General features: G+C 63.4%; 44 protein-coding genes. 17 read left to right on the top strand and 27 right to left on the bottom strand.

The window, feature by feature from the left end:
- The 13 genes from ACR65J_RS20385 to pdhA all read right to left on the bottom strand — a co-directional run.
- Positions 1-397, bottom strand: a 397-nt coding sequence (locus ACR65J_RS20385; RefSeq protein ID WP_440172530.1) for a YveK family protein, incomplete at its 3' end; no start/stop codon positions are given.
- Positions 398-764: 367 nt separating this feature from the next.
- Positions 765-2,237: a glycosyl hydrolase family 28-related protein gene (locus ACR65J_RS20380; RefSeq protein ID WP_440172528.1), complete on the bottom strand. Its 1,473-nt coding sequence runs from the start codon at positions 2,235-2,237 to the stop codon at positions 765-767.
- Between the two features lie 348 nt (positions 2,238-2,585).
- Positions 2,586-2,729: a hypothetical protein gene (locus tag ACR65J_RS20375; RefSeq protein WP_440172534.1), complete on the bottom strand. Its 144-nt coding sequence runs from the start codon at positions 2,727-2,729 to the stop codon at positions 2,586-2,588.
- A gap of 1,224 nt (positions 2,730-3,953) precedes the next feature.
- Positions 3,954-5,006 (bottom strand): glycosyltransferase, encoded by a 1,053-nt coding sequence (locus ACR65J_RS20370; RefSeq protein WP_440172526.1) that lies wholly within the window; start codon positions 5,004-5,006, stop codon positions 3,954-3,956.
- Positions 5,007-5,535: 529 nt separating this feature from the next.
- The gene (locus tag ACR65J_RS20365; RefSeq protein ID WP_440172524.1) at positions 5,536-6,804 is read right to left on the bottom strand and encodes a nucleotide sugar dehydrogenase; all 1,269 of its coding nucleotides are present in this window, start codon (positions 6,802-6,804) and stop codon (positions 5,536-5,538) included.
- Positions 6,805-7,102: 298 nt separating this feature from the next.
- Entirely contained in the window at positions 7,103-9,133 is a 2,031-nt protein-coding gene (gene asnB, locus ACR65J_RS20360; RefSeq protein ID WP_440172522.1) for an asparagine synthase (glutamine-hydrolyzing), read from the bottom strand.
- A gap of 377 nt (positions 9,134-9,510) precedes the next feature.
- Positions 9,511-10,728: a glycosyltransferase family 4 protein gene (locus ACR65J_RS20355; RefSeq protein ID WP_440172520.1), complete on the bottom strand. Its 1,218-nt coding sequence runs from the start codon at positions 10,726-10,728 to the stop codon at positions 9,511-9,513.
- On the bottom strand, positions 10,728-11,666 hold the full coding sequence (locus tag ACR65J_RS20350; RefSeq protein WP_440172518.1) for an NAD-dependent epimerase/dehydratase family protein: 939 nt from the start codon (positions 11,664-11,666) through the stop codon (positions 10,728-10,730). Before ACR65J_RS20350 ends, ACR65J_RS20355 begins: the two co-directional genes overlap by 1 nt.
- 341 nt (positions 11,667-12,007) lie before the next feature.
- Positions 12,008-12,598 carry a sugar transferase gene (locus ACR65J_RS20345; RefSeq protein WP_440172516.1) on the bottom strand — a complete coding sequence of 197 codons (591 nt, stop codon included), beginning with the start codon at positions 12,596-12,598 and terminating at the stop codon, positions 12,008-12,010.
- Positions 12,595-13,773 (bottom strand): DegT/DnrJ/EryC1/StrS family aminotransferase, encoded by a 1,179-nt coding sequence (locus tag ACR65J_RS20340; RefSeq protein WP_440172514.1) that lies wholly within the window; start codon positions 13,771-13,773, stop codon positions 12,595-12,597. Before ACR65J_RS20340 ends, ACR65J_RS20345 begins: the two co-directional genes overlap by 4 nt.
- A 555-nt stretch (positions 13,774-14,328) precedes the next feature.
- Positions 14,329-15,858: a dihydrolipoamide acetyltransferase family protein gene (locus ACR65J_RS20335; RefSeq protein WP_440172512.1), complete on the bottom strand. Its 1,530-nt coding sequence runs from the start codon at positions 15,856-15,858 to the stop codon at positions 14,329-14,331.
- Between the two features lie 2 nt (positions 15,859-15,860).
- Positions 15,861-16,973: an alpha-ketoacid dehydrogenase subunit beta gene (locus ACR65J_RS20330; protein WP_440172510.1), complete on the bottom strand. Its 1,113-nt coding sequence runs from the start codon at positions 16,971-16,973 to the stop codon at positions 15,861-15,863.
- Positions 16,970-18,196, bottom strand: a complete 1,227-nt coding sequence (pdhA, locus tag ACR65J_RS20325; protein WP_440172509.1) for a pyruvate dehydrogenase (acetyl-transferring) E1 component subunit alpha — start codon at positions 18,194-18,196, stop codon at positions 16,970-16,972. The genes ACR65J_RS20330 and pdhA overlap by 4 nt, the downstream gene beginning before the upstream one ends.
- A 160-nt stretch (positions 18,197-18,356) precedes the next feature.
- On the opposite strand from pdhA, the gene ACR65J_RS20320 reads away from it, so the two are divergent.
- From ACR65J_RS20320 to ACR65J_RS20300, 5 genes are all read left to right on the top strand, one after another.
- The gene (locus ACR65J_RS20320; protein ID WP_440172532.1) at positions 18,357-18,818 is read left to right on the top strand and encodes an Lrp/AsnC family transcriptional regulator; all 462 of its coding nucleotides are present in this window, start codon (positions 18,357-18,359) and stop codon (positions 18,816-18,818) included.
- A gap of 368 nt (positions 18,819-19,186) precedes the next feature.
- Positions 19,187-19,642 (top strand): hypothetical protein, encoded by a 456-nt coding sequence (locus ACR65J_RS20315; RefSeq protein ID WP_440172507.1) that lies wholly within the window; start codon positions 19,187-19,189, stop codon positions 19,640-19,642.
- 77 nt (positions 19,643-19,719) lie between these two features.
- Positions 19,720-20,856 (top strand): COG1470 family protein, encoded by a 1,137-nt coding sequence (locus ACR65J_RS20310; protein WP_440172505.1) that lies wholly within the window; start codon positions 19,720-19,722, stop codon positions 20,854-20,856.
- Between the two features lies 1 nt (position 20,857).
- Positions 20,858-21,346, top strand: a complete 489-nt coding sequence (locus ACR65J_RS20305; RefSeq protein ID WP_440172503.1) for a hypothetical protein — start codon at positions 20,858-20,860, stop codon at positions 21,344-21,346.
- Positions 21,343-23,472 carry a beta strand repeat-containing protein gene (locus ACR65J_RS20300; RefSeq protein ID WP_440172501.1) on the top strand — a complete coding sequence of 710 codons (2,130 nt, stop codon included), beginning with the start codon at positions 21,343-21,345 and terminating at the stop codon, positions 23,470-23,472. Before ACR65J_RS20305 ends, ACR65J_RS20300 begins: the two co-directional genes overlap by 4 nt.
- 385 nt (positions 23,473-23,857) lie before the next feature.
- Here the strand turns inward: ACR65J_RS20300 and ACR65J_RS20295 are convergent, their stop codons facing one another.
- The gene (locus tag ACR65J_RS20295; RefSeq protein ID WP_440172499.1) at positions 23,858-24,025 is read right to left on the bottom strand and encodes a hypothetical protein; all 168 of its coding nucleotides are present in this window, start codon (positions 24,023-24,025) and stop codon (positions 23,858-23,860) included.
- Between the two features lie 81 nt (positions 24,026-24,106).
- Here ACR65J_RS20295 and ACR65J_RS20290 point away from each other — a divergent pair, with 81 nt between their 5' ends.
- The 4 genes from ACR65J_RS20290 (at position 24,107) to ACR65J_RS20275 (ending at position 27,950) form a co-directional block, all read left to right on the top strand.
- On the top strand, positions 24,107-24,583 hold the full coding sequence (locus tag ACR65J_RS20290; RefSeq protein ID WP_440172497.1) for a MarR family transcriptional regulator: 477 nt from the start codon (positions 24,107-24,109) through the stop codon (positions 24,581-24,583).
- A gap of 44 nt (positions 24,584-24,627) precedes the next feature.
- Positions 24,628-25,971 (top strand): phosphatase PAP2 family protein, encoded by a 1,344-nt coding sequence (locus ACR65J_RS20285; protein ID WP_440172495.1) that lies wholly within the window; start codon positions 24,628-24,630, stop codon positions 25,969-25,971.
- A 330-nt stretch (positions 25,972-26,301) separates the two neighbouring features.
- Positions 26,302-26,754 (top strand): hypothetical protein, encoded by a 453-nt coding sequence (locus ACR65J_RS20280; RefSeq protein WP_440172493.1) that lies wholly within the window; start codon positions 26,302-26,304, stop codon positions 26,752-26,754.
- A gap of 128 nt (positions 26,755-26,882) precedes the next feature.
- Positions 26,883-27,950 (top strand): S1C family serine protease, encoded by a 1,068-nt coding sequence (locus tag ACR65J_RS20275; protein WP_440172491.1) that lies wholly within the window; start codon positions 26,883-26,885, stop codon positions 27,948-27,950.
- Between the two features lie 125 nt (positions 27,951-28,075).
- Here the strand turns inward: ACR65J_RS20275 and ACR65J_RS20270 are convergent, their stop codons facing one another.
- Together ACR65J_RS20270 and ACR65J_RS20265 are read right to left on the bottom strand one after the other, a co-directional pair.
- Positions 28,076-28,378, bottom strand: a complete 303-nt coding sequence (locus tag ACR65J_RS20270; protein WP_307424373.1) for a DUF4193 domain-containing protein — start codon at positions 28,376-28,378, stop codon at positions 28,076-28,078.
- Positions 28,379-28,452: 74 nt separating this feature from the next.
- Positions 28,453-30,564 carry a transglycosylase domain-containing protein gene (locus ACR65J_RS20265; protein ID WP_440172488.1) on the bottom strand — a complete coding sequence of 704 codons (2,112 nt, stop codon included), beginning with the start codon at positions 30,562-30,564 and terminating at the stop codon, positions 28,453-28,455.
- 201 nt (positions 30,565-30,765) lie between these two features.
- Here ACR65J_RS20265 and ACR65J_RS20260 point away from each other — a divergent pair, with 201 nt between their 5' ends.
- Complete coding sequence (locus ACR65J_RS20260; RefSeq protein WP_440172487.1) at positions 30,766-31,938, top strand: FAD-dependent monooxygenase; 1,173 nt, start codon at positions 30,766-30,768, stop codon at positions 31,936-31,938.
- Between the two features lie 17 nt (positions 31,939-31,955).
- On the opposite strand, the gene ACR65J_RS20255 is transcribed toward ACR65J_RS20260, so the two are convergent.
- Both ACR65J_RS20255 and ACR65J_RS20250 read right to left on the bottom strand, forming a co-directional pair.
- The gene (locus ACR65J_RS20255) at positions 31,956-34,433 is read right to left on the bottom strand and encodes a hypothetical protein (protein ID WP_440172485.1); all 2,478 of its coding nucleotides are present in this window, start codon (positions 34,431-34,433) and stop codon (positions 31,956-31,958) included.
- A 6-nt stretch (positions 34,434-34,439) separates the two neighbouring features.
- Entirely contained in the window at positions 34,440-35,099 is a 660-nt protein-coding gene (locus ACR65J_RS20250) for a peptidoglycan-binding protein (protein ID WP_440172483.1), read from the bottom strand.
- A 157-nt stretch (positions 35,100-35,256) separates the two neighbouring features.
- Between ACR65J_RS20250 and ACR65J_RS20245 the strand changes: the two genes are divergently transcribed.
- Positions 35,257-35,937 carry a VTT domain-containing protein gene (locus tag ACR65J_RS20245; RefSeq protein ID WP_440172481.1) on the top strand — a complete coding sequence of 227 codons (681 nt, stop codon included), beginning with the start codon at positions 35,257-35,259 and terminating at the stop codon, positions 35,935-35,937.
- 50 nt (positions 35,938-35,987) lie between these two features.
- Here ACR65J_RS20245 and ACR65J_RS20240 read toward each other — a convergent pair whose 3' ends face one another.
- The 4 genes from ACR65J_RS20240 to ACR65J_RS20225 form a co-directional block, all read right to left on the bottom strand.
- A complete protein-coding gene (locus tag ACR65J_RS20240) occupies positions 35,988-36,806 on the bottom strand; it encodes an alpha/beta fold hydrolase (RefSeq protein ID WP_440172479.1) in 819 nt (272 codons plus the stop codon).
- 38 nt (positions 36,807-36,844) lie between these two features.
- Positions 36,845-37,744: a diacylglycerol/lipid kinase family protein gene (locus tag ACR65J_RS20235; RefSeq protein WP_440172477.1), complete on the bottom strand. Its 900-nt coding sequence runs from the start codon at positions 37,742-37,744 to the stop codon at positions 36,845-36,847.
- A gap of 8 nt (positions 37,745-37,752) precedes the next feature.
- On the bottom strand, positions 37,753-37,902 hold the full coding sequence (locus ACR65J_RS20230; protein ID WP_440172475.1) for a hypothetical protein: 150 nt from the start codon (positions 37,900-37,902) through the stop codon (positions 37,753-37,755).
- Positions 37,903-38,174: 272 nt separating this feature from the next.
- Positions 38,175-38,426 carry a hypothetical protein gene (locus ACR65J_RS20225; protein WP_440172473.1) on the bottom strand — a complete coding sequence of 84 codons (252 nt, stop codon included), beginning with the start codon at positions 38,424-38,426 and terminating at the stop codon, positions 38,175-38,177.
- 406 nt (positions 38,427-38,832) lie between these two features.
- On the opposite strand from ACR65J_RS20225, the gene ACR65J_RS20220 reads away from it, so the two are divergent.
- On the top strand, positions 38,833-39,747 hold the full coding sequence (locus ACR65J_RS20220) for a DMT family transporter (RefSeq protein ID WP_440172471.1): 915 nt from the start codon (positions 38,833-38,835) through the stop codon (positions 39,745-39,747).
- 12 nt (positions 39,748-39,759) lie between these two features.
- Here the strand turns inward: ACR65J_RS20220 and ACR65J_RS20215 are convergent, their stop codons facing one another.
- Positions 39,760-40,272 (bottom strand): hemerythrin domain-containing protein, encoded by a 513-nt coding sequence (locus tag ACR65J_RS20215; RefSeq protein WP_440172469.1) that lies wholly within the window; start codon positions 40,270-40,272, stop codon positions 39,760-39,762.
- Between the two features lie 254 nt (positions 40,273-40,526).
- Between ACR65J_RS20215 and ACR65J_RS20210 the strand changes: the two genes are divergently transcribed.
- Complete coding sequence (locus ACR65J_RS20210; protein ID WP_440172467.1) at positions 40,527-41,258, top strand: hypothetical protein; 732 nt, start codon at positions 40,527-40,529, stop codon at positions 41,256-41,258.
- 417 nt (positions 41,259-41,675) lie between these two features.
- Here the strand turns inward: ACR65J_RS20210 and ACR65J_RS20205 are convergent, their stop codons facing one another.
- The 4 genes from ACR65J_RS20205 to ACR65J_RS20190 all read right to left on the bottom strand — a co-directional run bounded on the left by ACR65J_RS20205 (position 41,676) and on the right by ACR65J_RS20190 (position 43,895).
- Positions 41,676-42,029 carry a hypothetical protein gene (locus tag ACR65J_RS20205; protein ID WP_440172464.1) on the bottom strand — a complete coding sequence of 118 codons (354 nt, stop codon included), beginning with the start codon at positions 42,027-42,029 and terminating at the stop codon, positions 41,676-41,678.
- A gap of 26 nt (positions 42,030-42,055) precedes the next feature.
- Positions 42,056-42,199 carry a hypothetical protein gene (locus ACR65J_RS20200; RefSeq protein WP_440172463.1) on the bottom strand — a complete coding sequence of 48 codons (144 nt, stop codon included), beginning with the start codon at positions 42,197-42,199 and terminating at the stop codon, positions 42,056-42,058.
- A 359-nt stretch (positions 42,200-42,558) separates the two neighbouring features.
- On the bottom strand, positions 42,559-43,056 hold the full coding sequence (locus ACR65J_RS20195) for an Hpt domain-containing protein (protein WP_440172461.1): 498 nt from the start codon (positions 43,054-43,056) through the stop codon (positions 42,559-42,561).
- Between the two features lie 137 nt (positions 43,057-43,193).
- Complete coding sequence (locus tag ACR65J_RS20190; protein WP_440172459.1) at positions 43,194-43,895, bottom strand: GntR family transcriptional regulator; 702 nt, start codon at positions 43,893-43,895, stop codon at positions 43,194-43,196.
- A gap of 218 nt (positions 43,896-44,113) precedes the next feature.
- On the opposite strand from ACR65J_RS20190, the gene ACR65J_RS20185 reads away from it, so the two are divergent.
- Genes ACR65J_RS20185 through ACR65J_RS20170 form a run of 4 tightly spaced genes read left to right on the top strand, consistent with a single transcriptional unit; the run spans position 44,114 to position 47,952 of the window.
- The gene (locus ACR65J_RS20185) at positions 44,114-45,028 is read left to right on the top strand and encodes an ABC transporter substrate-binding protein (protein ID WP_440172457.1); all 915 of its coding nucleotides are present in this window, start codon (positions 44,114-44,116) and stop codon (positions 45,026-45,028) included.
- A 4-nt stretch (positions 45,029-45,032) separates the two neighbouring features.
- On the top strand, positions 45,033-45,992 hold the full coding sequence (locus ACR65J_RS20180; RefSeq protein WP_440172454.1) for an amino acid ABC transporter permease: 960 nt from the start codon (positions 45,033-45,035) through the stop codon (positions 45,990-45,992).
- Positions 45,989-46,753 carry an amino acid ABC transporter ATP-binding protein gene (locus ACR65J_RS20175; protein ID WP_440172452.1) on the top strand — a complete coding sequence of 255 codons (765 nt, stop codon included), beginning with the start codon at positions 45,989-45,991 and terminating at the stop codon, positions 46,751-46,753. The genes ACR65J_RS20180 and ACR65J_RS20175 overlap by 4 nt, the downstream gene beginning before the upstream one ends.
- A gap of 23 nt (positions 46,754-46,776) precedes the next feature.
- Positions 46,777-47,952: an alpha-hydroxy acid oxidase gene (locus tag ACR65J_RS20170; RefSeq protein ID WP_440172450.1), complete on the top strand. Its 1,176-nt coding sequence runs from the start codon at positions 46,777-46,779 to the stop codon at positions 47,950-47,952.
- Positions 47,953-48,243 lie beyond the last annotated feature (291 nt).

Genomic DNA, 48,243 nt, shown 5'->3' with positions numbered 1-48,243 from the left:
ACAAATTTGCAATCTTCGCAGCTTGATTCGGGTCCGGGTCGGTCGCCGTCAGGATAATGATGACAGTCTCCTCAGGCCTGGTGGCCGTGACTTTGCCTACGAGTGCCTGAGCTCCCCCACTCAAATCAAGTTCTTTGGCAACGGCTCCGAGCACCTTAGCGCTCGTTGCCAAGCTAACGTACGACGCAACCCGCTTTTCCGCAAAAGCATTGCTTTCGGACACGTCCGTCGCAGAGGCGGCCCCAATCACCGATAGGAAAAGCTGGGTTTTCGCCTGATATTGAGGGGTCTGCAGAAAAGTGTACCCCGCCGCTAGCGACAGCCCGATGAGGGTGGAGACCAGGATGGCGAGCCACCGCAGTCGAATGACATGTACCCAGTCTTTCAACTCCATCATTTCGCCAGCCTTGTCCGTCGCAAAAGCAACTCCGTTTCAACCGAAAGAAGCTGGACACCATCTCCGAATCGGAGTATGCCACATGGCAAGAATACCTACGACGGCCTCAGACGTCAGCTGTAATAATGCAGGTCGTCGGGACTGGGTACGTCTGGTCGGCGACGTGCGCTCCGCCCCTGGTGCCGTCGATCCCCCGGCTATTGCGCGGCGGGTTTGTTAAGTCTCAAGAAGTATCGGATTTGCTGGCCTCCGTATCTACAGAATGGGCAAGTTTGGTGCCGTCAACCCAGTATGCCGACACTCCTCGAGACTGCGCCGAATACGAACCTGCTGGAAGCTTGATAACTGGAACCGGATCCAAAATCCCCTACGTACCGGCGGGGCTCCGTAGAAGGCTGGCAAAGCCGACGTTTCCGCTTAAACTATTCGTCGAGGTTTTGATCGTGCCAGTCCCAAGCCTTAGGAGTGTGCCCACGTTCTTGCCGACGTTGTTCCGTACATTCAATTCCGAGGTGGCGCCAGTACCCGCAACCAGGATAAATGCGTCCTGTACCGTTCCGTTTTTGACGATACTGTTGTCGTCGACGGTAATTCGGTCGCCCACATTGATGTTGATGACGTAACCGGAGGATGTCCCGCAGTCTGCAAAGTTGTTACCCAAGATACTGACGTCTTTCATCGTGCCGGTATTTTCGTAGCCCAAACGAACAATTTCGCCGGGCCAAGAGCTAAAAGTGTTCCGTTCTATACGGACGCCGAGCAAGCCGTTCAGGATGAATCCGGGCCCGGTATTACCCGCGCCAGGGGCATTGATGATGTTGTCGTGGACGTGAATGTCGATGTAAGGGTCTGTGTCTGCAGCCCGGTGATCGTGCCACTCGAACTTAAAAGCCGCTGCTTTCGATCCGGAGAAGGTATTCCCAGCAACCTCCCAGCGCTTCGACGTGAAGGTGGGCGGCACCAGCGATACGCCGACATCGGCTGCGAAGCCGCCACAGTCCTTGAAGGTGTTGTTGATGATCCGGATGTCGTTGCAGATTGCCGTTGTGTCGAATACGTTCGGTTCCACGTCGATAGCACCAGGCATGGTCGGGGCCGCAAGCCGGGTAAAGGTGTTTCCTTCGATAAGAACGTTCTCACCGGCTATGACAGTTACTCCATTCCGTCCGGCGTAGTTCACGCCGTCAAACAGATTGTTGAAAATGCGCACGTCACGATTACGGACTCCGGTATCCGTTCCTCCGACGCCAGTGCGGGCGATGGTAATAGCATCGCCCTGCATGTTGAGGAACTGGCAATTGCTCACTACAAGTCCATTGACCGCGGACATGTGCAGAAGTGCCTGATTCTGGCTAAGCTTTCCAGCACCCACAAATATGAGGTCAGTGAAAGTAATTCCGCTGTCGTTTTCAGACGGGTTGGCGGTCAGATTCCAGCCGATAATGGGATCTACCTCGCCGGCGCCAGCGCGGTTGTAATGCAAAGTGGAGGCTCCTGGTACGCCTCGGAAGGTGACGTTCGATTTTCCTGTACCCACAACCTTGCGACACAGGTACGTTCCGGCAGGAAAGAAGACGGTAGTGCCAGGACCAGCGGCATTGAGAGCAGCCTGAATAGATGCGCTGTCATCAACCGCGCCGCCGCCCGTAGCGCCGTAGTTCTGGACGTTGAGCACGAGTTCGTCCTTGCCGGTAGGCACGGCATCCTCGTGCAAGGGTTTCCGTAAGGCGGCAACGCTTGCCACGGAGATGCCAGCGAAGGCCGCGGCTCCGGCAAGGATCACGCGGCGGGGGAGCCCTGACGACGGAGCGGTCGCTGAAGTGCGGTCTGGACGGTCCATCCTTCTCTCCTCTGGATTACAACTTCGGGGAACGCGACAGGGGAAGATACTCCTGGTTATGGAATTCGGCTTATCGCCACGTGTGGGGCGTGAGCGGCGGATGTCCGCGTACCAATATCGCTTGCCTTTCATGCTTAATTATCAAGGATGGCCAGTGCTTGGGCACCCCTAACTTGAGGATGTAGGGGACTAGCCCGTACCGCTGGCCTATCGGCGTTGAAGCCCGTACAGCACTAGGAATGCGCGCCGGTGCGTGATCACACGCTTGGTCGGGAGGCGTTTTACCGGAGGTTGCCGTCTTCGAGCGACTCCGTTATCGAGGAGCAACGCACTCAGACCCCCGGATACCTAACGTGGGTAGTAGGCTCTTCGTGGTTCGTGGGGAAATGGATTCCTGGAATGAGCGGCATGCCGCCACCGGACGGCACTTCTCAAGAGAATTAGCGATCTGAAGTTGGCGGCGTTGCGGTACCCGCGGGCGGTTCTCTTGATGTTCTTGATCGCTGTGTTGTTGGCCTCAACTTTTCCGGTCGTAGCCCGGTAATAATCAGCACCTCAATCTCTTTCAACCACCTGCAGACGGCGCGGTAGAGCCTGTTCGCCTCGGTCCGGGCTGCCGCCTTGACGAGCACCTCGAGCTTTGTCTTCGCTGCCGCGGCGTCCTCCAGAGAACCGGCGCGCAGGACCGGAGTAGTTTTTTGACCTTCCAGACCGCCCGAAGGGTGCAGGTCGGATCATCGACGGCGAAGACTTCCTCGAGCCTGGCCGCTGCCCTGCAGCTGAGCGTATCGCGACCAGGCAGCAGCATGGTCGGCCAGGGCGTATCGACGGCCCGACCGCGTCGGCCCTTGACCTGCTGGCAGAGATTCTGCCCGGTCTCCGTCACGGGCTGGTTAACCAGCGAGACCAGGTGGAAGTGATCAACCGCAACAGCAGTGCACGGAAGCCACATCCAGCGACGTTCCTTCCGTGGGGAGGCGTCGATACCGCAGCTCGGGCAGCCCAGTGGCTGGTCGGTTTCAATGACGACTTGCCGGCGGCCGGCGGTAATGCTGGTGGAAATTGACATGAAAGCCGGCAGGTTGAAGACGATAGTCGCAGCGTCGGCTGCAACCCCGGTAGGCTCGTTCAAAGGCTCGGGGTCTTGTTCGAAGTTGAATGCTAGACACACTCATCCCAGCAAGTCCACGCGCCCCATTGTCTTCAACGACACGAACTCATTTCCCCACCAACCACGAAGAGCAGGGCACGACGGCGAGCGCGCCCGTAGTGCTCCTCACGTTCTACGGCAGGATCAAACTGGTCCAACTACCTCGAGGGCGGACAGTCTAAATTCTCCCGGCGGGTTAGCTGAGCCGCGTTATGAAGCTGAGTTCATGCGGGCGTTAGGGAAAAGAAGGAAGAGGGCTTTGTGCCGCTGCCAGGGCCTCGCGGGCGGAACTACGGCAGCAGTCTTGGTAGTCCCTGTGGTCAAGACGACAGGTTGCCGCAGGCTTTCGTGCCAGCACAGGGAACTCCAACCGCGAAGCAGCACTAAGACGCGTCGGGTCCGTGTGCCCCTTCGATCAGGTTGCCATGGGTGGCACAAGCCGCCGGCGCTGCCCAACCCATAAAAGCTAACTCCCGTCCTTGAACTGACGGCAATTAGACTGCGCCGTCACCGATTCGATGTAGAAAGCGCGGAACTTGTCATCAAACGATCAACTTCGACATCGATCAGATCCCCGTCGAGCTCCGCCAGACCCCGGCCCAGTGGTCGAAACTGTACTTCTCGCTAATAACATCCCGCGCGTGTTTTCCTAACGCTGATCGGTCGGCATCCTCGGACGCAATGAGGTCTAGAAGAGCCTGCTCCCAATCCTGTTTTGTAGTGGCGTAGCGTCCGCCCATAGCTTCCAAGACTCCGCGATTCGCTCCCACAGGGCTTCCAACGGTGGGCAATCCTGACGCCCCGTACTGAAGCAGCTTGTAAGCGCACTTACCTCGAGCGTATAAGGAGTCGTCCAACGGCATGATGCCTATATCTGCTTGCGCCAGGACCGACCCGAAGCTCTGTGGTGACCAAGCCACCCGCTCGACAATTTTGTCTAGTTCACCAAGCGACCTACTTCCAGCGCTGACTACGAGCAGTCGTATACTTCTTTCAGAGTGAACCGCCAATAGGGGCTCAGTGATTTGCTGCAAATAGGGCTCAGTTGCAGGTGATCCCATCCAGACTAAGGTCGGCACCTCGGCCAGGGCATAGTCAGATTTCGGAACATAGTCTGGTGGATTCACGCAACTCGGGATAATGACGACGTCCGCGCGAAGCTTCGCCGCATGTTCGGCCAGATATTCGTTGCCGGCGATAACCACGTCGGCTGCTGTTATCGCGGCGGACCACACCTTTGCTTTGTTCCATAATTTTCTGGGTCCACGAGCATGAGTGTCAAAGATGGCGTCGTCGAAGTCGTAAATGCTACGACTAGCGCCCGTTAACAGAGATGATTCCAGTCCTCCATTGCTGAAAGGCGATGCCTCCCTACTCAGGAGAAGAGTCGACGTCTTTACTTCCCTGGCGAGCCTCCTCAAATTTAACTCGGCATGGACCAGTCTTGGAAGCCCTCGGATAATGCTCCGCAACCCGTTTTCGCCGCCACCTAGGTAGTCATGATGGACCGCCTCGATATCTAGGAAATGCAGCCAGTCATGAATTCGCACTCTAGCGCTACCACCGGTAACTCCATACGTGGCTACAGTAACAAGGGGGTTTCCGTCTTTTGTTGCCAACGCACTTTCCTTTCGAATGCAGTGCCTGCCGCTTGTCCCTCGAGCTGCCATGATAAACAATGACACTCGCCCAGGCGCCGGGACCTTATCCACCCGCAAATGTAAAATAAAACCGGCCCACTTACTTGAGAAAGCAATATGGCTACCCTTAGACAGCGATATATGCATACATGAAGAACCACATAGACGCTAAGAAATCCTTTTCTATTAGGCTAAGCCGGGAGGTGTCATTCGCACCGGTTACAGTTGCCCCCCCCCCCCCAATTTCTATGGTCAGCAAATCGACGCCAAAACACCGGGCCTGAAGTCTTTATGCCCCACGCAATAGCAGTCAGGACAACAGTCTCGTTCTGTCGCCTATGCCACTACCTGTTCCGACTGCGCCTGCGTGGCCATCAGAACCGGGGGCGAGAACCCGGCCGAATATGCTTGGGACCAGCTGGAGCCCTGACGCTTACGGTGGCGTCGCTGGTTATGAAGGGTGTCGATGCTTCGGTGGCCCCACCGAATTGTATGAACTGCCCCTTAGTTACAATTTTTCTATGTGGTCAAAACATAACTTGTTCTTGGTGTCGAGTAGGGGAAGATATGAAGAGGCTAACAAGGTCAAGTCGAGATCGTCGTGATCCGTGATGAGAACCGCAATGTCGGCCGCTGAGACTGCAGCCTCATCGAGGGCTACCTTTGTTACTCCTGGGGGCCAGCGGTGCGCCTCAATGTGCTCGTCCACTGCGATGAGTTTTGCCCCTGCGCCAAGAAGTAGTTCAATGAGGCGGAGGGAAGGGGCCTCGCGAATATCCCCGGTATTCTTCTTGTAAGCCAGTCCAATCAGCAGGACAGTAGATCCAGAAATGGAACGCTGATCGCTGTTGAGCATTAGCATCAGTCGCTGGACGACGTAGTCCGGCATATGGTCATTTACGTCGTTCGCAAGTTCGACGAACCGAAAGTTCTGTCCCAACTTGCGGCGGACCTGCCATGACAGATAGCTCGGGTCCACTGGCAGGCAGTGCCCTCCAACGCCGGGCCCAGGGGTAAACTTCATAAATCCGAATGGCTTTGACGACGCCGCTTCAATGGACTCCCAAATGTCCACGCCGAGCTGATGCGCGTAGATTGCCAACTCGTTCACCAAGGCTATGTTTACGTGCCTGAAGGTGTTTTCTAAGAGCTTTGTCAATTCGGCTTCCTTCGGACCGCGGACGGGAACTGTCTGATTGACAAGCCTTCCATAAAAAGCTTGAACTCTTTTTAACGACTGGGCATTAATACCCGAAACGACCTTCGGGGTTTCGACGAACCCCCAGCGTTTATTACCTGGGTCGATCCGCTCCGGGCTGTAGCCTACATAGAAGTCTTTTCCGGCTTCAAGCCCTGAGCCCTCCTCCAGTATCGGGACGAGAAGTTCTTCTGTTGTGCCTGGATACGTCGTGGACTCGAGAACGACAGTCGCGCCGGCCCGCACGAGAACGGCCAATGATCTCGCCGATTCTTCGATGAAAGTCAAGTCTGGAAGGTGCTCACGCAGAGGTGTGGGAACTGTGATCACGGCGATGTCGAAGCCAGCAGCCTCCCGATAGTCAGTAGTGGCTAAATAACGTCCGGATGCGAGCGCCGTCCGCAGTGTTTCCTCATTGATATCGTCAACGTACGAGCGACCGGCAGACAGCTGATCGATTCGGCGCTTGTCCACATCCACACCAACGACGTCGTAACCCACTTCGGTCGCCCGAATGGCCACAGGTAGGCCAACATAACCCTGACCGACTATAACGACTTTTTCCTGCTCGGTAGCCATAATTGATTTCCAATCAGTTTTGAATTATCGGTCTAAACAATTCCAGGCTACAAGTATTGGTCGCTGCTTTTGATGACACTTTTGTGTTTACAAGTGCAAATTTGCGGCCTGGTTACGGCGGCGGATTTATTGTTTTTTCAACGATAATGGCACCATTCGAGGGTGAAGCCGGCCTGGTCCTGCCCTCCAATGGCTTTTGCCACCTTGGGCGGGAACTGACGAAGGTGGCATCGGTTTTCGCCTTGAGTTGCGATGCAGATGTCTGAGGGGTGGCAAAATGGACTCGACTGCGGGTTCTCTAGCCACCCTCTTCATGCCCCCTCATGGGAAGAGGACCGCTTTTTTCAGGGAAAAGGTTGCGACTCTGGCTGGTCTCTTCTTGCTCTTCCAACCAGGCTTGAAACATGAGTATGGTCCACAACTGATGTTGGTGGTTGCGCTTGCCCCCAAGATGGTCCGACCATATGCCTCGGACTACTTCAGGGCGAAAGTATCCCTCCCGTCGCAATCGTTCCTCGTTAAGCAGCAACTCAGCCCAATCACGAAGCGGGCCCCTGAGCCAGCTGTCAAGGGGCAATCCAAACCCCATTTTGGGACGTTCGATAAGCCGTTTGGGTACGTGCCGGTAAAGCACTTGTCGAAGCAACCATTTCCCTTCTCCCCCCCTCACTTTCTTATCGATTGGCATACGCCACGCAAGCTCAATAACGGATGGGTCCAACATGGGTGCCCTCGACTCCAGGCTCACAGCCATGGACGCCCTATCAACTTTCACCAAAATGTCGTCGGGCAAGTACGTCAGCGTATCCATCGCCATCATCCACTCCACAAAGTCGGATTTTTGGGGCCACTGTCGTCTGTCGGTCATTATCGTCGCCGGTTCAGCACCGCCCAGAACAACCCTCGCCGGATCGTCCCAATGGCTGGTGAGCTGGCGGTAGTAGTTTGCCTCACTAGCGGTATTTAACACTCCGGCTAACTTCTGCGCTTTATCGCCTAGGGTGGTCATATGCAGCCGTTTGGGCAATAGGTTGCTGAATTTTTCAGAAAGCGAGTCCCACGCAGCGGGTGGGACTGTCGAGAGCCCAGCGGCAGTAACTCGCCGCAGGGGCGACGGGAGACGGGCGATACTCGACCACACCGTGCGAGCGGCCAAATAGCGGTTATAGCCGCCGAAGACTTCGTCGCCACCGTCGCCAGTTAGGACGACTTTCACGTGCTTGCTAGCGAGTTCACTGACTAAGAAGGTCGGGATTTGTGAGCTGTCGCTGAATGGTTCGCAATACATGGAAGGCAGTGCCGGAATAATGTTCAGACCATCTTCCGGCCGCAATATGAGCTCTGTATGGTCGGTACCCAAGTGCTGAGCCACAGCCTTCGCATGAAGGGACTCGTCGTACTGTGAACTGGACGAACCGATGGTGAATGTTTTGACCGGCCGCGCCCCCAAAGCCTGCATAAGTGCAACGACCGTGCTGCTATCCACACCCCCGCTCAGGAACGCGCCCAAGGGCACATCGGCAGCCATCTGCCGCAGCACACTGGCCCCTAAAACGGTTTCCAACGCATCCGTTGCCTGAGCATCACTACCAATGAATGGTTCAATCTGCCCCTGGCCAAGAAGTTCGCTGAACTGCCAGTATGGAACCGGCTCGGGTGACAGCAGCTCCTCTAGAGCAATGTGCGTCAGAGTCAGATAATGCCCTGGGCGAAGCTTATACACACCTCTGTAGATTGAATATGGAGCCGGGATGCAGTTATGCCGAAGCAGGAGACACAAGGAGTCTCGACTGACTTCATTTTCGAATGCGGGATGAGCTTTCAGCGCCTTCAATTCTGAACCAAAAAGAAACGTCTCTCTTTGCCAACCAAAGTAGAGAGGTTTCTCACCGAAACGATCGCGGGCCAGCGTCAAAGAACCACTTGATCTGTCCCAAAGGGCGAGTGCAAACATTCCCTCGCAAGCCCTCAGTGTCCGCTCAATTCCCCAAACGGCGAAGCACTCGAGAACTGTTTCCGTGTCCGAATGACCTCGCCATGCAATAGTCTTCTCGGCGTCCAACAAGGTGCGCAGATCAGCATGGTTGTAGACCTCGCCATTGAACACAATTACAAAGGCTCCGTCAGCAGAGACCATGGGTTGGGCACCTGCGTGGCTCAGATCCAGAATGGACAGCCTTTGGTGCCCCAGTGCGACGCCTGCCGCCTCATCCACCCAGACTCCGCTAGCATCCGGCCCCCGATGACGGATTCGTGCAGTCATTGCTGCTGCCACATCAGCCCTCGGTTGGACCGAGTATCTCTCGTAAAATCCGCTGATTCCGCACATCGCTGCCCTAAATCCTGCCTGTCTGTGTTATCGATTTTGCCTAGGGATCCCGTCGCCGCAGCCACCCGGCCGGCCATGGTTCATTACTGCCGCGGTCGGCGACACCAATTCGCATAGCCCGAAATTGTCGGACCCAACCGACGCCACCGCGGGTGCCCTCCTCCGCAGAGCCAGGCTGGCAAGATGAAGACACAGCCCAACTCTTGCCTTCTTCGTTGAACGCGAAAGCAACGTCCGGACTTGATTAGTCTGTGCCCGCGAGTACTTCCGGCTTTTCACGGGTGCGCAACCTCTAAACGAGTCGAGCTCGTTTACTGACACTGGCCGAAGTGTGGCGCCGTATTGCAATGGAACCAGAGGAGATCGTTGGGGTTCCCTCAATATTCAGCGCTCCTCAGGGTAGTTTCAACGTCGTCGGCCGGTTCTAAAAGAAGCGACCGGGCGTAAAACTCCTCCAGTAGGCCCCAAACAAGTGGCTGCCGAAAATAATCGTGAGCCCGTTGCCTGGCGGCTTCTCCCATCCTTTTCCGGAGGCTGGGATCTTCGATTAGCATGGCCAGGGCATCCGCCAACTCAAGCGCCGAGTCCATTTGGGTGATAATCCCAGTTTCGCCGTCTATAACTGAGTCGACCGCCCCAGTTGCATCGGTTGTTACTGTAGGGACGCCTGTGGCAGAAGCTTCCAAGACAACGTTGGGGAAGCCTTCCCTGCGGGTCGGCAAACACAAGAGGTCCATTAGACGGTAGTAGGGTGCGGTATCACGAACATAGCCCGTTAGGCTTGGATACCGGCCGCTACGCTCCAACGCTTGCAGAGCGGCTGGTGCCTCGGAATCGTCGACTCCTCCGACGATCAACAACTGGTGGTCTACTCCCCTGCTATGCAAAATGTCTCGAGCCTTGGCTAATTGCGCTAGACCTTTATCGACTGTCAACCGGCCGACAAATCCTATTACGGGGACGTTGAAGTCCAGCCCGAGCGTCATGGCGAGGCTATCCCTGTTCGCGCCACAACCGCGCTGTGTTTTAGGTTCTATTGACTTGAAATGAAGAAGATCCACGCCGTTGGAGCTTCCTGCACCTAGGACGATGACTTTCTCGGAGGGGACCAGACCCAGCCCGACGGCCCGGGCTCTTAAACTCTGGCTCACGGCCAGAGCCTTGTGGGCGGTAGCGAATGCTAATTTTTCCGGAAACATAAGCATCTTGAATTTGATGCCCTCAGCAGTCTCTAAACGAAGGCCGCGCAGCAGGTAGATACGAGTCGGGACTCGAGTGAGCCAGGCCGCGATTCCACCGAGAAGACCGGCCTTCGGAGTCCCCACAGAGGTAATGTCGGGCCTAATACGTTGCAAAAGAAGGACCCACCGACCTAAGGCTACGAGGTCCGCAATGGGTGCTGGCCTACGTGCCATCACGATGCGATGCGTGGTTATGCCTGGTTTGTCATCCAGCTCGTCCAATAGCGGGCCGGGCGAGCTAACGACATGGACGTCCCAACCGCGGCTGGAAAGATACTGCGGGAACCCGTCCATTAGACCGAGGGATATGTCGACGGTGACGCCAAGCAAAATCTTGCGTTTGTGTAGTGCCACTAACTCACCTGCTCGCCTTGAAACCATTGGATGGTCTTAGCAAGTCCCTCATCGAGGTCTACGGGAGTGATGGTCGGAAAGAGTTCCCTGATTCGCCGACCGTCGGACTGCGAGGCGCGTACATCTCCGGGTCTGGACTCAACGTGCTGCACGTCAATTTTGTGGCCTAATGCCACTTCCATGCGTCCAAGCAAATCCATAAGTGTGGTGTTAGTGCCAAAGGCAAGATTAACCGGATCCAGCGAGTAGATACCTCGCTGGACGGCGTCAAAAATAGTCGCGCATACGGTCCTGACGTAGGTAAAATCGCGGGACTGAAGCCCGTCCCCGTGCACAGTGACTGGTCGGCCGTTAATCGCTGCGTCCAAAAAGCGTGGAATGACCGCCGCGTAATCATGGTTTGCCGGCTGCCCAGGGCCAAAGACGTTGAAGAATCGGAACGCAAGGGTCTTCATCCCATATGAGAACCCATAGGCGATGGTGTAGCCCTCGGTTGCATGCTTGCTCACTGCATATGGGCTCATTGGCCGCGTCCAGTCAAACTCAGACTTGGGGAGAGCCTTGTTGCTGCCGTAAACCGAGCTCGAGGAAGCTACAGTCACCTGCGAGGTTCCACACTCACGAGCCACTTCAAGAACGTTTAGAGTACCAGTGGCATTGGCATCATGGCTCGGTCGGGGCGCATTTACGGAACGTGGAACACTTCCAATCGCCGCCAAGTGAATGACAGCGTCGACCCCGCGAGTGACATCACGGAGCAACTCGTAGTCAAGAATGGACCCTTTACTGAAGGTAGCCTCGAGACCATCCAAGTTTTCAATCCGGCCGGTACTCAGATCGTCGATCACACTCACCTCGATAGCAGGATCTCGGCGATTGAAGTAGGCCACAAGATTCGAACCAATGAAGCCCGCCCCGCCAGTGACTAGAACTTTCAACGCAGCTCCTGGGGAGTAACTTGCCTGTGCCGACGCCGAAGCCACGGACGTGCGCACTCATCCATGCAACTGCCCTAAGAACACGGAACGAATGTTCACCCGGAGAATCCTCATGGTGAAACGCTAGATTCCCCGAACTGAGACAAACCAGCGTAGGAACTACCCGTTTTCGGGACCCCCCACTACTCGGCGAGAGTCCGTTCGATTCACCGCCGCAAAACGCTTAATTGGTACCACCCTTTACCGAGTCGCCCTGCGACCATTAGGCGGCCATTGCACTGGCAAGCAGCAACGCCACCAGGTTGCTGAGGTGGAGAAACGACGATTTCGGACCAACGGATTCATCGCGCGATGGCGCGCAAGGTGCGGAAAATGATGAGCAGATCGACCCAAAAGCTGCGTTCGCGAACATAGCGAACGTAGTACTCAAGCTTGGCGGGCAGGATGGTATCGATGTAGGCCTGTTCGGGGTCCGGCGCCTGCCCAAGAATGGCGCTCTCATCCTTGTACAGAATCGATGCCCAGTCGGTCACGCCAGGCTTGACCGACAGCACCAGATCACGTTCGCGGGGCGGGTAGCAGGCAACATAGCGAGGCACTTCCGGTCGCGGGCCCACTAGGCTCATCGTACCGTGGACCACATTGAACAGCTGCGGCAATTCGTCGAGCTTGTACTTGCGCAGGAAGTGGCCGGCCCGTGTGATGCGCTTATCACATCCGACGGTCAGGAGGCGCTGCGGGGTTGGCTGCACCGACATCGTGCGGAACTTGAGTATGTGGAATAGCTTGCCGTGCCGCCCGACCCGAACTTGGCGGAACAGCACCGGTCCCGGCGAATCGAGCCGAATCCAGAGTGCGATCCCGGCTAGGAGCGGTGACAAGAACAGCACGCCGATCGTGGCCGTACACAAGTCGAAGACACGCTTGATCATGACAGCAGCGCACGAAGGGCATGGATGACGCGCTCCTGGTCGGCGTCCAGCATGCGGGTATAGAGCGGTAGGGTGAGCATCGCGCCAAAGGCGGCCTCCGCGACCGGGAAGCGTTCAGGTTCGGACGCGCAGTTCGCGCGCCAGTAGGGCTGGCGGTGCAGAGGGATAAAGTGCACGCTGGTGCCGATACCCAGTTCCGACAACCGCAGGATGAGCTCGTCGCGGCGCAGCGGCGCGACATCCAGCACGCGCACAACATACAGGTGCCAGGCGTGCGTGCTCGTGCCCTGTGGGCGGGGAGGCAGGACCAAAGGCAGCTGCTCCAGTGCAGCATCGTAGCGCGCCGCCAGGACCTGGCGCCGATCGAGGAACCTGTCGATCTTGCGCAATTGTTCGATGCCGATGGCCGCGGCGATGTCGGTCAGGTTGTACTTGAAACCGGCCGCCACGACCTCGTAGTACCAGGCCGGCGTCTTCGACACGTAGCGGTCGAATGCATCCTGGCTGATGCCGTGCAGCCGCATAAGGCGAATACGGCGCGCCAGCTCGGGATCGCGCACCACCACCATTCCACCTTCGCCAGTCGTCATGGTTTTGTTGGCATAGAAACTAAAGACTGTGATGTCGCTGTCCAGGGTGCCGACCAGCTGGCCCTGGTAGCGGGTTGGAAAGGCGTGTGCCGCGTCCTCGACTACGTGCAAATGAAAGTGCCGCGCCAGTGCAAGAATGGCGTCCATGTCGCAGGCCATGCCGGCATAATGGACGGGGACGATGGCGCGAGTGCGCGCAGTGATCGCGGATTCGACGGCCTTGGCGTCCATGTTCAGCGTAGAGCTGTCGACGTCGACCAGCACCGGCTGGGCGCCGAGGTAGCGCACCACCTCGGCGGTAGCGGTGAAGGTAAGGGTCGGCACGATGACCTCGTCGCCCGGCCCGATGCCGAGGCTCTCCAACGCCAGGTGCAGTCCTGCCGTGGCCGAGTTGACGGAAATCGCCTGAACGTTGGCACCGAGGTAGTCGCGAAAGGCCGTTTCGAAACGACGTGCAGTCGGACCGGTTGTGACCCAGCCCGAACGCAGGCAGTCGACCACGGCAGCAATTTCCTCATCACCGATGTCGGGCAAAGCGAAAGGGAGGAAAGGAGCAGCTGTTTCGCCAAGCTGGTGGTCATCCATGTTCGTCAATCTCCCGCACATCGGTCCGTAAGGGTTGTCCGAGTACCTGGTAGGTGAGGTGGTCGATCGTTGCCGCAAGCGAACGTGCGTTTTCGTGGGGGACTGTACGTCGCCATCGGTGCCCGACACGATGGATTGGGTCAGCTGGTAGGGCATGATGCCGAAGCGATGGAGCGGCTGGCGCTGACAAAGGGGAATACGGAACAACTCTCGATCCCGGTCGCGCACAAGAATCAGCGTCCAAGCGATCGCCTCCTTTGGCATCAGGGCTACACAAGTATCTTCCACAGCGGCAGCAATTGCTAGCGTGTTCATCAGTTCGTTCGCTAAACCTATTCATTCGGCTTAGGCGCGCTAAACGATCGGGCACTGGGATGACCTCTGGATCGTGGCTTGGGGATCCACCCTAATTTGCGGGTGGCCTCCAGGAAGCCTTTGAGCGTCATTAGCGACAACAACGGCACCGCTGGCGAGAAGCTGACGCGAGGCTTGTCCAATTTTGGATTCTGAGGGCAATCAGTCGTCGGTGCTCAACGAAGCCGCCTTCGGCCCCGCCTAAATGTCCGCCAGGAGCGACGCCGGGTTCTCGATGGCGTCGGCCACGAAGCGGAGGAAGCCGCCGGCCGTGCCACCGTCGCAGACCCGGTGGTCGAAAGTCAGGGTCAGTTCGGTGACCTTGCGTACAGCCAGCTCACCGTTGACCACCCACGGCTTGTCGATGATCCGGCCCACGCCGAGGATCCCCACCTCCGGGTGGTTGATGATCGCGGCTGAGCCGTCGACGCCGAACACGCCATAGTTGTTCAGCGTGAACGTTCCACTGCCCAGCTCAGCCGGGGTCGCCTTGCCGCCGCGGGCCACCTGCGTCAGCCGGCGGATCTCCGCGTCAAGCTCCCTGGCGCTGAGCTTTTCGGCCCCACGGACCGAGGGGACCACCAGGCCTCGGTCGGTCTGCGCCGCAAAACCCAGGTTGATGCCGTCGAATGCGACGATCTCCTGCGACCCGTCGTCTGCAGTCTCGATGCGGGTGTTCAGTTCCGGGTACTTCTTCAGCCCCGCCGTGACGAACCGGGCGATGAAGGCCAACAGACCGGGGACCTCGGCGCCGTTGGCTTTCAGTCCCTCGCGCAGCTCCATCAGCGCCGTGGCGTCCACGTCCACCCACACCGTTGCTTCCGGAATCTCGGACCGGCTGCGGGCCATGTTCGCGGCAACGGCCTTGCGCACCCCGCGGACCGGGGTGCGGGCGGAGACGGCAAGCCCCGTCCGCGCGTCGCGGCCCTGGGCTTCGGCTGATTCAACAGGACGCTTCGGCGTCTCAAGCGGCTTCGCCTCCGGCGCTGCCGCGGGCGCTGTCGCAGGCGCGGCTGCCGGCGATGCCGTCCCCAGGGCGGCCTCCACGTCACGGCGCATGATCAGCCCGTTGTCGCCGGAACCGGAGATGTCCCCCAAGTCCACGCCGTGCTCCCGCGCCATCCGCCGGACCAGCGGGGAGATCACAGCGCCAAGCTTCCCGGGCACGCGGGTGCGCAGGAGGGTGAGGTCATCCTCGACGGGCTTTGGTTCAGCGGGCTCAGCGAGGGCGACGGCGGTCTTCCGGGCACGGGTGCGCCGCGCCTGGCCGTGCCCACCGGGAGTACCGTAACCAATCAACACGTTCCCCGATCCAGCTTTTTCCTCTTCCCGATAGGTTTCGGCGGCCGCCGCCGACGCAGCCGGCGCGGATGATGCCGCCCCGGGAGTGGCATCGGGCCTGTCGGAGCCGGACGACATGCTGCTTGCAGCATGGTCGTCCGGCGAAGGGGCGGGGGCGGCATCTTCCGCGTCGGAAACCGGAGAACCCAGGGGCGTCACCGAAATCAACGGCTTCCCCACGTCCAGGGTCTCCCCCGGCTTCCCGTGCAGCTCGGCCACGATCCCGGCGTACGGAGACGGCACCTCCACCGCGGACTTGGCGGTTTCCACCTCGGCGATGGGCTGGTCGACGGCGATCTCGTCACCAACAGAGACATGCCAGGCCACCAGTTCGGCTTCGGTGAGGCCTTCGCCCAGGTCCGGCAACAAAAACACGCGTGGTTCGCTCATGGTCAGTTCTCCCACTGAAGGTCGTCAACGGCGTCGAGGATGCGGTCCACGCCGGGCAGGTAGTACTTTTCGAGTTTGGGTGCCGGGTACGGGACGTCGAATCCGGTGACGCGGCGGATGGGGGCGGCCAGATAGTGGAAGCAGCGCTCCTGGACCCGGGCCACGATTTCAGAGGACACGGACGCGAAACCGTGCGCCTCGGCGATCACCACTGCCCGCCCGGTCTTCCGGACGGACGCAGACACGGTCTCGTCGTCGAACGGGACGATGGTTCGCACGTCGATCACCTCCAGCGAGCGCCCTTCCAACGCAGCCGCTTCGGCAGCAGCCAACGCGGTGGGCACGGACGGACCGTACGCAATCAGCGTCGCGTCGGTGCCGGGACGGGCGACGGCGGCACGCCCCTCTGAGCCAAGTCCCGCCGTCGTACCTTCCTCATGGAGGCGCCGGAGTTCCGAAAGGTCCACCGAGTCCTTAGTCCAGTACATCTTCTTGGGCTCCATGAAGACCACCGGATCGTCCGAGTCGATGGCTTCGCGGAGCATCCGATAGCCGTCCGCCACGGTGGCCGGGGTGTAGACCTTCAGCCCGGCGGTGTGGGCGTAGTAGGACTCGGAGGAGTCGCAGTGGTGCTCCACTCCCCCGATGCCGCCGCCGTACGGGATGCGGATCACCATGGGCAGTTTGACCATCCCGCGGGTGCGGTTGTGCATCTTGGCCACGTGGCTGACGATCTGTTCGAAGGCCGGGTAGGCGAACGCGTCGAACTGCATCTCGATGACCGGCCGCATCCCGTTGATGGCCATGCCCACGGCCATGCCCACGATGCCGGATTCGGCCAGCGGGGTGTCGAAGCAGCGCTGCTCGCCGAAGGTCGCGGTCAGGCCGTCGGTGATCCGGAAGACGCCGCCCAGCATGCCCACGTCCTCTCCGAACACCAGGACGGAGGAGTCGGCGGACATGGCGTCGGCCAAGGCCGTATTCAGGGCTTTGGCCATGGTGACCGGCTGCGGCCCGGCGGCCTCGGCGGACGCGGCGGCCGAAGCTGCAGCACGGGCGGTGGCGGCAGAAACGTTGCCGTTGGCCTCGGACGAGGTGGTGATGGTGGGGCTCACTTGCCGGCCTCCTTCGAATCAGTAGCTGCTGCGTCGCGGGCCAGTTCGTCGGCGAGCATGGCGGACTGTTCCTTCAGCTGCGGGGTTTGCACCGCGAACACGTGGCGGAAGAGCTCCTGCGGGTCCACGGGGACGTCCTCGCCGAGGCCCTCGCGCAGCTGCGCGGCAACCGCTTCAGCGTGGGCGGCGATCCGGGACTCGCCGTCGTCGTCCAACAGCCCGCGCTCGGTCAGATACACCCGCATCCTGTTGACGGGGTCCTTGGCCCGCCACTCCGCGACCTCGGCGCTTTCCCGGTAGCGGGTGTCGTCGTCGGCATTGGTGTGGGCCTGCATGCGGTACGTGTTGGCTTCCACCAGCAGCGGCCCGGAACCTTCGCGGGCCAGTTTCACGGCGCGGTCCAGGACGGCGAGGAGCGCGACGACGTCATTGCCGTCCACGCGTTCGCCCGCCATGCCGTATCCCACGGCCTTGTGCGCGAGCGACGGCGCCACGGACTGGTGCGCCAGCGGCACCGAGATGGCGTACTTGTTGTTCTGCACGAAGAAGATAACGGGCAGATGGAAGACGGCGGCGAAGTTCAGGGCTTCGTGGAAGTCACCTTCACTGGTGGCGCCGTCGCCGCACATGGCCAGCACCACGGTGTCCTCGCCGCGGAGCTTGGCGGCGTGGGCCACGCCGACGGCGTGCAGCAGCTGGGTGGTCAGCGGGGTGCACTGGATGCCCACCTTGTACTTGAGGGGGTCGTACCCGCCGTGCCAGTCGCCGCGGAAGATGGTCATCACCTGCACGGGATCCACGCCGCGGGTCATCACAGCCACGGCGTCGCGGTAAGTGGGGAACATCCAGTCCCCGTCGGACAGGCACAGGGCGGCGGCCACCTGGCACGCTTCCTGGCCATGGCTGGAGGGGTAGACGGCCATGCGGCCCTGCCGGACCAGGGCGGAGTTCTGGTCGTTGACGCGGCGGCCGACGACGAGTTGTTCGTACGCTTCGAGCAGTTCCTTGTCGCCGGGCACGGGGTATTCGTGGCCGGGCTGGGTGCCCTGCTCGCCTTTGGGCTTGAGCCGGCCGTCCGGGTCCACCATCTGGATCTGGTGCCGGGCGGGGAGCATGTAGTCCTCCACCGTGATGCCGAACTTCTTCACAGCTTCCGTCAGCGCATTCTCTGGCGTTGCAGTGCTGGTGGTGTCCGGCGCGGTGTGGTCTGCGGAGATCGTCATTGGTCCGTCCTTCGGTAGCCACTATTCCCTCCCAGTATTGCCCTGAGGCAGGTTTCGTATCCAGCACCTGTGCGAATCGTGGAGAAGCTGCTCAGAAGTGCCTACTATGGGAGACGATTTGTAACTGTGACGTGGATTACCGACGGGAGCCGTGGACAAAATGCCGGGCAAGGCTGCCGCTGCCGAAGTTCCACTGGACGACATCGACCGGCGCATCATCGCCGAGCTGACCCGGGACGGCCGGATGTCCGTGACGCAGGTGGCCGAGAACGTGCACATTTCCAGGGCCCACGCGTACTCCCGGATTGCCCGGCTCACCGGCGACGGGGTGCTGACGCGGTTCACGGCGCTGGTGGATCCCATCAAGGCGGGCCTGAAGTCCTCCGCCTACGTGACGCTGAAGCTGAAGCAGGATTCCTGGCGGGAACTCCGCGACCAGCTGGGCGCCATCCCCGAGGTGCACCACATCGCGCTGGTTGGCGGCGACTTCGACGTAATCCTGCTGGTCCGCGCCGTGGACAACATCGATCTGCGCCGCGTCATCTTCGACCAACTGCAGACCATGCCCGGCGTGCTCGATACCCAGACGTTCCTTGTCTTCGAGGACGTGGACACGCGGTAGGAGCGGGGTCCGGGGGCAGGACTCATTCGGGATATTGGACGCTAAAGGTACTCAAGATTTGCTCAATGTGAGCGCTCCACAGTAGTACCCGAAGCCAGCGGGGACTACTACTTGGGTTGGCCCTTTTCGCTCCGAATCTTCGGGATGTCCAGAGAAATTTCCGGGGCAACGCAGCGTTGAGAGCGCAGGTAGTGGCAGCGCTTACCGAGTACCCGGCTTCTTGAGGTTTCAGAAACTCGGGTACCGGTACTTGTTGTTGCACCTATTTCGCTCCGGCAAATATTGGGTCATCGATCCACCGGAAGGCACCTGGATGGAGCCACCAATGGGGGAACGGGTTCTCAATCACACATTCAAGGAGTCTCTCCATGCGCAAAATGACCAAGAAGAACAAGATCGCCGCTGTTGCAGCTTCCGCCGCGCTGGTGGCCGTCGGCGGCGGTGCCGCTTACGCCTACTGGAGCACCACGGGTAGTGGCAACGGCTCTGCTACTGCATCGGAAGGCACCTCCCCGGTCACGATCAACGTGACCGTGGACCCGGGCGTCGCGCCGGGTACGCCGAAGACCATCACCTACACGGCCACCAACCCGAACTCCAGCAAAACCCCTGTGACGCTGGCCGATCCGGTGGTGACCACCAGCAACGCAGAATGCCTCCCGAAATGGTTCTCGGCCACGGCCCCGACCGGCACCACCACCGTCGATGGCAATGCAAAAGCCACCCCTCTGGGAACCGGAACCCTAACACTCAACGACAGCGCAACCGATAACCAGGACGCCTGCAAGAACGCCACCATCACGGTGACGGTAGCCAGCCACTAACAAGCGAGCGGGCCGGGGGCGGTGCGAATCCGCCCCCCGGCCTGCCGTCATTTGCACCGAAGAAAGAGGGGCACAGGGTGCACGAGCAGGACGGGCATGCGCGGCGTCGCAGGCGGATCGGAATCAAGGCAGCGCTGGTGGCACTGGTGCTGCTGCTGGCCGGCGCCGGATCGCTGATCGCGGCGGCAAACAATCCAAAGCCAGGCATAACGGTGCAGGTCTCCCCCGCAAGCCAGTCCGTCCAGCAGGGACAGTCAGCCTCCTACACGGTGTCCCTGACCTCCACCGGCGGATTCAGTGGCACGGTAAACTTGGCCGCCGCGGGACTTCCGGCCGGCGCAGGCGTCACCTTCTCGCCGTCGTCCGTCAGCCTCAACTCCGGCAGCACCGCAACGGCCACCCTGAACGCCACCACCGCCGCAACGACACCGGCGGGCACCAGCTCAATCACCATTACCGCCACAAGCGGCAAGGTCTCCGGCAGCGCGACGGCCAGCCTCACGGTGAACTACAAAATCTCCAGCTCCTTCTCGATGACTGCCACCCCGGACTCCGTCACCATTCCGCCGGGTGCCACCGCCGTCTATACGCTGCAGCTCAGCCGCAGCAACCTCAGCGGACCCCTTACCTTCAGCGTCCTGGGCGGCCTGCCGGCCGGAGCCACCGCATCGTTCTCGCCTAACCCGGCCACCGGGAACTCCACCACTCTCCAGGTGGTCACCCCCAACGCCTCCCCCACCGGAACCTCCAGCCTCTACCTGGTGGGCACCGGCAAGGACTCCTCCGGGAAGGCGCAATACGCCTACGCGAACGTTCAGCTGGTCCTGGACTCCACCATCAAACAGTTTGGCATCTCCGGGAACGTTCCCGGCACCCTGTCGCCCGGCACCTCGGCGGCACTGAACCTGCAGATCAGCAATCCCATCAACAAGCCGCTGTCGCTGACCAACCTTTCGGTCGCCGTCGCGGGCGTCACCAGGAGCGCGGCCGCGGTGGCAGGCAACCTGCCCTGCACGCCGGCCGACTTCACCGTCACCCAGTACAGCGGCCCCTACCCGCTGGCAGTGCCGGCCACGGGTGGTTCCCTGCAGGGGCTCAACGTCGAACAGACCGCCTGGCCGCGGGTGGGAATGCTGGACACATCCAGCAACCAGGACGGCTGCAAGGGCGTCACCCTCCAGCTCAGCTACTCAGGATCAGGACAGGGGAACTGAGATGACACCCACAAGAAGCCATGGCTTCAAGGCAGCTGCCTTCGCCGGACTCCTCGTGACCGTCGGCGCCGGAACCGCCTACGCCTTCTGGAGCGGCACAGGTGCCGGGAGCGGATCGGCAGCCGCCGGCACCATGCAGCCGGTTACCGTGGATGCCCTCGTCGCCGGGGACAACCCCAGGTCGGCCCTCTTCCCGGGCGGCAGCGCCGACGTCGTCCTCCGCCTGACCAACCCCAACCCCTACTCAGTGCAGGTCTTCAGCGTCACCGGCAACGGCCCTGCGGCGGCCGACGCAGCCCACCCCGGTTGCACCACCACCGGCGTCAGCTTCACCGGGACTGCCGCCCCTCTCACCCCCGCAACCTACGTTGCCGCGAACTCGTCAGCACTCATCACCCTCCCCGGAGCGGCCACCATGGATACCACCTCGCTCGCAGCCTGCCAGGGCGCAACGTTCAGCGTTCCAGTGACGGCGGAGGTCCGCAAATGAGCCTCGCCGCCCGCAACCCATCACTCTTCGTCGGTCGCCGCCCGTCCCGCAGGCTCGCATGGATCATCACCGCGATCCTGCTCCTGCTCGGCTCGGGCACCGCCTACGCTTTCTGGGCCTCCACCACCAGCAGCAGCAAAGCGGCCGCGGCTGCCGACGCCCTGACGCCGGGCTCCAAGCCAGCCGTCAACGCCAACGCCGCTGCAATCTCGGTCACCTGGGCCAACGGGACCACCGTCAACGGCCGGGCCGCCACCGGCTACACGGTGGCCCGCTACTCAACCGCCACCGGCGGGACCGCCATCCCGGCGACGGACGGCTGCGCGGGAAGCGTGACCACACTCACCTGCACGGAGCAGAACGTTCCGGGCGGCACCTGGTACTACACCGTTACCCCGGCCATCGCGCTCTGGACGGGGGCCGAAAGCCCGCGCAGCAACGGCATCAGCAGCGATACCCTCCCGCCCACTGCGTCAGTTTCCGTTTCGCCCACTCCCAACGCCGGCTGGAACAACACCAGCCCCGTCACCGTAACCATCACGGCCGACGACGGCACGAACGGTTCCGGCGTCGCCTCCATTACGTACTCCGTCGACGGCGCGCAGCAGACGGTGAACGCGGCCGTCGCCACCATTCCGGTTGCCGGGGATGGAACGCACACGGTGTCCTACTTCGCGACGGACAAGGTGGGGAACTCCGGACTGGCGACGAGCCAGCCGGTCAATATCGATACCCAGGCTCCCGCGGCTCCGGGACTGACCGTACCGCAGTACGTAAACCTGGCCAGAGTTGCCGGGGTGACAGTCACCGGAACCGCCGAGGCGAATGCGAAGATCACACTCACTGCCACCGACGCAGGTTCTGCCCACACAACTCCGGCTGCTACGCCCACCGCGGACAGCACGGGCAAGTGGACGGCCAGCTTGGACCTGACCAGCCTCAACGAGGGAGCCGTGGCGTACAGGGCCACCGCAACGGACGCCGCCGGCAACACGGGCGCAGCCAGGATCGCCACGAGCACGAAGGACACCAATGTCCCTGATGCGGCTTCAGGCCTAACCGTTCCACCCTACGTCTTCAGCGGAAACCTCAATAACGTGCTCGTGAAAGGCTCCGCTGAGGCTGGTTCAACCCTCAACATAGTCGCGAAGGACTCTGCCGGCAGCACTGCGCAGGGGACGGTGACTACGGTTGACGGCGCTTGGTCGCTCACCCTCAACCTTGGCTCTACTTCCGGTATGGTCGACGGCTCCGTCGCCTATACAGTTACGGTTACGGACGGCGCAGGCAACAGCAGCAGCCCGGCTACAACTACTAACATCAGGGATACTAACGTCTCCCTCACGCTCAATACGCCGCTAAATATCCTGGCGGGCAACGTCAACAACTATGCCTTCAGTGGCACTACCGATTCAGGCTTGCCTGTGAGTGTGAGCGTCACGGACGGCACCACCACCATCCCGGGAGCAGCATCCGGCGCAACGTGGACTACGGGATCACTCAATCTATCTGAGCTGAAGGATAGCTCCACCAGTCCTGTCGTGATTGTTACTGCGACGGCGACCACCAACGATGCCGCCGGCAACAGCACAACCGTTTCTGCAACAGTCACGATGGACACCAAAGTTCCGACCTCAACAGTCTCTCTCTCGAACGGCGGTGGTACCCAAGGCCTGGGCAAAGCAGAACAGGGCGACTCACTGACAATCCAGTTCTCGGAACCCATGGACCCAAGCAAGATCTGCTCCGGCTGGACCACCAAAAACGCACAGACGCTCAGCGGTAATGGCGACATCACAGTGAAGGTCAGTACGGCCAATGTGCTGACAGTCTCAAGCACCTCCTGCCCGTCACTTAACGTAGGTTCCATCTTCCTGGGGAACAACGCCGCGTACGGCTCGGCAGGCGCTCTCAGCTTCAACGGCAACGGAAACAACGCGAGCACGGTCACCTGGAACGGGTCTACGACCCTCTCTATCAAGCTCGGTAAATCAACCGCGGCCACCTCCGGGACGACGGCAACCGGGGACGTCCCCGCCTACACCCCAGGCACGGGCCTGACCGACCTGGCTGGAAACTCCCTCGGAACAGGACCCTTCTCCGGGACCACAGCGTACCGATTCTAAAGCCGTACTGCTCATCCTTCGCAGCAGTCGCCCTGCAGTCCATCCGGCTGCAGGGCGACCTGCATTTACGAGGGGAGCCTCACTTCCGCCGGCGGACCACCAGGACGATGTACACGGCGACGCCTACTGCCACCAAGGCCCCGATGTTGGCCCCTAAGCTTCCACCGTTGAGCATGATCGGTCTACCTTCCTGTGGAGATGCTGTTCCCTTATGCCACATTACCGACACGTATGTTCGGTTTCGCCCCGCAGCCTCCACCTCGCCACCCAGATAGCCTGTGTGCCAACGATTCTGCGTGTCGAATCGGGATGCGCGTCATCTCTCTTCGACGGCGTCGGCTGCGAGCCAGTTCCAGGGGTGCCGACCAGGTTCTGCGGCGGGGCATCAAAAGTTCCCGTGGTTGTACAAGCCCACCACACCGTGCATGTAGTGCGCCCATTGCGGGCCGGGGATAAATGCCCCGTCCACTGCCGGGTAGAACTTGCCGTTGACGGGAATGTTGCGGCCCAGCACGAGCGGCGCCGTCGGTACGCCTTGAACCACGTTCCGCACCAACATATGCTGTGGATCAAACGTTGTTTCCGTGCATGAAAGGTGCTGGAACTCGGCCATCTACAAGGAGTTGGGTCACGTATGCGGGCGCAGGGTGCGGCTGGACATGATGAAGCGCTGGAACGGACCCTCACGGCCTCACGGGCACTGCTCGGACTGGTCGCCCGCTCCCTGGCAGGTGTATCGGACGCCGTGACGCTTCCACAATTCCGCGTCCTGGTGCTGCTGTCTTCCAGGGGGCCAGCGCGCATGGGCGACTTGGCACAGCTCCTCGGCGTCCACCAGTCAAGCTTCAGCAGGACCGCCGACAGGCTGGAAGCGGCGGGGCTGCTGGTGCGGGAACAGAGCCCCGGCAGCCGGCGTGAGGTCAGGGTCTCGGCGACCGCACAGGGACTGCGGATCGTGGAAGACGTGACAGAGGCGCGACGGCGGGAGATCGCCCAGGTGCTGGCCGGCCTGTCGCCGGACGAACAGTTAAAGGTAGCTGCCGGCTTCGAATTGTTCGCTCTCGCCGCCGGAGAGCCATCGGCCGCAGAGAGCCTGCTGCTGGGAATCTAGCTCCCCAAAGGTTCCGGCGGGCCTGCCTACGAAGGGAAAAAGCCATGTGGGAGGAACTGACACTCACGCCGCAGCAGGCCCTTGAAGTGATACTGTCCACGGCCGGCATGTACTTTGCCCTGATGGTTCTGGTCCGTCTGCTCGGGCAGCGGGTGCTGGCACGCGTGGCCAGGTCGGACCTCGCCATCATCGTGGCCTTGGGCGCTGTCATTGGCCGGGCGGCCCTTGGATACACGCCGACGCTGGGGGCCGGTCTATTGGCCCTGCTGTGCCTTTTCGGGCTGCAGGCCTTCGCGGGAAAGTTAAAACGGTGGCGTGCGGCTGAGCGGTTCCTGCAAGACCGCCCGGTGCTGCTCATGTCCGGCAGCACCGTAATCCACGAAAACCTCCACAAAGTGCACTTGGCCGAAGCTGAGCTCTGGCCCACTCTCCGCGTGGCGGGAGTCAGGAACCTGGACGAAGTGGCCTGCGTCGTCCTCGAAACCACCGGGGAAATCAGCGTGCTCAGGCGGGGCGCAGACCTGGACCCCCGGATTATGGCCGACATCCCGGGGGCAGACAGGCATTCACTTCCGGAAGGGTCCCAAATGCACTCCCTCCGGCCGGCGCCGGCAGGGTCTTCGGCATCCTTGGTGGCTACGGCGGGACGCGGGCGGCTCCACCACCTATTCTCCGTTCAACAACGGCACGTATCTGCCCGAGAGCGGCGCGGCTACTACATGGCAGCCGGAGCGCTCGTCCTGGCCGGCGCAGCGCTCTTCGTCCTCACGCTCTGGAGTGTCCTCCACAACGATGGGCTAAGCGCCCTGGACCAACCCGTCCGGCAGTGGCTCCTGTCGCAACGGTCCGACGTGCTGACCGCCGCCATGACGCCCGTGGCGCGTGTATTCGGGCCGGTAGCGATGCCCATCATTGTCCTGGCCGTCACCGTCTCCTGGACCTTCGCGGGAAGACATGCGTGGCGACCCCTGCTTTTTGCCGGCGCCATGGTGGCCGGGGTCATCATTTCGCAGATCATCCTGCCGATAGTCCACCGGTCCCGGCCGCCCGTGGATGCCATGCTCCTGGAACCGGACCCAAGCTTTTCGTTTCCCTCGGGCCACGTGCTGGGCGCCTGCGATTTCCTGCTGGTCCTGGCATACCTCGTCACGTCGCGGCGGAAAGACAAGCGCCTTGCGGCGGCCGTGTGGTCAGTGGCCGCAGCGCTCGGCATCGGATTGGTGACCTTGAGCCGGCTGTACCTGGGGTATCACTGGTTGACCGATGCGTTAGCCTCCGTGTTCCTATCCTTGGCGATCGTGGGTGCGGTCATCGCGCTGGACACGTGGCGCACTGTCAGGGGCGCCGGGGAGGCCTCCCCGGCTCGTCCGGCCGTTGTTGCCAATTAGAGGATGTTGCCCACTCGTGATGCTCGCCCTTCATTCTTGACAGGCTTGTTACGGGCGAAGCATCAAAACGGACCTAACGTTAAAAGCAGCACTGTTCCCGGCGACCTGCGCCGCCGTCGTCGCAGGCCTTCTGGGCCCGGCCGGCAGCGCAGTTCGGATGACACAGCGGCAGTGGCCGCAGCCGCCACCGCCTGACGAAGGTCGGATCTTTCCCGGGCGCCGGACCGGCAAATTTTGAGAGCCCTGGTTCGCTGGTGGTTCTGTGCCCAGCGCTGGCCCGCCGCGGCCACCTGCCACCGATCGTAACTGTTGTCCAGGAGAGGAATTCAAATGTCGTTAAAACGTGTAATCCATTGCCTCAGCTGTATCCTGCTGGTGCTGGGCACAGCCGTGGGGCTGAGCGGGTGCTACAACTCTGGAGTCCAGAACTATAAATCCGTGGCCACAGGCGCCAACCTCGATCTGGAGGGGCTCGAGCTCCGGAGCATCTCGGTGGTCTCTGCCGCGCAGGACCAGCCGGGCCGCCTCCTGGGGATGGTTTTCAACAGCACCGGTGCAGACATTCCGCTGGTGATCAGGGACCGGAACAACTCCGTGGACCTGACGGTCCCGGCCCACGGGCAGATCGGATTCGACACAGCCGAACACATCCTTCAAAGCACGGAGGATCCCCCCGGAGCGCGCACGGACCTGACCATCGAAGCCAAGGGCCGGAGCAAGGTCCTGGACGTTCCGGTACTTGATGGGACGCTGTCGCAGTACGCCCCCTACGTGCCGAAGTAAGGGCGGCCACCCGACTTCCCCAGCCGCGCTCCTCCCTACCCCAGAAAACCGCGATCCATTGCGCTTATGCAACTACTGCGGTTTCATAAGGGAATGGACCGCAGTGAACTGCAGGAGGAGGAGACCTCATGAAATCTTTCAGGCTCTGTGCGGCGGCAGGGGTGAGCGCAGCAGCTCTTGCGCTGGCGGGTTGCACCGGCAGCCCCGGCCCGGCACCCAGTTCCACCGCGGCATCACCGGGCGAATCAGGACCGGCGGCAAGCCAGTCCGGCGGCGGAGGCCTTCCTGCCGTGCCAGGGGTGGTCAAGGAGGTTGAGCCCTCCGTCGTTACGATCCGGACAGACATCGGGCTGGGCAGCGGCGTCATCTATCACAGCGACGGTTCCATCGTCACGGATGCCCACGTGGTGGAGGACCAGCAAAAGAACCCCTTCAAGAAAGTCCAGGTCCAGTTCGCGGACGGCTCCCAGTCCGAAGGTACCGTCGTGGGAGTTGATGATGTCACCGATGTCGCCGTCCTGAAAGTTGACCGGACCGGCCTCCCGGCCGCACGGTTCGCATCATCGGCCCCGGAGGTGGGCTCGATGACGGTGGTGATCGGCAGCCCCCTGGGACTGGAGGAAACGGTCACCGCCGGAATTGTTTCCGGCCTCCACCGGAACATGCCCCCGTCCAAGGAATCCCCCCATGGAGCCATCGACCTGCTCCAGACCGACGCTCCGATCTCTCCCGGCAACTCCGGCGGCGCCGTGGCTGACTCCAGCGGTCAAGTCATCGGACTCTCCGAGGCCTACCTGCCGCCCAGTTCCGGAGCGGTGGCCATCGGCTTCGTGACGCCATCATCGACTGTCACCGATGTCGCAGACCAACTGCTGGCGAGCGGGTCGGTCAAGCACGCCGCCCTTGGCGTGGTGCCGACCGACATCACCCCGCAACTTGCCCAGCGGTTCTCGTTGCCCACCACGGCGGGAGCACTGGTGGTCGACGTGGCGCACGGCAGCCCGGCCGAGCAGGCAGGCATGAAGTCAGGCGACATCATCACCAAATTCGCCGGCTCGGCCGTCGGAAACGTAACGGACCTGCTCGCGGCCCTCAGGAAGCAGGATCCAGGCCAACAGGTGGAGGTGGTGGTGGAGCGCGGCAGCACGTCCCAAAGCCTGCGGGTCACACTCGGAAACCTGGCCGACCAGCCCTGACCCGCCGCGGGTCCCAGGCGGCGCCTACTCCCGCAGAGCCGGCAAAGCCTTGCGCACCTGCAATTGATTTGGTGCCGCGAGTGGAAATCCCCTGCCCGTTTGAGAGTCGGCAACGGGAGGAGCGGTCAGCCCTCGCACTCGGTGCAGTACAGGTGCCCGTCTTTTTCCCTGGCGATCTGCGAACGGTGCCGGACCAGGAAGCAGGAGTGGCACGTGAACTCATCCTCGGCGACGGGCACCACCACTACCGTGAGTTCCTCGGCCACGATTTCGCCCCCGGGGATGCCGAGCGCGTCGGCATCGTCAGGGGCATCCAGCTCCCGGACCACGCTGCGGGCGTCCGGGGCATTGGCGGATTTGAGGTCCTCAAGCGACCGTTCCTGTGTTTCCTTGACGTCGGTCCGCAGTTCGTCGTAGTCAGCAGCCATGATTATCCTCGTTTCCCTTGCAGTTCCGTATCCAACGAACCCACCTCTGTGGTTGTTCCCGCCGGGCCCCGCCCCTACCGCAGCATGGAGGCCGGGGGCGCGGGCATGGACGCCCCCTGGTACTTGGCGGCGGCAGCGTCCATGAGGTGGCCCCACTGGGTACCGGCGATGTTGGCCCCGTCCAGGCCGGCGTAGTACTTCCCGTTGATGGTGATGTCCTGGTTGGCCCACTGGGGGCCAAAGCCCTTGTAACTGCCGAACCATGAGGCGGTGGCGATTCCCGTGGTGGCCCCCACGGTCCACGTTTGGGTGTTTCCGTCAGTGGTGCCTGTCTTGGCGAAGATGTCGTGGTCCTTGTTCACGGGGATGTTGTATCCGGAGCCTTTGACCAGGACGGGTTTGAGGGCGTACGCCACCCCGGCGGCCACCTCCGGGCTGATGGCCTGGGCACAGTGGGCCGAGGGCACCGGGTACTGGCGGCCCTGGGCGTCGGTGACGGATTCCAGGGCCACGGGATCGCAGTGGACCCCGCCTGCCGCGAAGGTGGCGTAGGCGTTGGCCATGTCCAGTGGTGCGACATCCTGGGTGCCAATGAGGCTGGCGATGCTGGACATATCGTACGGCTGGTTCGTATGGCCGTTCTTGACGCCGGCAGCAGTCGCCATTTTCTGGATGTTGCAGAAGTCCAGGCGGGTGGCGGACTGGAACGTGATGGTGTTGATGGAGTGGTATAGGCCCTTCAGCACGCTCATCGGGTAGTAGTGGTACGGGTCGTCGTTGGGCAGCGGGGTCTGCCCGAGTGCCGGGTCGTAGGAGCCGGTGGTGGTGCCGCAGCTGTTCTTCCACGGAAAGCCTGCCTTGTAGACGCGGACTGACCCGTCCAGGACAGTGGCCATGGACCGGCCGGACCTGAGCCATTCGGCGAAGACGAACGGCTTCATGGTGGAGCCGATCTGGAAACCGCCGGCACCGTCCAGGGGGTTTCCGTTGGCGTCCTTCTCCGGCAGGGCGAAGTTGCCGGTGTAGTTTCCGGGTGCTGCCGCCGGGTTGTAGTTGGTGTTTTGCGCCATGGCCAGCACCTTTCCCGTTCCCGGCTGGACGCTGACGAGGGCCGAACCGCGCTGCAGGGGGTCGGTCGCCGGCAGTGCGGCATCGACCTCCTTTTGCGCGACCTGCTGCAGGCCCGGGTCCAGGGTGGTGCGGATGGTGAGGCCGCCCTGATCCAGGAGCTTTTGGCGGGCATCCTCGTCTGGGCCGAAGGCCGGGCTGTTGAGGATCAGCCGTTTGATGTAATCGCAGAAATAGGGCGCAGAGGCCGCGGCGGTGCAGCCCTGGGCACTTTGGTGGACGTCCAGGTCCAGGGCCGAGGCCACGGATTGGTCATGCTGGGCGGCGCTGATGAGGCCCTGTTCGAGCATCTTGTCCAGGACCACATTCCTGCGTGCCACCACGTGGTCGGGGTGCGTGAGGGGGTCATAGTAGACCGGGCTGTTGACCACCGCGGCCAGGGCTGCCGCTTCCGGCAGGGTCAGCTTGATGGCCGGGACACCGAAATACTCCTGGGCCGCGGCCTGGATGCCATAGGCGCCGTTACCGAAGTAGACGATGTTGAGGTACCCGGCAAGGATCTGGTCCTTGGAGTACTTCTTTTCCAAAGCGATGGCGAGCTTCATCTCGCGGAGCTTGTCGCCAATGGTTTTCGACGCACCCGTGGTCACCTCGTCCGCATTGCCGTTGGACACCAGCGATTCGATGATGATGTTGTTGACGTACTGCTGGGTGATGGTGGACGCGCCCTGGCGGCCACCCTGGACCGTCACGGCAAGGGCCCGCAGGATTCCGGTCGGGTCAATGCCCCCGTGCTCGTAGAACCTGGCGTCCTCGATGGAGACGATGGCATCGCGCATGAACGGTGACATTTTGTCCAGGGTGACGGGGACGCGGTTCTGGGAATAGAACGTTGCGATGACGGAGCCATCGTTCGCCAGCACCTTCGAGTTCCGCGCCGGCGGATTCAGTTCCAGCTCGGCCGGGAGCTTGTCGAAGAAGCTGATGGAGCGGCCCGCAACCGTTCCCGCCACCGCGGTGGCGGGAACGAAAAGGCCTGCCGCCAGGATGCCGCACGCTACGCAGACCGTGATGAAGGCCAGCAGTTTCGGTACCAGCGCCTTGTTCACGTGCTGCACATGTTTCCTTTGCTCGTTGGCTGCGCAAATGGAGAAGCGCAGGTGGTTCGTGCCTTCTCCGCGTGCTCCAGTGAGCCTGCCCCGATGTCTTGCCGGCGCAGCGTCCCCCTGCTTACATGTAGTAGTGCATATGTTATTTGCCAGCATACGTTCAATCCCCCGCCCGGATGCAAGTGGCAGCTCCTCCGCGCAGGCGCCGGCATGAAGGCCATCGTGGCGGGCGCCGGGATCGCCGGGCTCGTCGCGGCCCGCCAGCTGGCCCTGGCCGGCTGGGACGTTGAGGTGCTGGAAAAGTCCCGGGCGCTGCGGCCTGACGGCTACATGATGGACTTCTTCGGCCCGGGGGTGGAGGCGTCGGAGCGGATCGGGCTGTACCCCCGGCTGGCAGAGGCGGCGTACCACATCCAGTCCGCCGACTACGTGGACACCGCAGGCCGCACCACCTGCAGCATCGACTACCTCCGGTTCTCCAAGCTGGCCGGCGGGAAAGTCCTGAGCCTGCTGCGCCCGGACATTGAGGCAGCGGTCCTGGCGGCGCTGGAAGACGCGGCCGGCAGGGTGCGGGTGCGTTACGGGGCACGGGTGGTCAATGCGCGCACCGACGCAGATGGCGCACACGTCCTCGTAGAGGCCAACCAGGAAATGAGCGCCGATGTGCTGGTCGGTGCAGACGGCATCCATTCAGAGGTGCGCGCCGGCGTCTTCGGGCCCGAGAGGGACTTCCTCCGGCCGCTGGGCATGCGGGCCGCGGCGTTCATCGTCACCGATCCGGCCCTGAATGCGCGCTTCCGGGGCCGGTTCATCCTCACCGACACGCTCAACCGGATGGCTGGGCTGTACGGCATCCGCCAGGACGAGGTGGCCGCCTTCCTGGTCTACCGGGACGCCGTGTCACCGGGGAAAGAGGCAGTAACGGCCCGCCAGCGGCTCCGCAGCGAGTTCGCCGGGCTGGGGGACGCGGTGGACAGGCTCCTTGACCTGTGCCCCGCGCATCCTTATGACGACACCGTGGCGCAAGTGGTCATGCCCCGCTGGCACACGGACCGCGCAGTCCTGGTGGGTGACGCCTGCGGCGCCGTGTCGCTGCTGGCGGGCCAAGGCGGTTCGCTGGCCATCGCCGGGGCTGCGCTGCTCGGTGACGTCCTGGGACCGGTCGCCACGCCCAGTGGCATCGGCGCGGCGTTGGCGCGGTTCGAGCAGCAGTGGCGCCCCGTGGTGGAGATGGCGCAAAAATCGGGACGGCGGACCGCAGCGACGTTCCTGCCCAGGAACACTACCCAGCTCCTGCTCCGCAGGTGGGTCATCCGCGCAACCCGACTTCCCGGCGTCGACCGCCTGGTTGCACACCAAATCCTGCGCAGCATCGCCAAGTAGGGCGCGCCTTGGGGCGGTCAGCCCGTGCCGGACGTGGGCTGGGCCGTCGCGCCGGCGCCGGGATCCACGGTGGGTTCCGTTGTGGGGTAGTCAACGGACGACGTCGGCTGCCCGCCTCCCCCATATTGTCCGGCCGGCGCCGTGGGCACCTCAGTCGCGGCAGGGGCGGGTGCATAGGTTCCGGCGGGTGCCGTTGCTGGAGCGGTGGAGCCGCCCGAAGCAGGCGATGAGGCAGGAGCAGGGACCGTACCCTCACTGGCGCCGGCTGTCGCGGGCGACGTTGCGCCGGAGGTACCCCCGGCAACCGACGCACCCTTGACGATGGCCGTGATCTGCTCCTTGAACCCGTTGAGCGTTGCCTGGATCTCAGAGAGCGGAACGTCCTGGAGGTGCCGGCCGTACTCGGCGATCCGTGCCCACAATGCCTCGAGCTGCTGCTTGCTGTCCCCGTCCAGCGGCCCGTCGAGGGTCAGGACCAGCTGGCTGGCCAGGGCGTAGGTGAGGCAGTCCAGGCAGTTGTAGTTGGCGGCCGCGGACAGGTTCTGCGGCACGATCACGTCCGTCTGCCCCACCACCAGGACCACCTGGAACCCCACAGCCACCGCCGCGCAGCCCGAACAGTTGGCGAAGGCATAGGCCTCGTTGGTGGTGGTGACGGGCTGGCCGTCCTCGGCCCACACCAGGGCGAACGCCACGCTGTACTGGACGGACCCGTCGGTGGTGTTGACGGCGAGCGCCTGGTTTCCGTCGCCCTCGGGAGCCGCCGGCCGGTCGAACGGGAACACCCAGGACGGTGCCACCGGCGCCGCAGCGGAGGAAGCGCCACCGGCAGGCGGCGTCCCGGAAGCCGAGGCAGCCACCGGCACCAGCACCATGCTCAGCTGCGGATTGTCCCGCGTCGGCTTGGCGGTGCCGGCAGGCCACAGCGCAACGGTGCGTCCGGCAGCGCCCTGCCGCAACGCCCCGCCGTCGTTGTTGCCCGCGGGAAGGATCGCCCGCGTGGCGTCGCCCAGCGTCCCGCGTTCGTAGGCCTGCACCGGACGGTATGTCCCGCCGTCGGGCCACCATGCCCAGGCGAGTCCCGCCAGCAGTACCCCTACAGCGCCCATGGCCACCAACCGCTGGGCAAGCTTGCCGCGCGTCTTCTGCCACAAACCGGTCACCAGTTGCCGCAGCAGCCGCACCACGATGTACAGCACGCCCAGCACCGGCACGGCCACCACCACAATGGCCAGCGCCCGCACCGCCACGCCCAGGACATCTCCGGAGGCAAGGCTTGCCGCCAGCGCTTCCTGCTGCTTGACCACACTCGCCCACCCCGTGGCCAGCAGCCGCGGCAGGGACAGCACCATCATCACCATGCTGAACAGCAGCACCGGCACCGTGACCAGGACCCAGGCGGTGACCACGGCCCGCGCCCACGGCTTCAGCACCTTGCTTTCCGGGTTTCCCCACCGCCACGGAAGGATTCCCAGGAGGGTGGGCTTGATCCGCTGGAACAGGTCCGGCACCCCGGTGGCGTCGGCCAGGATGTGGTAGCCGTCGTACTTCACCAGCGGGATCAGCTGGCGGACCATCTGCAGGATCTGCGTGACCACCACCAGCAGGAGCGCGTCGAAGCCGGTGGCCCACCACAGGCCCATGATGGCCACCGCCACGATCGCGTTAAAGTACAGCCCGCCCAGATCCGTGCGGATCCTGCCGCCGCGGCCCAGCCGGTAGGAGTCCGTGACGTCCGTAAAGAACGCGGGCCACAGCAGGTACAGCCCGGCACCCATGGCCCCGGGAGTCGCGCCGCCCTTGCGCGTGGCGGCGGCATGGCCGAATTCGTGGAAGCCCGCGGAGAGGATGGTGACGGCGAGGATCAGCAGCAGGAGGGCAGGCTGTTCGAAGGCCTCGTGCGTGGCGGAGCCCAGGCCCTTGACCATGAGCACCCACCAGCAGGCGGCAAGGAACGCGGCCGTCACGGCCACCACGATCAGCGGGTTGAACAGCACTGCGAACGGTGCCGTGATCCTGCGCGTGCGCTCGGGATCGGAGACGATGTAGCGGAACCGCAGGCCCAGCAGCGGGTTGGCCTTCCTGACCTCGGGCTGGCTGCCGTCGGCCAGCCGGAGCAGGCCCATCGGCAGCAGCTGGGAGTCCATCAGCGTGCGGACGTTGTCAGCGCTGACCAGCCGCCCGGAGCCCTCGCTGGCATGCCGGGCGATGGCGTCCAGATTCCGTGTGCCGTCGGCGGCCTCCAGCACCAAGTACAGGAGCCGGGTCAGCTGCAGGGTCTGGCCGTCGGCGCGGCGCACCAGGGACGGCGGCTCCCGGTAGCCGGAGCCCTCCGCTGTGCCGAGCAGCTGCACGCCGTCGGCCAAGGCAGGAAGGTGGGCACCCGCCGTCGTAATTTGGCCCGGCGGGACTTCGCCCGGCGGAACATGGGCAAGGTCAGGGTACGACGACGGCTGGCCCGCCTGGGAAGGCGGGCCGCCATGGGTCTGGGTCATCTGGGCTTACTGCTGCAGGTCGGACTGCTGGCCGGCGGTGGCATTGGCCTCGCCGTCGATGTGCTGCGAGATGGTGGCGCTCTGGTCCGAGATGGCGTAGGCCTGGCTGTCGATGGAGCCGATATTCGCGGCCACGGCGGCGTCGATGGGAGCAGCCACGTTGGCGTTCGCGGCCACGGCACCGTTGATGGGGGCGGCAATGGCGGCGTCGGCGTCGAGGTTGACGTCGACGTTGAGCAGGTTGCCGTTCAGGGCGCCCGCTGCATCGGTGAGCCCACCGGTGCTGGTGGGATCTGCGACGGTGCCCGTGGATCCGTCCGTGGTGCCGGCGTCGGCGGTGCCCGCGTCAGTGGTGCCGTCGGCCTGGCCGATCACGCTGTCCTGCGTGGAGTCGGCGTTCGCGTCTGCGGTGATGCCCTGGTCGATGGCGGCGTCCTGGCTGGACAGTGCCTGCGCGTCGGAGCCGAAGGAGAGGATGTTGGCCGAGGCGGCGGCATCGATGGGCGCGGCCACGTTGGCGTTGGCGGCGACGGCGAGGTCGATGGGTGCCGCGGCGTTGATGCCCAGGTCCAGGTCCGCGTTCAGGTCCAGGACGGACGCCACTTCCTTGTCCGGCAGGGCGGTGGCCTGTTCGGACATCAGTTCTTCATCAGTAAGGGGACGCATTTCGTTGTCCATGCTTTGAGAGACCTCCGGTGCGGCGCGGGTGCTCTGCCCCCAGCGGGCAGCCCACGCTCCACAATAGTAAGCATGATTAGTTGTTTTGCGAAGCTATTCGGGGCAGCGCAGGCTGGCGCCAAGGTTGGTGGCATAAGTTAGGCGCATGCACCCCTTCATTCCGGCCGCTTCCGCCGCCGCCGTCCAGGTAACAGGCCTGCTGCCCGGATGGATGGATCCGAACCAGTTCCTCCGTGACCCGGCCCTGGCCCCCTGGCTGGTCCTGCTCGTCTGCGCCTTCCTTTTCGTGGAGACGGGCCTGTTGGTGGGGTTCTTCCTGCCCGGTGACTCCCTGTTGTTCACGTCAGGCCTGCTGGCGGCAACGGGAACCATCCACGTCCCCATCGCGGTCTTGGCGGGCGCTGCGTTTCTTGCAGCGCTCGGCGGAGACCAAACCGGCTACCTCATCGGCAGGAAAGCAGGGCCGGCCGTCTTCAACCGCCCCGGCTCCCGGCTCCTGCGTGGTGAATACGCTGACAAGGCCCACAGCTTCTTCCTCAAATACGGCCGCCGGTCCGTGGTCCTGGCCCGCTTCGTGCCAATCGTGCGCACCTTCCTTCCCGTCACCGCAGGCGTGGGAAAGATGAGTTACCGCGCCTTCCTTGCCTACAACGCGGTAGGCGCCCTGCTGTGGGGCGTCGGCGTCACCTTCCTGGGTTTCTGGCTTGGCCGGTATGCCTGGATCGGGGAAAACATCGACCTGATTTTCGTTGGGATCGTCCTGGTCTCATTCGTCCCGGTGGGCATCGAGCTGCTCAAAAACCGGCGGCGGAAGCGCAGCCAGTAAGGGGAATCCACTCCCCTGCATCCCGGTGGCACGCGGCCGCCGCGCCGCCCCTACTCCCCGGCGAGCCGGAGGATCTCCGCCGCGGTGCCGGCCGCTCCGCCATGCTGGACCAGGTGCGGCTTGCCGGGAATCTCCAGGAAGCGTCCGTTGGGCGCGGTGGCTGCCAGCTTCTCGCACCAGTCCCGCGGCGCGATGGGGTCGCGGGAGCCGCGGATCACGGTGACAGGCTGGCTCACCATGGCCAGCCGGGCGTCGAGGTTGTAGTCCATCATGACCGGCAGTTCGGTGAGGTACCAGCGCAGCCCGGAACGGGCGTAGTCGGTGACCACCACCGCATTCGCCAGCGGGCTCTCCTTGAGGCAGTCCAGGCCCAGGGCCAGGGACTGCTGGAGGACGGTCCGACGGGACGGGTCCACCACCGGGCCCAGCAGCGCCACGTGGGACACCAGGTCCGGCCGCTGGACTGCCAGTTCGGCGGCGAACTGCGTCCCCATGGACTGCCCCACCGCCACAACGCGGCCTGCCCCCATCTTTTCCAGGACCCGGGCCGCATGCACCGCGTACTCGGCCACGGTCAGCTGGCGGTCAGGGGTGGGGGTGCCGCCAAAGCCGGGAAGGTCCAAGGCGTACGTGTCACCATGGCCGGCCAGCAGAAGCTGCAGCCGCCGGTAATAGCGGTGGGACATGCCGATGCCGTGCAGCAGCACAAAAGCCGGGCCAGTGGAAGCTGCGGGACCGGCCAGGAAATGCACGTGGGAGGTCAGTCCGCCGCTGGTGACCACCCGGGGCGTGGGGCGGCGCGTGCGGGGCAGCCGCAGCCGGGGACGCGCCGGTTCAGCGCGGGGTGTTTGGTCGTCTGCGGCGTGCACCGGTAGTCCCTTTCAATCCAAATCCTTCATGCGATTCACTACCCTAAAGTGGCCAGCGCGGCAGGTGCGCTATGGACGGTGACCAGCGTGTCGGCGTCGACCGACCTCACCTCACCGTCGATCTGGTACGGGATGGGCTTGAGCGTGGTGAACCCGTAGCTGCTGACGCTGGGCTGGTCCCCCAGTCCCTTGGTGGCCGCCCGGAGTGCGGTCAGCAGAATCCGCAACTTGGACCTGTGGGGGAAGATCACCACTTCGAACTTGCCGTCCGCCAGCTTGCCGTCGGCCTCGCTCAGGGTGGCGTACTTGGCCATCTGGGCGATGTTGGCCAGGACCAGGCTGTCGAACTTCTGCCGCTTGCCGCCGGTGTGCAGGATTTCGAACGGCTTGAACTTGGAGAAGGTGCGCACCACGGAGAAGGTCTCCTTCAGCGCGCCCTTGCTGCCCTTTTCCAGGCCGATGGCCATCACCGGGGTCAGCCCGAAGCCGATGTAGGAGTGGGCGTACTCGTGCGGGGCGTCCCCGGGCTCCCCTGTGGTGATGCGCAGCAGGTCCATGCGCCGGACCTTTCCGGCGGCGATGGCCTGTTCAAGGGGTGCCGTGCCGGTGGTGCGCCGGTGGTCGTTGGCGTTGCCCGCGGCCATGACGGCGCAGACGGCGTCCGGGTTCCCGGCCTGCATGACGCCGTTCACCACTTCGTTGTAGCCGCCGTCTCCGCTGACCGAGACCACCAGTATGTCCCCGCCGGCGGCAGCGGCCTCGCGGGCCAACTGCACGGCATGCCCGGCGTGGTTGGTGGGTTGAAGCCTGATGTCCGCCGTGTAGGGAAGCAGGGCGGTGAGGCTGGTCCGGAGCTCCCCGGCCAGCGCGGGGGCGTCACCGGTGCTGTTGCGATTGAAAATGATGGCGATGGAGCGGAACGTCCGCGGTGTGCTCATGGCGGTTCCTAGCTGTTGCCGGTGTGGACCAGGCTGTCCAGGTCCTGCTGCTGGGCCGGCGCGTCAGACAGTCCGGCCGGGGTGAGGTCGAAATGCTCGACGGCGGTGCGGGGTTCGTGGGCGGCGGGGGCGGGTGCAGTGCAGCTGTTGTTCATCACGTGTGGAGTACTCCTGGGGGATTCACGGGGACTGGGGATATGGGAGGGAAGGGCTGCCACGTGCTCTGCCGTGGTTTCCAGCACCCTCGAGCGGCGGCACCGGGAACAGTGCACAGCCACGGAGATGGTTGATGCGCGGAGGTTCGGGACGGCCGGCGAGTCAACGGACAGGTGGAAGTCGGTGTCGCAGTGTGCACACCAGGGATGTTTCCCGCGTGGCTGGAGGGCGTGGCGGGGGATGTAGCTGTTCGAGGCTTGGGAGGGGTGAAGGGTCACACCAGGGCCCGGTAGCTGCAGATGATGTAGTCGGCAGCTGCCGGTCCCGTCATGCGCAGGCATTGGTCGGGGTTGACGCGCTGACTCATCGCGGCCCAGAAAATGTGCTCGGCCTGGGGCTCCCGCTGGGACAGCTGGCACCAGCTGGTATAGAGCCCGTACAGGGTGTCGTTGTCCAGGGTGCGTCCGGACTCGTGGTCCGGGCAGGTGGATTCTTGGAGGAACTGGTCAAACTGCGAGTGCGCCATAGTGGCTCTTTTCAACGAGGTGCAGTTGTTCGCCGTTCGGCTACAGCGGTTTCAAGCCCAGGGCCTTGCACGGGGTCCCGGGGCGGCTGCCGGCAGCCTCGAGAGGGCCCGGCAGGGTGGATCAAAGTTGGAATGGGGTGAGAAGGTCCGCGTGCGTGGACGTCTGGTTCTCCTAGGTAAGGGTGCGAGCAGCCATGGCGGCCTTGCAAACGCTGATCCCTTTACTGAAACCAAGTCAACAACTTCTCTACACTGTAGACTTTACGGGCAGGCCCCTGCACTTAGCAAACGTCGCGAAGGCCACGGGCCCCAGCACAACACCATGCTCCAGCCGGGAACGACACACGGCTTTGGAACCTCGCCTCGATGGGAAGATAAGCGGGCGCGGCGTGGGTAAGGTCTGATCATGATCCAGGCCGCGGCTGTCTCAGCACTGACGTCCTACCACTGGCTGGGGATTCCCATCGCCGCCGTCGGGGCGGTCCTGCTCGCCCTGGGAACACTGTTCCAGCACCGGGCCGTGGGAGACCAGCCGGCTGCATCCGGACGCGCGGCCGGCAGCATGGGCGGTGGACGCCTTCACGCCCTGATCCGGACACCGGCATGGCTGGCCGGGACGGCGATGCTGGGCGCTGCCATTCTGCTCCAGCTCACCAGCCTCCGGTTCTCGCCCCTGATCGTGGTGCAGCCCATCGGCGCCGTGGCACTGGTGGTGACCACCCTCGCCACCGCCCGAATGAACCGCAGGCGGCCCGGACGCCGGGCCCTTACCGCCGTCGCGCTTTGTGTTGGAGGGGTGGCGGTCTTCGTGGCCGTTGCTGCGCTGTCCGCGGAGGACGTGGAGATCAGCGACCAGCACCTGGTCACCATCCTGATCGTCCTCGCCGTGGTCCTGGCCTGCGTGGCCGCGGCCTATCTGATGTGGCGGCACCGCTCGCACGCGGTGGTCTTCACCGCCGGCGCCGGGATCCTGTTCGGGTTCGTCGCGGCGCTGGCCAAGACCGTGATCGGCCGCCTGTTCCAGGGCGACTTCGAATGGCTGTCCCTGACCTGCCTGGCGGGGCTGGTCATTGCCGGGCTGGCCGGCAGTTTCCTGGTCCAGAACGCGCACAGCCGGGGAACGCCCGAACTCGTGGTCGCGGGCCTGACCGTCATCGACCCGCTGGTGGCCGTCGCCATCGGCATCACCATCCTGGGCGAGGCGGATGCGGCACCGCCGCTGGCGATTGTCCTGTTTCTCGTGTCCGGAGCCATCGCCATCGCCGGTGTCATTTTGCTGGCCACCGTCAAGAAACCGGCCGAACCGGGGATCAAGCGGTAACCACCCAGGGCTCTATTCGTGCTCGCGGACGTATTCCTCGGGGCTGACGTCCTCCGGCTCAATCCCGCCGGCGTGCTCAGATTCGAAAATACTGAACGCCAGGCCCAGGCGGTGCCGCAGTTCCAGGGAGGCGTGCTGCCGGAAGTCGGTCAGGCCCTCACGTTCCTCTTCAGCCATGTGGTCGCCGTTGGCTTCGTTGAGCTTCGCCACCGCCTCCCACCAGTCGGCTGTCCCCGTCTGGTGCCGGGAGACGTCACTGATGGCGTCCCGGATTTCGTTGTGGTCGTGGATGGCGTCGGTGGTCTCGTCAGCGGCGGAGTCCTTTCCGCCTGCCCCCTTCCCCAGTTCCAGCAGCTCCGGGTAAAAAAGTTCCTCTTCTGCCTTGGCATGGACCTCCAGCAGGATGCGCATCCGCTTCCACACCGCTTCCAGGCTCGATGTTTCGCTGGCATGCATTTCATCGAGCAGGGCGAACAGGCGCCGCTGCTCGTGGTGGTCGTTCAAAATCACTTCAACGATGTCCATGGTGGTCCTCTCGGCAGGGTGTGTACGCCCTAACCCTTACCCCCACCGGCCCGTCTTCCACCACCACAAGCTGCAAGGGCAGGTTTCCCACCAGATTCCCACAACCGGTGGGTACCTCATCACCTGAGACGGTGACAAGAATCCGCCGGGCAGCTGCGGCATTCAGCGTTTCCCCAGCATCGGCTCCTACAGTGATCCCGTGCCGGTCCACGCCGTTGAGCGCGGACGCACGCGCAAATTCGGAAGGACACACCGTGGTGAACCCAGCAATCCCGTCAATGAAAACCTGCATCGGCGTCGGAGCCGCAGCGCTCCTGGCTGCCGGCGCCATGGCCGTTGCCGGCGTGGGCGCGGCGTCTGCTTCGCCCAGTTCCACCCCCACCTCAACCGCGTCCCCCGCGGCTGCGGGCCAGGCCAAGGAGGCGAAGGGTGCCGGCGGGCTGCAGGCGTTCCTGGGTATTAACGCTGACAGTCCGCAGGCGGCCGGCGACCGTGCCGCGAAGGCAGCCGAAGCCCTGGTCAACCACCCGCAGCTGTTCGCCAAGCTGCCCGCCGCCCTCCAGGCGGACGTGACCACGCTCAAGGACGCCGCCCCGGCGGACCGGGTAAAGGACGCCTACAAGATCAAGACCACCGCCCTTTCCGGCGGCTACGGCGCCGAGGTCCAGAAGCGCGCCGAAGCGCTGGAAAAGACAGTTACCGGAATCGCCGGCCTTCGCCAGGAGCTGCGCACCGCGTTCAGCTCGGGCAACCCGGGCGCCGGGCTCCAGAAGGTGGCCGACCAGCTCATCGCCCACCCGAAGCTGTTCGCCAAGCTCCCTGCGAACCTCCAGACTGATCTGACCACACTCAAGAATGCGGCCCCCGCGGACCTGGACGCCCAGGCGAACAAGATCAAGGACACCGCGCTGAACGGCGGCTACGGCGCCAAGGTGCAGAAGATGGCCGAGGCGCTGCAGAAAAAGGCGGCAACGCCCAGCACTTAGAGCGTCAGGACGTTTGCGACGCCGCCGCGGATGGGTCCAGGTCGGCGAGCGGGAGCGGGTGGGCTCGTTGGTCCGGGAACGGGACGCAGGTCAACGCCAGGTCCGGGCCAACGCGCACCAGCTCCCCCGGCGGCTTAGGCGCGCCAGGACGTACGACGGCGGGCCCCGCCCAGGGTGGGCACGGCCGGTCCGCGCCCGCAGAGTTAAGCCGGCGGAGTTAAGAAAAGTGCCGCCGCCTCAAACTTGGGGGATGATGAGGCGGCGGCACTGCATCCAAGGTACCCCCGGGGCAGGCCGGGCCGGCCGGGATCCGGGCTTCAGGACGGAAACCTTGACGAATTTTTTACGCCGCTGTTTCCTCCGCCGCACTCCCCACCCTTCGCGCCCCGGGCGCGCTGCTACGCCTGCCCCGTGGGCTCACTCAACGCGTGCGGAACGCCGGATGATGACGATCCGGACGGCAACTCCGGCGATAACCAAAAAGACGCCCAGTGCCATGAGGCTCCAGACAGGGACGGAATCGGCATCGATGTTCTTGTAGCACACGGCCGCCGCCCCGATTCCGGCCTTCTGGAGGCCTATCAGTTCAGCCGCATGGCTTTCCCGCAGCAGCGGGCTGCCGCAGAGGGGACCCGAGGGCTGGAGTCCTATGACGAAGCCCAGGATGTACACGTCCAAACCCGCGGCAACGATCCACATCCACATCCGTCGCCGCCACAGCCCTCGATTCACGGCAGTCATGGGCTTCGACGGAGAATCATGCATCGCCATGGTTCGAGCATAATCGCAGCAGCCGGTCAGCGCCCGATGGCCATGAGCACCACCGCAACGGTGGCCACGGCCAGGAGCGCCAACCCGACGTAGGACAGCGTATGCAACCGCCGCCGCCGCAGTTCCCGGCGTGAATAGCGGACATCGTAGCTTCCCCTGTATTTACCCATGGGCCACAGATTAGGAAGGCAACCTCAACGTTCGCTCAAGACGGGTGCTTTGTTAAGAGGCCGGCCGCGCAAAGACCAAGCTAGCGGTCGGGGCCGGCCGTTTTTTCCAGGTGCTGGTAATGGTCAAAGCAGTCGCGGCAACAAAATTCCGCAGTCGGAGTAGGCGGTAGCGGGCCGCCGCAAAACCTGCATTTTGGAGCGGATCGGAATATCCCAAACACGGTCTTCAGCATGGATGCAGGCTAGGCGCCCGCCAGGCAAATTTGACCAGTAACTGATACCTGATTTTTACCGCCCGGATACCTGCCGGCGGCGCCTCTCGACGGTGGGTGTACCGCCCCGGAAGAGTCTTGAAAAGGCTACGCGAGGGCCGCCTCCAAGTGCTCCCTGGTCCGTTGGCCGGAGTGCACGATCCTGCGCAGGTATTGTGCAGCAAGGCTCGGCAGCACGGTGGCCGGGTCCGGGCCGGCCGCAGCGCCGCGCACTGCGTGTTCCAGTTCCAGGGACAAGTCGGCCAGCAGCCGGGCCCCCACCATCTGGGCAGAGGTCCGGAGGCTCAGAATGGCTGTCAGCGCGCACGTGGCGTCACCGCTGGTCAGCGTGCTGCGGAGCTTCTCGATCCTGGGCTGCATCTGATCGATGAAGTTCCGGACGAAGAGCCTCCAAATTCCGTCGTCATCCTCGGTTTCGGCGCGCAGCCGCGCCAGCACGGAGGCATCCAGCAGAGGCAGTGCAGGGCCGCCGTCCTGGATCACGGACGGCTCCAGGCCAGCCGGCCAGCAAACTCTCCGCAGCCCGACGGCGGGCAGCACCAGCCGCCGTCGTGATGCTTTTGATGCGGGCCCCTCAAAGCCCACGGCTTTCCGCCCATGTCCATGCTCCCCCTTGCAAGTCGGTCCAGTTGCGAACCGATTCCGAGGTTATGCGGCCGCGGCAGAAGGGCACACGAGTAGTGTGTACTCGAATTCGCTCCCGGGGGCTTAAACCGGGTGGGTCAGCACTGCTGCCCGAACTTCTTGAGGCTCAGCGAGCGGGACCTGATCCCCTCGATGTGGTTGTTCATCGCGGCCGTTGCCGCGGCGCAGTCCCCCGCCTTGAAGGCATCGATGATGGCCTGGTGCTCCTGCACTGTGTGGTCGCCGCTCATGTCGTTGTGCACCATCAACCGGAACCGCTGGATGTGCCCTTCGATGGAGCCGTAGGCCCGGAGCAGGAACTCGTTGTCGGTGGCCTCAACGATGCGCCGGTGGAAGTTCTCGTCCGCCTGCCAGTAGGCCCGGTATCCGGCAAAGGTGTCCCCGCCGTGGCGTGACGCCTCCAGGTCGCGGTGGAACTTTTCCAGGTCCGCCACGAGTTCCTCTGTCGAGTTGGTGCAGGCAATGCTGGTGCATGCGGGCTCGAGGATCTGCCGGGAGGTCAGCAGCGCCGCGATGTCGCTGGCGGTCGGCTCCGGCGCCACCTTGTAGCCCCGCAGGGCCTCCCGCCGCACCATGCCTGTCGTCTCCAGGCGCGCCAGGGCTTCCCGCACAGGGGTGGAGGAGACCTTGAACCGCTTGGCCAGTCCGTCAATGCTCAGCGGTGATCCGGTGGAGATCTTGTCGTCCAGCAGCAGGGACAGGATCGCTTCGAACACCTGGTCCACCAGCATGGGCCGGCCGGGGATCAGGACTTCTTCTTCAGGCGAAGCGGCGTTCATTTCGGAATCCTATGTGAATTAAGGGTAAGGCGGAGGGCAGCCAGCAGCAGCGCCCCGTCACAACCCCGTCAGCTCGAAAGGGTGTTTGCAGAAGATCGTGCATGATGTACGGTACATGATACCGGACAGCAAAGTGATCTGTACCACAACTAAGGCTGCCCACCCAGGTTGGAAGCTCTCCTACCACCCCTCCTCCCCCAAATTCCGAAGGCGTGTAGATGATTCAGTTTCGATCGATGCTGGCAAGCGTCGCCGCAGTGTCCATGGCCGGCGTGCTTCTCTCCGGATGCTCCAATCCCAGCATGACCTCCTCTGCCCAGTCCGAGACCCCCAAGCCCTCAAGCTCCGCGGAGGCCGTCAAGGTCGACGACGCCGCCGCGGCAGCACTTCCCAAGGAAGCCAAGGACAAGGGGACGCTCACCATCACCATGAGCCAGAGCTCCCCGCCCCTGCACTTCATGGCCCCGGACGGGACCACCACGGTTGGCGTGGACCCCGAGATCGCGATGGCCCTGGGGCAGACCCTCGGCCTGAAGACTGAGGTCAAGAGCGGCCCGTTCGATGGCATCATCCCCGGCATTTCCGCCGGGAAGTTCGATATGGCTATCTCCCAGATGTCACCTTCAACCGAACGCATGAAGGTGCTCGACTTCGTGGACTACTACCAGTCAGGCAGCGGCATCGGCGTGGCACCGGGCAACCCGCAGCACCTCACCATTGACACCCTCTGCGGCAAGCGGGTGGGCGTGCTGAAGGGTTCCTTCCAGGACCTCAAGCGACTTCCCGCCCTGTCCAAGGCCTGCACGGACGCCGGCAACCCGGCCATCGAAGCCATGACCTACCCGGACATGCAGGCCCCCAACCTGGCACTGACCGCCGGCCGCATCGACGCCGTCTACATCGACGGCCCGACGCTGGGCTACGCCATCAAGCAGGGCGGCCAGATCGAGCTGCTCGGCGAAAAGGACGTCTCCCCCGTCAGCATCGGCTTCAAGAAGGGCGCCGGCCTGGAGAAGGCCATCGAGCTCGGCATGGAATCCCTTGCCAAGAGCGGCAAGTACAAGGAGATCCTGGACAAGTGGGGTGTAGGCAGCGGTGCAATCTCTGACTTCGCCTTCAACAAAGCGCAGTAGCAGCATGGCCAACACAGCCACGGAACCGAACGCCAAGGCACCCGCCGGGGACGGACTGGACCGGCAGCTGCTTATGGGCCGTCCGCACCAGCGCCACGGAGGTTTGTGGCTGACGGCGGCAATCGTCCTGTTCGCGGTCTTCCTGGTGGGCTATTCCCTGGTCACCAATCCCCGCTTCGAGTGGAACGTCGTCTTCGGCTGGTTCACCTCGGAGCGCCTGTTCACGGGCCTGCTGCGGACGCTGGGACTGACGGCCATTTCCATGGCCGTGGGAATCGTCGTCGGCGTTTTGCTGGCGCTGGCCCGGCTCGCGCCGAACGCCATCGTCGCGGGGACCGCCGCCTTCCTGGTGTGGCTCTTCCGCGGGGTGCCGGTGTTCGTCCAGCTCCTCTTCTGGGGCTTCATCGCCGCCATCTACCCGCGGATCGCCGTCGGGGTGCCGTTCGGGCCGGAGTTCTTCTCCGTGGATGCCAACGTGCTGATCACCCCGTTCATGGCGGCCATCCTGGGGCTGGGCCTGAACGAAGGTGCCTACATGTCGGAGATCGTCCGCGCCGGGCTGCTGAGCGTCAACCGCGGGCAGACGGAGGCGGCCACGGCGCTGGGCATGCGGCGCTTCCACATCCTGTCCCGGATCGTGCTGCCGCAGGCCATGAAGATCATCATTCCGCCCACCGGCAACCAGACCATCTCCATGCTGAAGACCACCTCCCTGGTCAGCGTCCTGGCCTTCCCGGAGCTGCTGTACTCAGCGCAGCTGGTCTACAGCGCCAACTTCAAGACCATCCCGCTGCTCATCGCCGCAAGCATGTGGTACCTGCTGGTCACCAGCATCCTGAGCCTGGGGCAGTATTTCATTGAACGGCACTTCAACCGGGGCGGCATCACCGCAGGACGCAGCAGCCGGCGCCGCAAGGCCAAGGCGCCCGGCTCCCCCACCACACCACAGGAGGCCCGGCCATGACTGACGTGATGATCGAGGCACAGGGGGTCACCAAGAGCTTCGGCGACCTCGAGGTCCTCAAAGGCATCGACCTCACCGTCCCCAAGGGCAGCGTCACCTGCATCATCGGGCCGTCCGGGTCCGGCAAGTCCACGTTCCTGCGCTGCATCAACCAGCTGGAAACGCTCGACGGCGGGTACATCCTTGTGGAGGGACAGCCGGTTGGCGTGAAGATCAGGAAGGGCCGGCTGCACGCGCAGAACAACGCCGAGGCGGCCAGGATGCGCGAGAACGTCGGCATGGTGTTCCAGAGCTTTAACCTCTTTCCACATATGACGGTGCTCGAGAACATCTGCGAGGCACCGGTCAGGGTGAAGAAGGAAAACCGGAAAGCCGTCCAGGACCGGGCCCGGGTCCTGCTGGAACGGGTGGGGCTGTCCGAGAAGGTCCACGCCTACCCTGCGTCCCTGTCCGGCGGCCAGCAGCAGCGCGTTGCCATCGCCAGGGCGCTGGCCATGGAACCGCGGCTGATGCTGTTCGACGAGCCCACGTCCGCGCTGGACCCGGAGCTGGTGGGCGAGGTGCTGGACGTGATGCGCAAGCTCGCGGACGGCGGGATGACCATGATCGTGGTCACCCATGAGATCGGCTTCGCCCGGGAAGTAGGCGACCACCTCATCTTCATGGACGGCGGCGGCATCGTGGAGCAGGGCGACCCCCGCACCGTCCTGCGGGAACCGCAGCATGAACGCACCAAGCAATTCCTGGCGAAAGTAATTTAGACCTTCACATTGGAGCAGGACCCTTGAGAAACAAATGGATTGTCAGCATTGATGACTACCGCCGGGCTTCCCGGAAGCAGCTGCCCAGGATGATCTCGGATTATCTGGAGGGCGGTGCGCTGGATGAGACCACCATGCGCGCCAATGAGGACCGGTTTGATGCCCTGATGCTCCGCCAGCGTTCCATGGTGGACCTCCGCGGCCTGACCACCTCCACCACCGTGCTGGGCCATTCCCTGGCGATGCCGCTCATGGTGGCGCCCATGGGCATGCTCACCATCTTTCACCCGGGGTCCGACCCGGCCGTTGCCAGGGCTGCGGTCAGGGCGGGCTCGATCTTCATCCACAGCGCCTGGGCCGGCTGCTCGTTGGAAGAGGTGGCCAAGGTGGCGCCGGACAACCTGTGGGCGCAGATCGCCTTCTGGAAGGACCCGGCGGAAACGGCCAGCTACATCAGCCGGGCACGGGCCGTGGGCGTGCAGACGCTGGTGGTGGCGGGCGACGTCGGGTCCTCCAGCAAGCGCGAACGGGACCTTCACCACGGGCTGTCCATGCCGCCGCGCCCGCCGGTGGCGGACTACTTCAACGCCGCCACCCGCCCGGCCTGGCTGTGGCGGTGGCTTACCGGCCGGAAGATGACGTACGGGAATTACCAGATCAACGGCAGGCCGCTGCGCATGGATGAGATGAACAACTGGATGGCGTCCAACAAGAACCCGGGCGCCAACTGGGAGGACTTCGCCAGGCTCCGTTCCGAGTGGAAGGGGAACCTGGTGATCAAGGGCATCATGGACGCCGAGGACGCGGCCCGGGCCGTGGACGAGGGCGCGGACGGCATCTTCGTCTCCAACCACGGCGGCCGGCAGTTCGACTCCCAGCCCGCCACCATCGACGTCCTGCCGTTCATCGTGGACGCCGTGGGCGGCCGCGCGGAGGTCTACCTCGACGGCGGCATCCGCCGCGGGCACGACATCGTCAAGGCAGTCGCGCTGGGCGCCAAGGCCGCCCTGGCCGGGCGTCCGTTCGCCTACGCCCTGGCCACCGGCGGGGAGCCGGCCGTGGACCGGGTGTTCGGGATCCTCCAGGAGGAGTTCAAGGGGGCGATGGGCTTCGTGGGGAAGTCCTCGGTGGCGGACCTGGACAGCAGCATCTTTGCGGGGCACGCCCAGCGCGCGGCGGCTGAGAGCCTGCTCGTCTAACCAAAAGCTCCACGAAAGGTGCCCGCCCCGTTCGTTCGGCGGCGGGCGCTTTGCGTTAAGCGAGCATCGAACGTACGACGGCGGCGGGCAGCTTTTCCGGTCAACGCGCACGGAGGCTGTACCCGAGATCTGCGAAGCTGGTTGCGATTCAAGGAGCGGCGGATCGTAGATTCGCCCACGTCCAACATGCACTTCTACCTCTGGCGCAGGTCGGGTGTCAATGGCCATTAGTTTCTGCCCACTGACGGTCAGTTAATGTGCCCGCTGGTGGCCAGTAAAACTGCCCGGTGA

The sequence above is a fragment of the Arthrobacter sp. SAFR-044 genome (assembly GCF_059414985.1).
The sequence above is the reverse complement of the archived record's forward strand: the minus strand, read 5'-3'. Positions and strand labels throughout refer to the sequence as shown.

Excerpts from the sequence above, each read along its gene's own strand:
- ACR65J_RS20380 (WP_440172528.1), bottom strand. The coding sequence starts at position 2,237 with ATGGACCGTCCAGACCGCACTTCAGCGACCGCTCCGTCGTCAGGGCTC.
- ACR65J_RS20365 (WP_440172524.1), bottom strand. The coding sequence starts at position 6,804 with ATGGCTACCGAGCAGGAAAAAGTCGTTATAGTCGGTCAGGGTTATGTT.
- asnB (WP_440172522.1), bottom strand. The coding sequence starts at position 9,133 with ATGTGCGGAATCAGCGGATTTTACGAGAGATACTCGGTCCAACCGAGG.
- ACR65J_RS20345 (WP_440172516.1), bottom strand. The coding sequence starts at position 12,598 with ATGATCAAGCGTGTCTTCGACTTGTGTACGGCCACGATCGGCGTGCTG.
- ACR65J_RS20340 (WP_440172514.1), bottom strand. The coding sequence starts at position 13,773 with ATGGATGACCACCAGCTTGGCGAAACAGCTGCTCCTTTCCTCCCTTTC.
- ACR65J_RS20335 (WP_440172512.1), bottom strand. The coding sequence starts at position 15,858 with ATGAGCGAACCACGCGTGTTTTTGTTGCCGGACCTGGGCGAAGGCCTC.
- pdhA (WP_440172509.1), bottom strand. The coding sequence starts at position 18,196 with ATGACGATCTCCGCAGACCACACCGCGCCGGACACCACCAGCACTGCA.
- ACR65J_RS20320 (WP_440172532.1), top strand. The coding sequence starts at position 18,357 with ATGCCGGGCAAGGCTGCCGCTGCCGAAGTTCCACTGGACGACATCGAC.
- ACR65J_RS20315 (WP_440172507.1), top strand. The coding sequence starts at position 19,187 with ATGCGCAAAATGACCAAGAAGAACAAGATCGCCGCTGTTGCAGCTTCC.
- ACR65J_RS20305 (WP_440172503.1), top strand. The coding sequence starts at position 20,858 with ATGACACCCACAAGAAGCCATGGCTTCAAGGCAGCTGCCTTCGCCGGA.
- ACR65J_RS20300 (WP_440172501.1), top strand. The coding sequence starts at position 21,343 with ATGAGCCTCGCCGCCCGCAACCCATCACTCTTCGTCGGTCGCCGCCCG.
- ACR65J_RS20290 (WP_440172497.1), top strand. The coding sequence starts at position 24,107 with ATGCGGGCGCAGGGTGCGGCTGGACATGATGAAGCGCTGGAACGGACC.
- ACR65J_RS20285 (WP_440172495.1), top strand. The coding sequence starts at position 24,628 with ATGTGGGAGGAACTGACACTCACGCCGCAGCAGGCCCTTGAAGTGATA.
- ACR65J_RS20280 (WP_440172493.1), top strand. The coding sequence starts at position 26,302 with ATGTCGTTAAAACGTGTAATCCATTGCCTCAGCTGTATCCTGCTGGTG.
- ACR65J_RS20275 (WP_440172491.1), top strand. The coding sequence starts at position 26,883 with ATGAAATCTTTCAGGCTCTGTGCGGCGGCAGGGGTGAGCGCAGCAGCT.
- ACR65J_RS20270 (WP_307424373.1), bottom strand. The coding sequence starts at position 28,378 with ATGGCTGCTGACTACGACGAACTGCGGACCGACGTCAAGGAAACACAG.
- ACR65J_RS20260 (WP_440172487.1), top strand. The coding sequence starts at position 30,766 with ATGAAGGCCATCGTGGCGGGCGCCGGGATCGCCGGGCTCGTCGCGGCC.
- ACR65J_RS20255 (WP_440172485.1), bottom strand. The coding sequence starts at position 34,433 with ATGACCCAGACCCATGGCGGCCCGCCTTCCCAGGCGGGCCAGCCGTCG.
- ACR65J_RS20250 (WP_440172483.1), bottom strand. The coding sequence starts at position 35,099 with ATGCGTCCCCTTACTGATGAAGAACTGATGTCCGAACAGGCCACCGCC.
- ACR65J_RS20245 (WP_440172481.1), top strand. The coding sequence starts at position 35,257 with ATGCACCCCTTCATTCCGGCCGCTTCCGCCGCCGCCGTCCAGGTAACA.
- ACR65J_RS20235 (WP_440172477.1), bottom strand. The coding sequence starts at position 37,744 with ATGAGCACACCGCGGACGTTCCGCTCCATCGCCATCATTTTCAATCGC.
- ACR65J_RS20225 (WP_440172473.1), bottom strand. The coding sequence starts at position 38,426 with ATGGCGCACTCGCAGTTTGACCAGTTCCTCCAAGAATCCACCTGCCCG.
- ACR65J_RS20220 (WP_440172471.1), top strand. The coding sequence starts at position 38,833 with ATGATCCAGGCCGCGGCTGTCTCAGCACTGACGTCCTACCACTGGCTG.
- ACR65J_RS20215 (WP_440172469.1), bottom strand. The coding sequence starts at position 40,272 with ATGGACATCGTTGAAGTGATTTTGAACGACCACCACGAGCAGCGGCGC.
- ACR65J_RS20205 (WP_440172464.1), bottom strand. The coding sequence starts at position 42,029 with ATGGCGATGCATGATTCTCCGTCGAAGCCCATGACTGCCGTGAATCGA.
- ACR65J_RS20200 (WP_440172463.1), bottom strand. The coding sequence starts at position 42,199 with ATGGGTAAATACAGGGGAAGCTACGATGTCCGCTATTCACGCCGGGAA.
- ACR65J_RS20190 (WP_440172459.1), bottom strand. The coding sequence starts at position 43,895 with ATGAACGCCGCTTCGCCTGAAGAAGAAGTCCTGATCCCCGGCCGGCCC.
- ACR65J_RS20185 (WP_440172457.1), top strand. The coding sequence starts at position 44,114 with ATGATTCAGTTTCGATCGATGCTGGCAAGCGTCGCCGCAGTGTCCATG.
- ACR65J_RS20180 (WP_440172454.1), top strand. The coding sequence starts at position 45,033 with ATGGCCAACACAGCCACGGAACCGAACGCCAAGGCACCCGCCGGGGAC.
- ACR65J_RS20175 (WP_440172452.1), top strand. The coding sequence starts at position 45,989 with ATGACTGACGTGATGATCGAGGCACAGGGGGTCACCAAGAGCTTCGGC.